Source organism: Halovulum sp. GXIMD14794, from assembly GCF_054457455.1.
On sequence record NZ_JBTLNF010000004.1, the window covers coordinates 333,926 to 389,172 of the forward strand.

The 55,247-nt window shown below is 64.5% G+C and carries 56 protein-coding genes and 1 tRNA gene (2 of these 57 running past the window's edge); 39 read left to right on the top strand and 18 right to left on the bottom strand.

Annotated elements, in window-relative coordinates:
- The 3 genes in view from ACW9UR_RS08295 to ACW9UR_RS08305 are tightly spaced (at most 1 nt apart) and all read left to right on the top strand, a layout consistent with a single transcriptional unit that may run on beyond the window.
- Positions 1 to 2,327, top strand: partial view of an ABC transporter permease gene (locus ACW9UR_RS08295; RefSeq protein WP_458917165.1) — the 3' portion only. It extends 40 nt beyond the left edge of the window; 2,327 of the gene's 2,367 nt are visible here — the last part of the coding sequence; its start codon lies off the left edge, out of view; it ends in the stop codon at positions 2,325 to 2,327.
- Positions 2,317 to 3,381, top strand: coding sequence for a lipocalin-like domain-containing protein (locus tag ACW9UR_RS08300; RefSeq protein ID WP_458916494.1), 1,065 nt, complete (start codon positions 2,317 to 2,319; stop codon positions 3,379 to 3,381). Before ACW9UR_RS08295 ends, ACW9UR_RS08300 begins: the two co-directional genes overlap by 11 nt.
- A 1-nt stretch (position 3,382) precedes the next feature.
- Positions 3,383 to 3,766 carry a DUF2237 family protein gene (locus ACW9UR_RS08305; RefSeq protein ID WP_458916495.1) on the top strand — a complete coding sequence of 128 codons (384 nt, stop codon included), beginning with the start codon at positions 3,383 to 3,385 and terminating at the stop codon, positions 3,764 to 3,766.
- Positions 3,767 to 3,772: 6 nt separating this feature from the next.
- Here ACW9UR_RS08305 and ACW9UR_RS08310 read toward each other — a convergent pair whose 3' ends face one another.
- Genes ACW9UR_RS08310 through ACW9UR_RS08340 form a run of 7 tightly spaced genes read right to left on the bottom strand, consistent with a single transcriptional unit; the run spans position 3,773 to position 11,492 of the window.
- On the bottom strand, positions 3,773 to 4,537 hold the full coding sequence (locus tag ACW9UR_RS08310; RefSeq protein WP_458916496.1) for a crotonase/enoyl-CoA hydratase family protein: 765 nt from the start codon (positions 4,535 to 4,537) through the stop codon (positions 3,773 to 3,775).
- Complete coding sequence (locus tag ACW9UR_RS08315) at positions 4,534 to 5,403, bottom strand: hydroxymethylglutaryl-CoA lyase (protein WP_458916497.1); 870 nt, start codon at positions 5,401 to 5,403, stop codon at positions 4,534 to 4,536. The genes ACW9UR_RS08310 and ACW9UR_RS08315 overlap by 4 nt, the downstream gene beginning before the upstream one ends.
- Complete coding sequence (locus tag ACW9UR_RS08320) at positions 5,396 to 7,348, bottom strand: ATP-binding protein (protein WP_458916498.1); 1,953 nt, start codon at positions 7,346 to 7,348, stop codon at positions 5,396 to 5,398. Before ACW9UR_RS08320 ends, ACW9UR_RS08315 begins: the two co-directional genes overlap by 8 nt.
- Before the next feature lie 7 nt (positions 7,349 to 7,355).
- On the bottom strand, positions 7,356 to 8,933 hold the full coding sequence (locus ACW9UR_RS08325) for a carboxyl transferase domain-containing protein (protein WP_458916499.1): 1,578 nt from the start codon (positions 8,931 to 8,933) through the stop codon (positions 7,356 to 7,358).
- A 10-nt stretch (positions 8,934 to 8,943) separates the two neighbouring features.
- On the bottom strand, positions 8,944 to 9,705 hold the full coding sequence (locus ACW9UR_RS08330; protein ID WP_458916500.1) for a flavodoxin family protein: 762 nt from the start codon (positions 9,703 to 9,705) through the stop codon (positions 8,944 to 8,946).
- Positions 9,706 to 9,735: 30 nt separating this feature from the next.
- The gene (locus tag ACW9UR_RS08335; protein WP_458916501.1) at positions 9,736 to 10,899 is read right to left on the bottom strand and encodes an isovaleryl-CoA dehydrogenase; all 1,164 of its coding nucleotides are present in this window, start codon (positions 10,897 to 10,899) and stop codon (positions 9,736 to 9,738) included.
- Positions 10,900 to 10,949: 50 nt separating this feature from the next.
- Complete coding sequence (locus tag ACW9UR_RS08340) at positions 10,950 to 11,492, bottom strand: lipocalin family protein (RefSeq protein WP_458916502.1); 543 nt, start codon at positions 11,490 to 11,492, stop codon at positions 10,950 to 10,952.
- 82 nt (positions 11,493 to 11,574) lie between these two features.
- Between ACW9UR_RS08340 and hisB the strand changes: the two genes are divergently transcribed.
- Both hisB and hisH read left to right on the top strand, forming a co-directional pair.
- Positions 11,575 to 12,168 carry an imidazoleglycerol-phosphate dehydratase HisB gene (hisB, locus tag ACW9UR_RS08345; protein WP_458916503.1) on the top strand — a complete coding sequence of 198 codons (594 nt, stop codon included), beginning with the start codon at positions 11,575 to 11,577 and terminating at the stop codon, positions 12,166 to 12,168.
- Entirely contained in the window at positions 12,165 to 12,806 is a 642-nt protein-coding gene (hisH, locus tag ACW9UR_RS08350) for an imidazole glycerol phosphate synthase subunit HisH (RefSeq protein WP_458916504.1), read from the top strand. Before hisB ends, hisH begins: the two co-directional genes overlap by 4 nt.
- A 7-nt stretch (positions 12,807 to 12,813) precedes the next feature.
- On the opposite strand, the gene ACW9UR_RS08355 is transcribed toward hisH, so the two are convergent.
- Entirely contained in the window at positions 12,814 to 14,187 is a 1,374-nt protein-coding gene (locus ACW9UR_RS08355; RefSeq protein ID WP_458916505.1) for a multicopper oxidase family protein, read from the bottom strand.
- A gap of 10 nt (positions 14,188 to 14,197) precedes the next feature.
- The gene (locus tag ACW9UR_RS08360) at positions 14,198 to 16,003 is read right to left on the bottom strand and encodes a PHA/PHB synthase family protein (protein WP_458916506.1); all 1,806 of its coding nucleotides are present in this window, start codon (positions 16,001 to 16,003) and stop codon (positions 14,198 to 14,200) included.
- A 68-nt stretch (positions 16,004 to 16,071) separates the two neighbouring features.
- Here ACW9UR_RS08360 and ACW9UR_RS08365 point away from each other — a divergent pair, with 68 nt between their 5' ends.
- From ACW9UR_RS08365 to ACW9UR_RS08400, 8 genes are all read left to right on the top strand, one after another.
- Positions 16,072 to 16,401, top strand: a complete 330-nt coding sequence (locus ACW9UR_RS08365; protein WP_458916507.1) for a hypothetical protein — start codon at positions 16,072 to 16,074, stop codon at positions 16,399 to 16,401.
- A 78-nt stretch (positions 16,402 to 16,479) separates the two neighbouring features.
- Positions 16,480 to 17,712: an LL-diaminopimelate aminotransferase gene (locus ACW9UR_RS08370; protein WP_458916508.1), complete on the top strand. Its 1,233-nt coding sequence runs from the start codon at positions 16,480 to 16,482 to the stop codon at positions 17,710 to 17,712.
- Complete coding sequence (locus ACW9UR_RS08375; RefSeq protein WP_458916509.1) at positions 17,709 to 18,047, top strand: hypothetical protein; 339 nt, start codon at positions 17,709 to 17,711, stop codon at positions 18,045 to 18,047. Before ACW9UR_RS08370 ends, ACW9UR_RS08375 begins: the two co-directional genes overlap by 4 nt.
- A gap of 68 nt (positions 18,048 to 18,115) precedes the next feature.
- Positions 18,116 to 19,405 (top strand): homoserine dehydrogenase, encoded by a 1,290-nt coding sequence (locus ACW9UR_RS08380; RefSeq protein ID WP_458916510.1) that lies wholly within the window; start codon positions 18,116 to 18,118, stop codon positions 19,403 to 19,405.
- 98 nt (positions 19,406 to 19,503) lie between these two features.
- On the top strand, positions 19,504 to 20,466 hold the full coding sequence (gene glpX, locus ACW9UR_RS08385) for a class II fructose-bisphosphatase (protein ID WP_458916511.1): 963 nt from the start codon (positions 19,504 to 19,506) through the stop codon (positions 20,464 to 20,466).
- Positions 20,463 to 20,759 (top strand): hypothetical protein, encoded by a 297-nt coding sequence (locus ACW9UR_RS08390; protein WP_458916512.1) that lies wholly within the window; start codon positions 20,463 to 20,465, stop codon positions 20,757 to 20,759. Before glpX ends, ACW9UR_RS08390 begins: the two co-directional genes overlap by 4 nt.
- Positions 20,756 to 22,507 carry a single-stranded-DNA-specific exonuclease RecJ gene (gene recJ, locus ACW9UR_RS08395; RefSeq protein WP_458916513.1) on the top strand — a complete coding sequence of 584 codons (1,752 nt, stop codon included), beginning with the start codon at positions 20,756 to 20,758 and terminating at the stop codon, positions 22,505 to 22,507. Before ACW9UR_RS08390 ends, recJ begins: the two co-directional genes overlap by 4 nt.
- Positions 22,508 to 22,583: 76 nt before the next feature.
- Positions 22,584 to 22,659, top strand: a tRNA-Glu gene (locus ACW9UR_RS08400).
- Between the two features lie 990 nt (positions 22,660 to 23,649).
- Here ACW9UR_RS08400 and ACW9UR_RS08405 read toward each other — a convergent pair.
- From ACW9UR_RS08405 to ACW9UR_RS08415, 3 genes are all read right to left on the bottom strand, one after another.
- On the bottom strand, positions 23,650 to 24,726 hold the full coding sequence (locus ACW9UR_RS08405) for a LysM peptidoglycan-binding domain-containing protein (RefSeq protein WP_458916514.1): 1,077 nt from the start codon (positions 24,724 to 24,726) through the stop codon (positions 23,650 to 23,652).
- Between the two features lie 89 nt (positions 24,727 to 24,815).
- Entirely contained in the window at positions 24,816 to 26,297 is a 1,482-nt protein-coding gene (locus ACW9UR_RS08410) for a PstS family phosphate ABC transporter substrate-binding protein (protein ID WP_458916515.1), read from the bottom strand.
- Between the two features lie 211 nt (positions 26,298 to 26,508).
- Positions 26,509 to 27,000 (bottom strand): MOSC domain-containing protein, encoded by a 492-nt coding sequence (locus tag ACW9UR_RS08415; RefSeq protein WP_458916516.1) that lies wholly within the window; start codon positions 26,998 to 27,000, stop codon positions 26,509 to 26,511.
- 74 nt (positions 27,001 to 27,074) lie between these two features.
- Between ACW9UR_RS08415 and rimO the strand changes: the two genes are divergently transcribed.
- Positions 27,075 to 28,466, top strand: coding sequence for a 30S ribosomal protein S12 methylthiotransferase RimO (gene rimO / locus ACW9UR_RS08420; protein WP_458916517.1), 1,392 nt, complete (start codon positions 27,075 to 27,077; stop codon positions 28,464 to 28,466).
- 3 nt (positions 28,467 to 28,469) lie between these two features.
- On the opposite strand, the gene ACW9UR_RS08425 is transcribed toward rimO, so the two are convergent.
- Positions 28,470 to 29,186, bottom strand: coding sequence for a M48 family metallopeptidase (locus tag ACW9UR_RS08425; RefSeq protein ID WP_458916518.1), 717 nt, complete (start codon positions 29,184 to 29,186; stop codon positions 28,470 to 28,472).
- Between the two features lie 121 nt (positions 29,187 to 29,307).
- Between ACW9UR_RS08425 and ACW9UR_RS08430 the strand changes: the two genes are divergently transcribed.
- Positions 29,308 to 29,547 (top strand): hypothetical protein, encoded by a 240-nt coding sequence (locus ACW9UR_RS08430; RefSeq protein ID WP_458916519.1) that lies wholly within the window; start codon positions 29,308 to 29,310, stop codon positions 29,545 to 29,547.
- On the opposite strand, the gene ACW9UR_RS08435 is transcribed toward ACW9UR_RS08430, so the two are convergent.
- A complete protein-coding gene (locus ACW9UR_RS08435) occupies positions 29,544 to 29,816 on the bottom strand; it encodes a DUF167 domain-containing protein (RefSeq protein WP_458916520.1) in 273 nt (90 codons plus the stop codon). The genes ACW9UR_RS08430 and ACW9UR_RS08435 overlap by 4 nt on opposite strands.
- An 80-nt stretch (positions 29,817 to 29,896) precedes the next feature.
- On the opposite strand from ACW9UR_RS08435, the gene cobS reads away from it, so the two are divergent.
- The 11 genes from cobS to ACW9UR_RS08490 all read left to right on the top strand — a co-directional run bounded on the left by cobS (position 29,897) and on the right by ACW9UR_RS08490 (position 38,560).
- Positions 29,897 to 30,643, top strand: coding sequence for an adenosylcobinamide-GDP ribazoletransferase (gene cobS, locus ACW9UR_RS08440; RefSeq protein ID WP_458916521.1), 747 nt, complete (start codon positions 29,897 to 29,899; stop codon positions 30,641 to 30,643).
- On the top strand, positions 30,634 to 31,146 hold the full coding sequence (locus tag ACW9UR_RS08445) for a histidine phosphatase family protein (protein ID WP_458916522.1): 513 nt from the start codon (positions 30,634 to 30,636) through the stop codon (positions 31,144 to 31,146). Before cobS ends, ACW9UR_RS08445 begins: the two co-directional genes overlap by 10 nt.
- Before the next feature lie 63 nt (positions 31,147 to 31,209).
- A complete protein-coding gene (parA, locus tag ACW9UR_RS08450; protein ID WP_458916523.1) occupies positions 31,210 to 31,824 on the top strand; it encodes a ParA family partition ATPase in 615 nt (204 codons plus the stop codon).
- 4 nt (positions 31,825 to 31,828) lie between these two features.
- Positions 31,829 to 32,977 (top strand): class II histone deacetylase, encoded by a 1,149-nt coding sequence (locus ACW9UR_RS08455; protein WP_458916524.1) that lies wholly within the window; start codon positions 31,829 to 31,831, stop codon positions 32,975 to 32,977.
- Between the two features lie 92 nt (positions 32,978 to 33,069).
- The gene (locus ACW9UR_RS08460) at positions 33,070 to 33,663 is read left to right on the top strand and encodes a hypothetical protein (RefSeq protein WP_458916525.1); all 594 of its coding nucleotides are present in this window, start codon (positions 33,070 to 33,072) and stop codon (positions 33,661 to 33,663) included.
- Between the two features lie 87 nt (positions 33,664 to 33,750).
- Complete coding sequence (locus ACW9UR_RS08465) at positions 33,751 to 34,446, top strand: CoA transferase subunit A (protein ID WP_458916526.1); 696 nt, start codon at positions 33,751 to 33,753, stop codon at positions 34,444 to 34,446.
- A gap of 47 nt (positions 34,447 to 34,493) precedes the next feature.
- Entirely contained in the window at positions 34,494 to 35,120 is a 627-nt protein-coding gene (locus ACW9UR_RS08470; protein ID WP_458916527.1) for a CoA transferase subunit B, read from the top strand.
- Positions 35,120 to 35,410 carry a GNAT family N-acetyltransferase gene (locus ACW9UR_RS08475; RefSeq protein WP_458916528.1) on the top strand — a complete coding sequence of 97 codons (291 nt, stop codon included), beginning with the start codon at positions 35,120 to 35,122 and terminating at the stop codon, positions 35,408 to 35,410. Before ACW9UR_RS08470 ends, ACW9UR_RS08475 begins: the two co-directional genes overlap by 1 nt.
- 123 nt (positions 35,411 to 35,533) lie before the next feature.
- Positions 35,534 to 36,511 carry a lysylphosphatidylglycerol synthase transmembrane domain-containing protein gene (locus ACW9UR_RS08480; protein WP_458916529.1) on the top strand — a complete coding sequence of 326 codons (978 nt, stop codon included), beginning with the start codon at positions 35,534 to 35,536 and terminating at the stop codon, positions 36,509 to 36,511.
- Positions 36,501 to 37,826 (top strand): FAD-binding protein, encoded by a 1,326-nt coding sequence (locus ACW9UR_RS08485; RefSeq protein ID WP_458916530.1) that lies wholly within the window; start codon positions 36,501 to 36,503, stop codon positions 37,824 to 37,826. The genes ACW9UR_RS08480 and ACW9UR_RS08485 overlap by 11 nt, the downstream gene beginning before the upstream one ends.
- A complete protein-coding gene (locus ACW9UR_RS08490; protein ID WP_458916531.1) occupies positions 37,823 to 38,560 on the top strand; it encodes an SDR family oxidoreductase in 738 nt (245 codons plus the stop codon). Before ACW9UR_RS08485 ends, ACW9UR_RS08490 begins: the two co-directional genes overlap by 4 nt.
- A 13-nt stretch (positions 38,561 to 38,573) precedes the next feature.
- Here the strand turns inward: ACW9UR_RS08490 and ACW9UR_RS08495 are convergent, their stop codons facing one another.
- Together ACW9UR_RS08495 and ACW9UR_RS08500 are read right to left on the bottom strand one after the other, a co-directional pair.
- On the bottom strand, positions 38,574 to 39,995 hold the full coding sequence (locus tag ACW9UR_RS08495) for a UbiA family prenyltransferase (protein ID WP_458916532.1): 1,422 nt from the start codon (positions 39,993 to 39,995) through the stop codon (positions 38,574 to 38,576).
- A 2-nt stretch (positions 39,996 to 39,997) separates the two neighbouring features.
- Positions 39,998 to 40,855 carry a lytic transglycosylase domain-containing protein gene (locus ACW9UR_RS08500; protein ID WP_458916533.1) on the bottom strand — a complete coding sequence of 286 codons (858 nt, stop codon included), beginning with the start codon at positions 40,853 to 40,855 and terminating at the stop codon, positions 39,998 to 40,000.
- A gap of 412 nt (positions 40,856 to 41,267) precedes the next feature.
- Here ACW9UR_RS08500 and ACW9UR_RS08505 point away from each other — a divergent pair, with 412 nt between their 5' ends.
- From ACW9UR_RS08505 to ACW9UR_RS08560, 12 genes are all read left to right on the top strand, one after another.
- On the top strand, positions 41,268 to 41,462 hold the full coding sequence (locus tag ACW9UR_RS08505; protein ID WP_458916534.1) for a Flp family type IVb pilin: 195 nt from the start codon (positions 41,268 to 41,270) through the stop codon (positions 41,460 to 41,462).
- A gap of 107 nt (positions 41,463 to 41,569) precedes the next feature.
- Positions 41,570 to 41,764, top strand: a complete 195-nt coding sequence (locus tag ACW9UR_RS08510) for a hypothetical protein (protein ID WP_458916535.1) — start codon at positions 41,570 to 41,572, stop codon at positions 41,762 to 41,764.
- Positions 41,765 to 41,834: 70 nt separating this feature from the next.
- Positions 41,835 to 42,680: a Flp pilus assembly protein CpaB gene (cpaB, locus tag ACW9UR_RS08515; RefSeq protein WP_458916536.1), complete on the top strand. Its 846-nt coding sequence runs from the start codon at positions 41,835 to 41,837 to the stop codon at positions 42,678 to 42,680.
- 320 nt (positions 42,681 to 43,000) lie between these two features.
- Positions 43,001 to 44,404: a type II and III secretion system protein family protein gene (locus ACW9UR_RS08520; protein ID WP_458916537.1), complete on the top strand. Its 1,404-nt coding sequence runs from the start codon at positions 43,001 to 43,003 to the stop codon at positions 44,402 to 44,404.
- Between the two features lie 5 nt (positions 44,405 to 44,409).
- Positions 44,410 to 45,009, top strand: coding sequence for an OmpA family protein (locus ACW9UR_RS08525; RefSeq protein ID WP_458916538.1), 600 nt, complete (start codon positions 44,410 to 44,412; stop codon positions 45,007 to 45,009).
- 340 nt (positions 45,010 to 45,349) lie between these two features.
- Positions 45,350 to 46,576, top strand: a complete 1,227-nt coding sequence (locus ACW9UR_RS08530) for an AAA family ATPase (RefSeq protein ID WP_458916539.1) — start codon at positions 45,350 to 45,352, stop codon at positions 46,574 to 46,576.
- A 17-nt stretch (positions 46,577 to 46,593) separates the two neighbouring features.
- Entirely contained in the window at positions 46,594 to 48,021 is a 1,428-nt protein-coding gene (locus ACW9UR_RS08535; RefSeq protein ID WP_458916540.1) for a CpaF family protein, read from the top strand.
- Positions 48,022 to 48,042: 21 nt separating this feature from the next.
- Complete coding sequence (locus ACW9UR_RS08540; protein WP_458916541.1) at positions 48,043 to 49,005, top strand: type II secretion system F family protein; 963 nt, start codon at positions 48,043 to 48,045, stop codon at positions 49,003 to 49,005.
- A 13-nt stretch (positions 49,006 to 49,018) separates the two neighbouring features.
- A complete protein-coding gene (locus ACW9UR_RS08545) occupies positions 49,019 to 49,987 on the top strand; it encodes a type II secretion system F family protein (RefSeq protein WP_458916542.1) in 969 nt (322 codons plus the stop codon).
- Entirely contained in the window at positions 49,962 to 50,564 is a 603-nt protein-coding gene (locus ACW9UR_RS08550; protein ID WP_458916543.1) for a tetratricopeptide repeat protein, read from the top strand. Before ACW9UR_RS08545 ends, ACW9UR_RS08550 begins: the two co-directional genes overlap by 26 nt.
- A gap of 26 nt (positions 50,565 to 50,590) precedes the next feature.
- Complete coding sequence (locus tag ACW9UR_RS08555; RefSeq protein ID WP_458916544.1) at positions 50,591 to 51,466, top strand: tetratricopeptide repeat protein; 876 nt, start codon at positions 50,591 to 50,593, stop codon at positions 51,464 to 51,466.
- A 29-nt stretch (positions 51,467 to 51,495) separates the two neighbouring features.
- Positions 51,496 to 51,999, top strand: a complete 504-nt coding sequence (locus tag ACW9UR_RS08560; RefSeq protein ID WP_458916545.1) for an A24 family peptidase — start codon at positions 51,496 to 51,498, stop codon at positions 51,997 to 51,999.
- Here ACW9UR_RS08560 and ACW9UR_RS08565 read toward each other — a convergent pair.
- A complete protein-coding gene (locus tag ACW9UR_RS08565; protein WP_458916546.1) occupies positions 51,968 to 53,593 on the bottom strand; it encodes a hypothetical protein in 1,626 nt (541 codons plus the stop codon). The genes ACW9UR_RS08560 and ACW9UR_RS08565 overlap by 32 nt on opposite strands.
- Positions 53,594 to 53,768: 175 nt before the next feature.
- On the opposite strand from ACW9UR_RS08565, the gene ACW9UR_RS08570 reads away from it, so the two are divergent.
- The gene (locus ACW9UR_RS08570; protein WP_458916547.1) at positions 53,769 to 55,028 is read left to right on the top strand and encodes an ATPase; all 1,260 of its coding nucleotides are present in this window, start codon (positions 53,769 to 53,771) and stop codon (positions 55,026 to 55,028) included.
- 73 nt (positions 55,029 to 55,101) lie between these two features.
- On the opposite strand, the gene ACW9UR_RS08575 is transcribed toward ACW9UR_RS08570, so the two are convergent.
- A protein-coding gene (locus ACW9UR_RS08575; protein ID WP_458916548.1) for a hypothetical protein crosses the window boundary here: on the bottom strand, positions 55,102 to 55,247 show its end. Its footprint extends 298 nt past the window's final position; 146 of the gene's 444 nt are visible here — the last part of the coding sequence; the start codon falls outside the window, past its right edge; the stop codon is at positions 55,102 to 55,104.

Sequence of the window (55,247 nt, forward strand, 5' to 3'; positions counted from 1 at the left end):
GGAGCGGGGTGCAGGCGCTGAACGCGCAGGCACGCATGTCCTATGACGAGGCCGCGGCGGTGCTTGGGGGCGACCGCTATGCCTCGATCACCGGCCCGGACCGGCAGGCTCTGAGTGTCGAAGCCTATGCCGAGTTGCGCCGGGCAGGCTGGAAGGTCTCGCCGGTGATCGAGGGCAACTGGCGCATGGACAGCGGGAGCGTCCGGCTGCTCGGCATTGATCCCCTGACCCTGCCGGCGGAAGCCCCCGGGGCCGGGCAAATCGGCACCGAGGCGGATTTCGTCGCCTTCGTCACGCCGCCCTATCGGCTCATCGGGCAGGCCGAGACGCTGGAACGGCTTCCGGAGGGGGCATTCTCAACCCGTGCCGACCCAGACTTGCCGCCGGGTATAATCATCGCCGACATTGGCTTTGCCGAGGACGCTCTCGGACGCGCCGGACGAATCGACCGTCTGATCGTCGAAAGCGAGCAACCGGCGGATCTGCCGCGACCGGAAGAGCTTGCGGGCGGCGTGCTCGAACTCTCCCCGCCACAGGAGCAGGCGGAGCTGGCACAGCTGACCGACAGTTTTCACCTGAACCTGACCGCCTTCGGGTTCCTGTCCTTCGTCGTCGGCCTCTTCATCGTACATTCGACCATCGGACTCGCCTTCGAGCAGCGGCGGCCGATGATCCGCACGCTTCGTGCCATTGGCACCGGCAGGTGGACCCTGACCGCAGCACTGCTGGCGGAGTTACTGGTGCTCGCCACCTTTTCGGCGGCGTTGGGAATGGTGCTTGGCTACATGTTGGCCGGGGCGCTGCTGCCTGATGTGGCGGCCAGCCTGCGGGGGCTCTATGGCGCCGAAGTACCGGGAGAGTTGAACCTTCGGATGAACTGGTGGCTGGCCGGGTTCGGCATGGCGCTGGCGGGGACACTGGTCGCGGCGCTATCCGGTCTCTGGCGGGTGCACCGGATGCCTGTCCTTGCGGCGGCGCAGGCCGAGGCGTGGTATGGCGCGCAGAAGCGCGCGCTCCGGGTGCAGGCCGCGCTTGCGGCTGTGCTGATGCTCGCGGCGGCAGGTCTGGCGTGGCGCGGCGAGGGATTGGTCGCGGGCTTCGCGCTTATGGCGGCGGTGATGCTGTCGGCAGTTCTTGCACTGCCTCCGGTGCTTGTGGCGGTCCTGTCGCTGGCGCGGCGGCGTGCACAAACTCCGGTTGGCGAATGGTTCGTTGCGGAAAGCCGCTCCCAGATCGGCGGGATCAGCCTCGCGCTGATGGCACTGCTGCTCGCGCTCTCGGTCAACATCGGAGTCGGCGCAATGGTCTCGAGCTTTCGCGAGACCTTCCTCGGCTGGCTCGACCAAAGGCTCGCGGCCGAGCTTTACCTGCGCGGAGAGGATGCCGCGCAGGCGGCGGCGATGGTGGACCTGCTGGAAAGCCGCGACGAAGTGATCGCGGTGCTGCCGATCCGTAGCGTCGAGTTGTCCCGCGACGGCCAGCCCTACTTCCTGCACGGGATCCGCGATGACGCGATGTACCGGCAGAACTGGCCGCTGCTGCGCGCGCTGGAAGATCCGTGGGACCGGATCGCGGACGGCAGCGGGGTGCTGATCAGCGAACAGTTCGCGCGATCTGCCACGCTGGACCTTGGCGACAGGCTGCACCCCGGCGGCGACGGGCCGGAGTGGGCGCCGGAGGTTGTCGGGATCTATCCCGACTACGGCAATCCGACCGGGCAGGTGATGACCTCGGAAGCGGAACTGACCTCCCGCTGGTTCGTCCCGCCAGCCATCCGCTTTGCGGTGCGGCTGCAACCGGAAACGACCGGCGAGGTGATCTTGGCGCTGGAGGAACGCTTCACGCTTGGGCCCGAACAGGCGGTCGATCAGGCGAGCCTGAAGGCGGTGTCGCGGCAGGTGTTCGAGCGCACCTTCGCGGTGACGCTGGCCCTGAACGTGCTGACCTTCGCGGTCGCCGGGCTCGCGCTGCTGATCAGCCTGCTGACGCTCGCGGGTATGCGCCTGCCGCAGCTCGCGCCGATGTGGGCGCTGGGGCTGACCCGGGCACGACTCGCGCGGCTGGAGCTGCTGCGAGCGCTGATCCTGGCGCTTGTGACGGCAATACTGGCGATCCCGCTGGGCATCCTGGTGGCATGGATCCTGCTGGCGGTAGTCAATGTCGAAGCCTTCGGCTGGCGTATCCCGCTGCGCCATTACCCCGGCCAATGGTTGCAACTGGCGACGCTTGCGGTCGTGACGGCGGGCATTGCAGCCGCGCTGCCTGCCCGGCGACTGGGCCGCACCCCGCCTGCCCTACTGCTGAGGATTTTCTCGGATGCGCGCTAAGGTTTTTACTGCGATGCTTCTCGCATGCGTCGGAGGTTACGCATGGCCGCAAGGCTATGCGGGCCTCGGAACGGATGCCGAAGGCTACGGAGTGGTCTCGCCGAACCGGGTTTTCGATTTTCCGCGCGATCACCTTCCGCATCCTGAGTTCCGCATCGAATGGTGGTACGTCACCGCCAATCTCGAGGCCGAGGACGGCACCCCCATGGGGCTTCAGTGGACGCTATTCCGGCAGGCCATGTCACCCCCGGTGACCGCTGCAGAAGACGGCTGGCGGTCGCCACAGATCTGGATGGGACACGCGGCCATCACGACGCCAGAGGATCACCGCGTCGCCGAGAGTTTCGCGCGAGGTGGCATCGGACAGGCAGGGGTCGAACCCGCCCCGTTCGAAGCCTGGATCGACGATTGGTCGTTCCGAAGCACCGGTGGCGCAGACCCGCTCGACAAGATGACACTTTCGGCGCGGGGCGAAGATTTCTCATATCAATTGGAGCTGACCGCCGATGGGCCGCTGGTCCTCCAGGGGGACGCGGGGTACTCGGTGAAATCGGAAGCCGGTCAGGCGTCGCATTACTACAGCCAACCGTTCTATGAAGCCCGTGGGCAGCTCACCATCGACGGTAGGCAATTCGAAGTGACTGGCAACGCCTGGCTGGACCGCGAATGGTCGAGCCAGCCGCTGACGGAGGAGCAAACCGGCTGGGATTGGTTTTCGCTGCATCTTCCCGGCGGAGAGAAGCTGATGGCCTACCGTCTGCGCAGCGAGGACGGTAGCGCCTATGTCCCCGGCACGTGGATTGCGGCTGATGGCACGCCGACGCCGCTGCCCGACGGCGCATTCGAGATCGAGGCAGTGGAAATAACAAAGGTCGCCGGCCGCGAGATCCCCACGACCTGGCGCCTTCGCCTGCCCGAGCGCGCGGTGGATCTTACCCTCCGGGCGCTCAATCCAGGCAGTTTCATGACCACCGCTTTCCCCTACTGGGAGGGACCTGTACGCTATTCCGGCAGCCACGAAGGCGTGGGATACCTTGAGATGACGGGGTACTGAGATGGCGAACCGGGCCGCATCGCTGAACGTTCTGGGCGGGCCACTTACGGAATGCTCGGCGGCCCCGCTCACCGGCTTCTGGCGTGACGGCTGCTGCAACACCGGCGCCGAGGACCGGGGCATGCACACGGTCTGCGCAGTGATGACCGAGGGTTTTCTGGAGTTCTCGCGCAGTCGGGGCAATGATCTGAGCACCCCGGTTCCCGGTGCGGGATTCCCGGGGTTGAAACCCGGTGATCGCTGGTGCCTTTGCGCCGGTCGTTGGGCCGAGGCGCTGGCGGCGGACATGGCGCCGCCGGTCATCCTCGAGGCGACACATGCTGCAACGCTCAAGGTCGTCTTGCTGGAGGAACTCAAGCGCCACGCCGTCGCCTCGCGGGCCTGAGCAACGCTATTTTCGGGTCAGGAAGGCTTCGATCCGCGCCCGCGTCTCGGGTCTTTCCCAGCAATCGGCGAGCGCCGAGACCGTCGCCTCGATCGTCTCGTCGTCGATTGGCGGCGCCAGATCTCGGGCCAGGGCCTTGGCATCGGCAACCGCGGCGGGCATCGCGTCGAGATAGGGCGCGACTTCAGCCTCGATCTCGGCATCCAGGGTGTCGGAGGCCAAGACGCGCGCCGCGAGGTTGAGCGGCGGCAATTCCTCGGGTCCGAAGGTGCGGCCGCTCATGAACACCCGCCGCGCCTTCCCCGGCCCCATGCGCGCCAGGACATAGGGCGCGATGGTGGCAGGGATCAAACCCAGCCGGGTCTCGGTGAACCCGAACTTGCCCCTGTCGGCAACCAGGGCCACGTCGCAGACCGCCATCAGCCCCAGCCCGCCGCCAAGCGCCGAGCCGTTGATCCGCCCGATCAGCGGTTTCGGCATCCGGTCCATCGCCCGTAGCATGTGCGCCAGCGCCCGCGCCTCGGCCATCCGCGTCTGCCGATCCGCATCGAACTGCGCGCGCATCCAGTTGAGATCCGCCCCGGCGCAGAAAGACGGCCCCGCCCCGGTCAGGACAACGGCTCGGACACTACTATCGTCCCCGAGCGACCTGGCCGCCTCGGCCAGTTCCGAGATCATCTCCGAAGACATTGCGTTGTGCCGCTCGGGCCGATTCAGCGTCAGGCGGGCAACACCGCGCTCATCGGTTTCCAGCGATATGGTCCGGGTCATGTGGACACTCCAGTTCCGGTCTTGAGCGTCCTAGCGAAACGAGCGGCGCTGGCCAACGCCCCGGGATCCAGCCCTGTCCGATGGCCCAACGGCCGAAGATGCGCCGCAAGCGCCTCGGTCGCCAGGTTGCCGGGTGCTCCGGGCGCGTAAGGACAGCCGCCAAGGCCGCCCAGCGCCGCATCGAAGCTGCGCAGGCCCCGCTCCAGCGCGACGCCCACGTTGGCGAGCGCACTGCCGCCGGTGTCGTGGAAATGCCCGGTCAGGCGCTCTGCCGGCAGGCACGCCAGCACCGCGTCCAGCATGACGGCTACCCGCTCGGGCGTGCCCCGGCCAAGGGTCTCACCAAGGCTGATCTCGTCCGCGCCCATGTCCGCGAGCCGCCGGGCGACGTCGGCGACGGCCTGTGGGTCGACCGGACCCTCGTAGGGGCAATCTGTGACGCAGGAGACATACCCGCGCACCGGGATACCGTCCCTTTCCGCAGCACGGAGGATCGGCGCGAACCGCGAGAAGCTCTCGTCGATAGAACAGTTGATGTTGGCTTGAGAAAAGCCCTCGGTCGCCGATGCGAATACCGCAACGCGGTCGGCTCTCGCCACAAGGGCGCGGTCGTAGCCCTTCTCGTTCGGCACCAGCACCGAGTATTCGACCCCGGCCTCGCGCCTAATCCCAGCCATCACCTCGGCGGCGTCCGCCAGTTGCGGCACTGCCCGAGGAGAGACGAAACTTGTCACCTCGATCCTGCCAAGTCCGGCGGCTGCGGCTCGCTCCACCAGCGCGATCTTGTCGGCGGCGGGGATTGCCCGAGCCTCGTTCTGCAGTCCGTCACGCGGGCCGACCTCGCAGATCCGAACCAGGTCAGTCATCGCTACCATCCAGCACGATCAGCGCGACGCCGCGCGCCACCTGGTCACCTTCGGACACGGCTACGCTCGCCACCTCGCCGGCGCGGGGAGCTCGTAAGGTGTGCTCCATCTTCATCGCCTCCAGCACAAGAAGAGGCTGCCCCTCCACAATCGCATCCCCGGTCGCGACCAACACCTGACGCACGAAACCCGGCATCGGCGCGACCACATCGCCGCCCGCCGGGCCACCGCCCCCGGACATCGCCGAGCGTGCGCGGGCAACCCGGTAAGACTGCCCCTCCACGAACAGCGTTGCGACACCGTTCGACACGTCGAGCGGCACCGCCCGGCGATGCCCCTCGGCGGTCCAGCGCCAAAGATCCTCTCCCGGTGTCACATCCTCCAAAGCCAGGGCTGCATCCGGCAAGTTCACCCGGAACCGTCCCGGCGCGAGCTGAGTGATCGACACGGTCACCTGACGCCCATCCACGTCGAGCAGCACCCGTTGCCGGAGGGGCGTCCAGAGGTGGAACCCATCCGCGTTTGGGCTGGGCAGACCGAGAACGGCTAGCGCGGCTACGGCAAGATGCTCGGGCCGAAGCGGCGGCGAAGCGGTCAGAGCCTCACCGCTGCGGTCGATAAGACCGGTGTCCACCGCGCCCGACCGGAAGCCCGGATCATCGAGCAGGCGCACCAGGAAGCCGACATTGGCAACTGATCCGGCCAGCCGCGCGCCGGTCAACCCGCGCCGCAGCGTCGCGATTGCGGACGCCCGGTCCTCGCCGTGCGCGATCACCTTGGCGATCATGGGATCGTAGTGCGGCGTGATCTCATCGCCGTCGCGCACGCCGCGATCGGCACGCACACCTTCCGGGAAGGAAACCGTGTCGAGCCGTCCGGTCGCCGGCAGGAACCCCTGCTCCGGATCCTCGGCGTAGACCCGCGCCTCGATCGCATGGCCACAAGGCTGAATGTCCCCCTGCCGCGCAGGCAGTGCCTCGCCAGCTGCGACCCGCAATTGCCACTCCACCAGGTCGATCCCGGTGATAGCTTCGGTCACCGGATGCTCGACCTGAAGCCGGGTGTTCATCTCCATGAACCAGAACCCGTCGGGGCGCAGCGCACCCGAACCGTCGGCGATGAACTCCACGGTCCCGGCGCCGGAATAGCCGATAGCCTCGGCTGCCCGTACGGCGGCAGCACCCATCGCCTGCCGTACCACTTCGGTCATGCCGGGCGCGGGGGCCTCCTCGATCACCTTCTGGTGCCGCCGCTGCATCGAGCAATCCCGCTCCAGCAGGTGCACCGCCCGCGTGCCATCCCCGAAGATCTGGACCTCGATATGCCGGGGCGTCGAGACGAACTTCTCGATCAGCACGTCACCATTGCCGAAGGCCTGCACCGCCTCGCGCCGCGCGCCCGCAAGCGCCGAGGCGAAATCGGCTTGCCGTTCCACCAGCCGCATACCCTTTCCGCCGCCGCCCGCGACCGCCTTGATGAGGACCGGGAATCCGATCGCCATGGCCTCAGTCTCGAGGCGCGCTTCGTCCTGATCTTCGCCGTGATAGCCGGGCACGACCGGCACGCCCGCCTCGGCCATCAAGACCTTCGCCCGGTTCTTCAGACCCATCGCACGGATCGCCTTCGCAGACGGCCCGACGAAGACCAGCCCGGCGGCTTCGACCGCTTCGACGAAAGCTGGGTTCTCGGACAGAAACCCGTATCCCGGATGGATCGCCTGCGCCCCGGTGCGGCGCGCGGCCTCGAGGATTGCGACGATGTCCAGGTAGCTCGCCGAGGCCTCCGCCGGACCGATGCGCATGGCCTCGTCGGCCATCTCCACGTGCAGCGCATTCGCGTCGGCGTCCGAGTACACGGCGATGCAGTGCACACCCAGTCGGCGGGCGGTGCGGATGACACGGCAGGCGATCTCGCCCCGGTTCGCGATCAGCAATCGGTCGAACATCTGCCCCTCACATCCGAAACACACCGAAACGCGTGGGCGGCACATCGGCCCCGTCGCAGGCAGCCAGCGACAGCGAAACGACGCGGCGCGTATCGCGCGGATCGATCACCCCATCGTCCCACAGCCGCGCCGAAGCGTAGAGCGGATGCGATTGCCGCTCGAACTGGTCGAGGATCGGACGCTTGAACCCGGCTTCATCGTCCTCGCTCCAACTGCCGCCGCGTCGCTCGATCCCGTCGCGTCGCACGGTGGCCAGAACGCCCGCCGCCTGTGCGCCGCCCATGACCGAGATCCGGGAGTTCGGCCAGGACCACAGGAACCTTGGCTGATAGGCCCGGCCCGCCATGCCGTAGTTCCCCGCCCCGAACGAGCCGCCGATCAGCACGGTGATCTTCGGAACCGAAACCGTGGCGACGGCGGTCACAAGCTTGGCCCCTGCGCGGGCGATACCGCCATGTTCGGCCTCGCGGCCCACCATGAACCCGGTGATGTTCTGCAGAAACAAGAGCGGCGTACCGCGCTGGGCGCAAAGCTGCACGAAATGCGCGCCCTTTTCGGCACTCTCGGAAAGGAGCACGCCATTGTTGGCCAGGATGCCGACCGCCCAGCCGTCGATCTGCGCGAAACCGGCAACCAGTGTCTCGCCATAGCGCGCCTTGAACTCGTCGAAACTTTCCGCATCGACCACGCGCGATATCACCTCGCGCACATCGTAGGGCTGCCGCAGGTCCGCCGGGACCACATCGAGCAGACCTTCTGGGCTGGCCAGCGGCGCAGCCGGTGGTCGCCGGGCGAGCGCCCCCGCCCGCGGGGGCCCGAGCGCGGCGACGGCCTGGCGGGCCAGCGCCAGCGCATGAGCGTCGTCCTCGGCCAGATAATCCACTACGCCAGAGAGCCGCGTGTGAACATCGCCCCCGCCCAACGCCTCGGCGCTGATCTCCTCGCCCGTCGCGGCTTTCACCAGCGGCGGCCCGGCCAGGAAAATCGTGCCCTGTTCGCGTACGATGATCGACACGTCCGACATGGCCGGGACATAGGCGCCGCCCGCCGTGCACGAGCCCATGACGACGGCAATCTGGGCGATCCCTTGCGCGCTCATGTTCGCCTGGTTGTAGAAGATCCGCCCGAAATGGTCTCGGTCCGGAAATACCTCGTCCTGGTTCGGCAGGTTCGCCCCGCCCGAGTCTACCAGGTAGACGCAAGGCAGCCTGTTCTCGGCGGCGATTTCCTGCGCCCGCAGGTGTTTCTTCACCGTCATCGGATAGTAGGTGCCGCCCTTCACCGTGGCGTCGTTGCAGACCACCACGACCTGCCGGCCCTCGACCAGCCCGATCCCGGCGATCACCCCGGCGCAGGGCGCGGCACCGTCGTACATGCCATGTGCAGCGAGGGCGCCGATCTCGAGAAATGGGCTACCCGGATCCAGCAGTGCACCGACCCGGTCGCGGGGCAGCATCTTGCCACGTCCTTCGTGGCGGGCCTGCGCTTCCGGACCGCCTCCTGCCGCCGCCGCCTGGGCCGCGCTGGAAATCTCCTCCAGCATGCGCAGATGCTCGGCCCTGTTGATCTCGATGTCGCTTACCATGACCGCCGCCTCATGCCCGATGTTCGGGGTTGTCGTAGTCGAACCGGCACCCGGCCTTCCAAGCGTTCCGGTCATTGCCGTGGTTCGGCAGCCCGCCCGCAACCTTCAACATCCGCGCCATGTGCAGCAGGTTCCACGTCATGATCGTCGTATTGCGCTGGGTGAAATCGTTGCCGAACCCGGCGCGAGAGCCGTCCTCCAACTTGTCACCATAGCTCGGTCCGGGCCCTGCCTCGCCGATCCAGCCGCAATCGGCCTGTGGTGGGATCGTGTAGCCCAGGTGCCCCAGTGCATAGAGGATCGTCATAGCGGTGTGCTTGATCCCGTCTTCGTTGCCGGTGATCACGCAACCGCCGACCTTGCCGTAGAACAGCGACTGGCCCTTGTCGTTGAGCATTCCGCTCATGCCATACAGCCGCTCGATCAGGATCCGACAGACGGAGCTTTCCTCGCCCAGCCAGAGCGGCGTGCCGACCACCAGGATCTCGGCCGCGCGGACCTTTTCCCACACCGCGGGCCAGTCGTCGCGGTCCCAACCATGCTCGGTCATATCCGGGTAGACCCCCGGCGGCACCTGGTGCGAGAGCATGTGCACATGCTCCACCGCAACGCCGTTCTTTTCCATGATCTCGCCAGCCACGCTCAGCAGCAGCTTGGTGTGACTCTCGGAAGGTTCGCGCTTCAGCGACGTGTTTACGATCACCGCCTTCAGGTCGCTGAAGTCGGTGGTATTCTCGTCACATAATTTCTGCTGCTGGTCGCTCAGGGTCATGTCCAGGCTCCTTCCCCGGTTGGCCGTCCGCTATCCCGTTGCCTTCATCAGCTCGCGCCCGATCAACATTCGGCGGATCTCGCTGGTGCCTGCGCCGATCTCCATCAACTTTGCGTCACGCATGATCCGCGCCAGCGGCGAGTCGTTCAGGTAGCCCGCGCCGCCCATCGCCTGGACGCCCTGCACCGCCATTTCCATCGCCTTTTCCGAGGCGTAGAGCACGCAGCCCGCCGCGTCCTGCCGCGTCACTTGCCCCCGGTCGCAGGCCTTGGCGACCTCGTAGACATAGGCCCGGCTGGCGTTCATCGTTGAGTAGATGTCGGCGATCTTGCCCTGCATCAGCTGGAAGTCCCCGATCTTCTGCCCGAACTGCTTGCGCTCGTGCATGTAGGGCATGATGTGGTCGAGGATCGCGTGCATCAGGCCGACACCGATGCCCGACAGCACCACGCGTTCGTAGTCGAGCCCTGACATCAGCACGCGGACGCCCTGCCCCTCCTGCCCCAGCACGTTCTCGAACGGGACTTCGACATTCTCGAAGGTGATTTCGGCCGTGTTCGAACCGCGCATCCCTAACTTGTCGAAATGCGGGCCGACCGAGAACCCGGCCATCTCGCGCTCGATCAGGAAGGCGGTGATGCCCTTCGCCCCGGCCTCGGGGTCGGTCTTGGCATAGACCACCAGAACGCCCGCGTCGGGACTGTTGGTGATCCAGTATTTCGAGCCGTTCAGCACGTAGCGGTCGTTCCGCTTCTCTGCCCGCAAGCTCATCGAGACAACATCAGAGCCAGCGCCAGCCTCGGACATCGCGAGACTGCCAACCTTCCGGCCCGAAATCAGGTCTGGCAGGTACTTCGCCTTCTGCTCCGCCGAGCCGTTCAGCGCGATCTGGTTCACGCAGAGGTTCGAATGCGCTCCATAGCTGAGACTGACCGAGGCGCTGGCCCGTGCAAGTTCCTCGACCGCGACGACATGGGCGAGATAGCCCATACCCGCGCCGCCATCGGCCTCGGGGACGGTGATGCCAAGCAGGCCCAGCTGGCCCATCTCAGGCCAAAGCTCGTTAGGAAACTGGTTGTCCCGGTCGATCTGCGCGGCCATCGGCGCCACGCGCTCCTGCGCCCAGCGGTGGACCATGTCCCGCAGCGCCTCGACATCCTCGCCGCAGTCGAATCGCATCGACGCCGTGAACATGCGCCGTTCCTCCCCCTTTTTGAGGAACTGAACACACGTTCATTTACAAATCAAGTACCCTGTTGAGTCCAGTGCAGGCGATCCACGTCGTACCCGTCGGCACGCAGCACATCGAGTGCACGCTCCCGCGCGGCGTCGTCGATCTGCGGATCGCGGGCAAGAATCCACCCGAAGTCGCCTGATGGCGTACCGACCACCGCAAGATCATAGTCCTCGGTCACGTCGAGCACCCAGTAGTCGCCCTCGAACGGCAGCCACTTGACGAACTTCACCTTCAGCTGTCCCGGCGCAGCGACGCGGGCGATGCCCTCGGCCCGGTCGATCTCGCCGTCCACCCCGCCCTTGCGGCAAGTGTTCACCACGGTGATCCGCCCGTCGTCCCGCTGCGCGTACTCAGCGGTCACCCCAGCGCATCCCTCTTCGAAACTGTTCGGAAAGCGAGCGATTTCGTACCAGGTGCCGGAATAGCGCTCGACATCAAGCCGCGAGACACTCTCCATCGGTACGCTGGTGTCGCGATAGTCGCCACCGCCGCCACAGGCGGACAGCAGCAGGGCCAGCCCCGCGGGGCCAAGGATCTGGACGGCGCGCATCAGTTTCTCCTGTCATTTCCGGTCGGGCTTCCCCCCGCCCCGCCGCGCCGCTACAACGCGGTGCGACCACAGCGAGGGCCCCATGCGGAAAGCAACGGTAGAGCGGAACACGGCGGAGACAAAAATCCGCGTGGAAATCGACCTGGACGGGACCGGGACTTACGACAATGCGACCGGCGTGGGGTTCTTCGACCACATGCTGGACCAGTTGGCCCGGCACGCGCTGATCGACATGACCGTCACAGCCGAGGGCGACACGCATATCGACGATCACCACACGGTCGAGGACGTCGGAATCGCCATCGGCAAGGCCCTGACCAAGGCAGTCGGCGACAAGCGCGGCATCCGCCGCTACGGCTCCTGCCTGCTGCCGATGGACGACACGCTGGTGCGCGCCGCGCTGGATATAAGCGGGCGGCCCTACCTGGTGTGGAAGGTGGACTTCACCGCGCCGACGATCGGCGCGTTCGACACCGAATTGGTGCGCGAGTTCTTCCAGGCGTTCAGCACGCATGGCGGCATCACGCTGCATGTCGAATGCATCGACGGCGTCAACAGCCACCACATCGCCGAAGCGGCGTTCAAGGCGGTGGCCCGCGCATTGCGCGATGCGCTGGAAACCGATCCGCGCACAGCGGCGTTGGTCCCTTCGACAAAGGGCACCTTGAGCGAATGAACACCGTCATCATCGACTACGAATCCGGCAACCTGCACTCGGCCGAAAAGAGCTTCCAGCGCATGGCGGCGGAAACCGGCACCGGTGCCGTCGTCGTGACCTCTGACCCCGAGACCGTGCGCTCCGCCGACCGCATCGTGCTACCAGGTGTCGGCGCCTTCGCGGATTGCCGGGCCGGTCTGGATGCGATCCCCGGCATGGTGGACGCGCTGGAGGAACGGGTGCTTTCCGGTGGCGTACCGTTCATGGGCATCTGTGTCGGCCAGCAGCTGATGACCACGATCGGCCGCGAGCACGGCGCGGACGCGCCCGGCTTCGGCTGGATCCCAGGCGAGTGCGTCGCGATCGCGCCAGACGATCCTGCGCTGAAGATCCCGCACATGGGTTGGAACGCGCTGGAGAACCTTGCGCCGCACCCGGTCTTCGCCGGGTTGGCCGAGGGCGATCACGCCTACTTCGTGCACTCCTACCATGTGAAGCCGACGAACCCGGACGACGTGCTGGCGGTGACCGACTACGGCGGGCCAGTAACCGCCGCCATCGGGCGCGACAACATGATCGGGACGCAGTTCCACCCCGAGAAAAGCCAGCGCACAGGCCTGTTGCTGATCGCGAACTTCCTGCTCTGGAAACCCTGATCCGCCGCTAGAGCACCTTGATCCATGTCGCCATCCCGGCGGCGTGGTGCGAGAGCATGTGACAGTGAAACAGCCAGTCGCCGGGATTGTCACAGAGCACGGCAATCTCTCGAACGGTGCCGGGATCGACCAGGATCGTATCCCGCGCCGGGCCAAGACCTCCGGTTGCAAGCACCTCGCGGAAATGGTGGCCGTGCAGGTGCATGGCATGCGGGAAGGCGGTCATGTTGGCGATCGGGATTCGCAAAGTTTCGCCGCGCTCTGCCTCGATGAAAGGCTCGGGCGGCACGCCCGCGTTGCCGTTAAGCGCCCAGAAGAGCCCTTGTTCGGCCAGGGTCCGGCCATCGACCTGCTCACCGCGCACACTGGCGCGAGTGAGGCCCCGCATCGCACCGCCTTCCATGCCCAGGGGCACCGTCCGGGCCCCGCTCATCATCGGCAGGGCCTGCCCGGGGTTGAGCGGCAACGTTGCCAGCTGCCCGCGAGGTTCGCGGTCGCTCTCTACGACGGTGAACGAGGCCAGCGAAAACCCCTCGCCCTGGAAGATCTCTAGCAGGAACGCTTCCTGCCCGACGGGGGCGGTCACGTCCACGATCAGGTCTACACGTCCGCCCGGGGCCAGGAATATCTGCCCGGCCTGGATCAGCGTCTCGACCGGCATCCCGTCAACCGCTGCCACCCAGCCTTCAAGGCCCTTGATCGACAGCTCGAAGATCCGCCCTGGCGCCGCATTGATCACCCGCAGGCGCAGTCTCTCGTAGCGGCCGACCTCTTCAGTGAATTCGGCGGTCCCTGAGGTGGTAACGAAATTGCCGATCCGCCCGGCGTGCGAGGCGTCGTGAGGGTTATCGAAATCCTCGCTGATCGCGGCCGGATCAACCAGCCGCCAATCGGAAAGCATGAGCACGATATCCCGGTCGACCTCGGGCGGCTCGGTCTCCTCGACGATCAGCGGACCGGCCATCCCGCGCGAGACCTGCTCCAGCCCATTCATGTGCGAATGGTACCAATAGGTTCCTGCGTCCGGCACGGCGAAGTCGTAGGTGAAGCTGCCACCCGGGGCCACCGGGTCCTGGGTCAGGCCGGGCACGCCGTCCATCGCGTTGTCGAGCCGGATGCCGTGCCAGTGAATCGTCGTCGCCTGAGGCAGCTCGTTGATCAGTTCGCGCACGACGCGGCCGCCCTGCTTCACCCGGATCTCGGACCCCGGCACACGCCCGCCAAAGGTCCACATGTCCGTCGCCGGAAACTCCGAAGGCGCCAGCTGCACAGAGCTCTCGGCGGCCCGCAGAACCTCGGCGCCCTGTGCCCGCAGGGGTAGCGAGGGCAGAACGACGCCTGCGGCGGCAGCCCCGAGCAGGCGGCGACGGGTGATCTTCATTCGCGTGTTCCTAGCGCTTATCGAACCGAACCTTGACGTAGTCTCCCGGTGCATCGGCAACCGGGCCCAGGACCGCGCCCGGCTCGCGGGCGTTCACCTTGCGACCAGATTTGGCGGAGAGCCACCTGTCCCAATCGACCCACCAGCTGCCCGGCGTTTCCTCGGCGTTTTCCAACCAGCCGGAAATATCGTCCGAACTCAGATCCTCGTTGGTCCAGAACTGGTACTTGTTCGTGGCTGGCGGATTGACTACCCCGGCGATATGGCCCGAGCCTGAGAGAACGAAGCGCACCTTCGCCTTGCTCATGAGCCGCGCACCCCTATAGACCGAGGCCGCCGGTGCGATGTGATCCTCCTTGGTCGCGACGTGGTAGACCGGGCCGCGGATGTCGGCCAACGTGACGGGCGTGTCCAGCACCGACAGCCGTCCACCGGCGAAGTCGTTGTCGTCGTAGAATTTGTCCAGGTAGAAGTGATGGACCTTTGCCGGCATCGCGGTGGAGTCGGCGTTCCAGTACAGCAGATCGAACGGAAACGGGTCCTTCCCCAGCATGTAGTTGTTGACCACGTAGGACCAGATCAGGTCGTTCGAGCGCAGCATGTTGAACGCCTGCGCCATCTTGTTGGCCGGCAGGTACCCCTTCTGCATTTCTTCGTCGACGGCGCGAATGGTCTGGTCGTCCACGAAGACCTGCAACTCACCCGCATCGTCGAAGTCGAGTTGCGCCGTAAAGAACGTCGAGGAGCTGACACGCTTGTCCCCGGTCTTGCCGAAATAGGCCATCAGCGTTCCGGTCATCGTCCCGCCGATGCAGTAGGATGCGATGTTCAGCGAGGTCTGCCCTGTCTCCTCCAGCGCCTTGTCGATGGCGGTCATCGCGCCTTTGGTCAGGTAGCTGTCCCATGTTTCGTCGCGCTGGCGCTCGTCCGGGTTCACCCAGGAGATCATGAAGACAGTGTAGCCCTGCGCCACCAGCCACTTCACCATCGACTTCTTTTCGTTGAGGTCGAGCACATAGTACTTGTTGATCCAGGGAGGGATGATCAGCAGCGGCTTGGCATAGACCTTCTCGGTTGTGGGCGCGTACTGGATCAGCTCGAGGATCTCGTTGCGAAACACGACCTTCCCCGGGCTGATCGCCATATCGCGGCCGACCTCGAATGCGTCCATGTCGGTCTGCCGGATCAGCAGCTGGCCCTTCCCGCGCTCCAGGTCCTCGAGCATCATCTTCAGCCCGCGCACCAGGTTCGCGCCCTTCTCGTCAGCCGTCGCCTCGAGCACTTCGGGATTCAGCGCGAAAAAATTGGCGGGATTCAGCGCCTCGACGAAGTTCCGGGTGTAGAACTCGGCCTTCTTGCGCTCTCGCGGGTCCATCTCGCCGACGGTTTGAACCATGTGATTGATCCAGCCAGAGGTCAGCAGGTAGTTTTCTTTCAGGTAGTCGAAGAGCGCGTTCTCGGACCATTCCTTGTGCTGGAAACGCTTGCCGGCCGGGGCCTTGCGGTCCAGCTGCGGCATCTCGGTATCCTTGGCACCAAGCCACTTCAGCGTCGCGGCCTGCCAGAGCGCCGCCTGGTCGGACCACATGTCCAGCGTCGCGTCCGCGACCTGCTTGGGATTGTCGTACATCGCGCGCGCCAGCGCGATCCAGGCCGGGATCGTGTTCAGTGGGTCGGCGTTGCGGGGCGCGCCTTCTTCGGCCTGCGCCTCCAAAAACCGCGTCCAGATCTTCTGCGTGATCTCCATGACTTCCGTCATGTTGGCGGCGGTCTCTGCGCCCTGTTCGAGCAGGGTGTTCTCGCTGTCGCTGGTCATGTCCCCGTCACTTCCTTGCAGGCCGTTTCCCCCGGCCCTATCCTCGCCGCCTGAAAGGGGGCTTCGCAATGGGCCTTGTCCATCCATTTCTACCGCACCGCAGGGCCGCCGTCATCTGTGCGACGGTCGCAGGGCTAGCTTTGCTGTCCGGATGCGAGTTTCTCGAAGCACCCGCAACCGGCTACAGCCCTAGCGCGAAAGCCGAGTCCGCCGCCTATCCGCTGCTGCTCACCCAAGACCGGATCGCCGGCGTGGACGCGGGGCCGGTCGAAATGGTGGACGAGGTCACCATTCGCGGGCGAGCCGACGCGCTTCAGCAAAGGGCGGAAGCCTTGTCCGCGCCGGTTCTCGACCCTGAGACCCGCGCGCGGCTTCAGGCAGCTTCGGCTACCGACTGACACCCAAATGCCACTGGCGTAGCGGCGCCGCGGGCCTTACAACCCGCACACTTTCCACCTTTCAGCGAGAACGGTCCGATGCCTGAAGAGTTCTACCGCATCAAACGTCTGCCCCCATACGTGTTCGCCGAAGTGAACCGGCTGAAGGCAGAGTACCGAGCGGCAGGCATGGACATCATCGATTTCGGCATGGGCAATCCGGACATGGATACCCCCAGCCACATCGTCGACAAGCTGTGCGAGACCGTGCGTCGTCCGCGCACCCATCGCTATTCCGCCTCGAAGGGTATTCCGGGCCTGCGCCGCGCCCAGGCCGGTTACTACGAGCGCCGCTTCGGCGTGAGACTGAACCCCGAGACCGAGGTAATCGCGACCCTCGGCTCGAAAGAAGGCCTGGCCAACCTTGCCATGGCGATCACCGCGCCCGGCGACGTGATGCTGGTTCCGAACCCCAGCTACCCGATCCATCCCTACGGCTTCATGATCGCGGGCGGTACGCTGCGCCATATCCAGACGCTGGAGTCCGACGGCACCTTCAACCCCGAGGCTTACATGCGCGCGTTGGAACGCGGCGTGATGCACTCGGTCCCGAAGCCGGTCGCAGTCGTGGTGAACTTCCCGTCGAACCCGACCGCGCAGCTGGCGGACCTCGATTTCTATACCGAGTTGGTAAAGTTCGCCCGCAAGCACGAACTCTGGGTGCTCTCTGACCTCGCCTATGCCGAGATCTATTTCGACGACAACCCGCCGCCTTCGATTCTTCAGGTCGAAGGCGCGAAGGATGTCGCGGTCGAGTTCACCTCGTTGTCGAAAACTTATGCCATGCCTGGCTGGCGCATGGGCTTCGCCGTAGGCAACACCCGGCTGATCGGCGCGCTGACCCGGATCAAGAGCTATCTCGATTACGGTGCCTTCACGCCAGTACAGGTGGCCGCGGCCGCCGCGCTGAACGGACCGCAGGACTGCGTCGAGGAAATCCGCGGCATCTACCGCTCGCGCCGCGACGTACTGGTCGAATCGATGGCCCGCGCCGGCTGGGACATCCCCGCCCCGCCCGCCACCATGTTCGCCTGGGCTCCGATTCCGCCGCAGTTCGCCGATATGGGTTCCATGGCCTTCTCGAAAATGCTGCTGAAGGAGGCTGAGGTCGCGGTCTCGCCGGGTATCGGCTTCGGCGAGTTCGGCGAAGGCTACGTCCGCATCGGTCTGGTCGAGAACGAGCAACGCATCCGGCAGGCCGCGCGCAGCGTGAAGCAGGTCATCGCGCAGGCCGACGAGATGCGCGCCAAACACCTCGAGGCTGCGGAATGACCGCAGCAGAAGAGGCTTGGGACTGGGATCACCAACAGGCGGTCACCCGCCTGACGGTGCAGAAACTGCTGGAAGAAGAGGGACTTCAGGAGGGCACGGCGATCGCGCTCGACCTGGAGTTCCGCCCCACCGACGATTCCGACCGTGACGCGGCGGCGCGCAAACTGGGCATGTTCGGCTATTCTGTCGAGGACGGCGACAACGGTGGCCTTCGGGTTATCGTCGAGGGTGCGGAGCTGAGCGGCGATGCGATATGGATGCACGAGGAACGCACCAGCCGCATTGCCCTGATCCACGGCTACGAGCCCGACGGCTGGGGTTTCGCAGAACCCTGAAGCACCCGTGCGCTTGCGGGCAGAGCTCTGCTCGACTAAGGGAACGCGCGGGTAGACAGGGGATTTCTATGACTGCACCGCTGCGTATCGCGATCGCCGGCCTCGGAACCGTCGGCAGCGGGTTGATCCGCATAATCCAGACCCATCCCGAGCTGCTGGCCGCCCGCGCCGGCCGCCCGATCGAGATTGTCGCCGTTACCGCGCGTTCGCGCGGCAAGGACCGTGGCGTGGATCTCTCGGGTTACGGCTGGGAGGACGATCCGGTGACGCTAGCGCGCCGCGACGACATCGACCTGCTGGTCGAGGTCATGGGCGGCGCCGATGGCCCGGCCAAGGCCGCGACCGAGGCTGCGCTGGAAGCCGGAAAGCATGTCGTGACCGCGAACAAGGCGATGCTGGCCGAGCATGGTCACGCGCTGGCGCTCCAAGCCGAGGAAACAGGCGTCGCCCTGCGCTTCGAGGCCGCCGTCGCCGGTGGCATCCCCTGCGTGAAGGCCCTGACCGAGGGCATGGCGGGCAACGCCATGAGCCGCGTGCTGGGCGTCATGAACGGCACCTGCAACTATATCCTCACCGAGATGGAGCGCACCGGGGGCGATTACGACAACATCCTCGCCGACGCCCAGCGTCTGGGCTATGCCGAGGCCGATCCCACCTTCGACGTCGGTGGCCACGACGCCGCGCAGAAGCTGGCGCTGCTGGCCGCCACCGCCTTCGGCACCCGGATCGACTACGACGGCATCCTCGTCGAAGGGATCGAGCGCGTTACGTTGACCGACATCCGCTATGCGCGCGATATGGGCTACAGAATCAAGTTGTTGGGCGTTGCCGCCCGCACGCCCGACGGGGTCGAGCAGCGCATGCAGCCCTGCCTTGTGCCCGTGAGTTCGCCCATCGGGCAGCTCGAGGGCGTGTCGAACATGGTCGTCCTCGAGGGCGATGCCATCGGCCAGACGGTGTACCAGGGACCGGGCGCAGGTGCGGGACCGACCGCCTCGGCAGTGATGGCCGACATCATCGACATCGCGCGCGGCCTGGTGATCCCCGCCTTTGGGCAGCCGGCCTCCAGCCTCGCCGAGTCCAAGCGTAGCGGAGCATCGGCCGACGCGCCTTACTACCTTCGGCTCGACCTGGCCGACCGTCCCGGCACGCTGGCCCGGGTTGCGGACGCGCTGGGCAAGGCCGGGATCTCGATCAACCGGATGCGCCAGACCCAACATGAGTCAGATGCCGCCGCCCCGGTGCTAATCGTCACCCACGCCTGTTCGCGCGAGGCACTGGACGGCGCGCTGCGGCAGATTGCGGCGCTGGACGTCTCGTCCGCCGCGCCGGTGGCCTATCGCATCGAGCCGGTGTGAGCCGCGGTACCTCGCGGTCGCAAGGCAGCCTTTCCCGCGCGGCCCCGCGCGTGTAGACCCATCAGCGGGACTTTCCCGCAGCAGGAGGAAAAGACGACATGGCCGATCAACTCTTTGCCGACCGGATGCTTTCGCTGGGCCTCGCCCGCGTGTCCGAACAGGCGGCAATCGCTTCCGCCAGGCTGATCGGCTCCGGCGACGAGAAGGCCGCCGACCAGGCCGCCGTCGACGCCATGCGCAAGCAACTCAACATACTGGACATCTCCGGCGTCGTCGTCATCGGCGAGGGTGAGCGCGACGAGGCGCCGATGCTCTACATCGGCGAGGAAGTCGGCACCGGCGAAGGACCAGGCGTGGACATCGCGCTGGACCCGCTCGAAGGCACCACGCTGACCGCGAAGGACATGCCGAACGCGCTGGCCGTGATCGCCATGGGTCCGCGCGGCTCGATGCTGCATGCGCCCGACGTCTACATGGACAAGCTGGCGATCGGTCCGGGCTATCCCGAGGGGCTGGTGACGCTGGACATGACGCCTTCGGAGCGGGTCGAGACGCTCGCCAAACACCGCGGCTGCAAGGCAACCGACATTATGGTCTGCGTGCTGGAACGCCCGCGTCACAGCGACCTGATTGCCGAACTGCGCCAAACCGGCGCCCGCATTCGCCTGATCACCGACGGCGACGTGGCGGGCGTGATCCACACCGCCGAGGCCCGCAAGACCGGAATCGACATGTACATGGGCGCTGGCGGCGCCCCCGAAGGCGTCCTGGCGGCAGCGGCAATGAAATGCATGGGCGGCCAGATCCAGGGGCGGCTGCTGTTCCGCAATGATGACGAGCGTGGCCGGGCCTCGAAGGCCGGGATTACCGATTTCGACCGGATCTACACCCGCGACGACATGGTGACCCAGGACGTGATCTTTGCCGCGACCGGCGTGACCGACGGCAGTCTGGTGTCCGGCGCGCGCCGGGACGGCGACTACCTCGAGACCGAAACCATCCTGATGCGGTCCAAGACCGGGTCGGTCCGCCGCCTGTTCTACCGCCAGAAGAACCAGTGACACGCAAGGTCGGATACGGCACCAGTACCGACCCCAAGGCTGCGAAGCCGGCGCCCGAGCCGGCGCCGCGCGACCCTCGTTTTCCACGACGCGCCGTGCTCTGGGCGTTGGTATTCACGTTGGCAGGTGCGCTCAGCCTCTACCTTGCCTATGGGCAACTTTTCGGCGGCCGGATCGAGACCTTCGCGCTCTACGCCATCGCAGGCGTGGGGCTGCTGGTCACCGGCATCTCGCGACTTCTGAAACTGGCACTGGGCCTCTCCGCTGACGGAGGCCCGAGGAGAGAACCGTGACCGAGTGCTTCCTCGGCGTGACGCAATCCCTTACAGGGCGGCGCTGGACCGGACCGGCGCCGACAGAGCTGCGGTTAGCGCAGGCGCTGGCGCAGCAGACCGGCCTGCCCGAGCAGATCTGCCTGATCCTGGCCCGCGCAGGCATCGACGCTACCGAGGCTGATGCATACCTGGCGCCCACGCTGCGGGAGCTTATGCCCGACCCCTCGACGCTCAAGGACATGGATACCGCTACAGCCATTGCCGCCGAGCATCTGCGCACAGGCAGCCGGGTCGCGATATTCGCGGACTATGACGTGGACGGCGCCGCCTCGGCCGCGCTGCTGCACGACTACCTCGGCCAGTTAGGCATTCGCCCGAAGATCTACGTTCCCGACCGCATCGACGAGGGCTACGGACCGAACACCCCCGCGATGGAGCAACTGGCAGCAGATCACGATCTGATATTCTGCGTCGACTGCGGCACTCTCTCGCACGAGCCCATCGCCGCCGCCCGCGCTGCAGGCGCTCAGGTAATCGTCCTGGATCACCATCTGGGCGGGGAGACGCTGCCCGACGCCGGAGCCGTGGTAAACCCCAACCGGCAGGACGAGGACAGTGCAGTCAGCTACCTCTGCGCCGCGGGCGTGGTGTTCATGTTCCTGGTATCGCTCAATCGTGCCCGCCGCGCAGCGGGCGAGCCGACGCCGGACATGATATCCCTGCTCGACCTCGTGGCGCTGGCGACGGTAGCCGATGTGGCACCGCTGCTGGGCTTGAACCGGGCGCTGGTGCGCCAAGGGCTGGTGGTCATGTCCGGCCGCAAGCGCGCGGGGCTCGCGGCACTTGCCGACGTGGCCGGGCTGACCGCGCCCCCTGCGCCCTATCACCTCGGCTATGTCCTCGGGCCCCGGATCAACGCCGGCGGGCGCGTCGGGCAGGCGGACCTGGGCGCGCGACTGTTGACCGAGGCCGACCCGCTGAAGGCGGCGGAGCTTGCCAAGCAACTCGACGCATTCAACGTCGAGCGCCGCGCCATCGAAGCCGCCGTTCAGGAAGAGGCCATCGCCCAGGCGGAGGCGCGCGGCACCGATACTCCCCTTGTCTGGGCCGCCGGCGAGGGCTGGCACCCAGGTGTCGTCGGCATCGTCGCCTCGCGTCTGAAAGAGGCGTTCAACCGCCCCGCCGTGGTCATCGGGCTTGAATCCGGGATCGGCAAGGGCTCGGGCCGTTCGGTCCCGGGCGTCGACCTTGGCGCCGCAATTGCCACCTGCACCGCAGAAGGCCACCTGCTGCGCGGCGGCGGGCACAAGATGGCGGCGGGCCTGACAGTGGCCGCAGAGGCGCTGGACGCCGCGATGGACCGCCTCACAGCGCTTCTGGAGCGGCAGGGCGCCGGGGCGGCGGGACCGGGCGACCTTGCGATCGGCGGTATGCTCAGCGCTTCGGCCTGCACCGCTGAGTTCGTCGAGATGCTGGAGCGGGCGGGCCCGTTCGGCGCTGGCGCACCGCAGCCACGGTTCGCGCTTGCGGACGTGCGTGTGCGAAATGCACGGCGGGTCGGGCAAAACCACCTCAGCCTGCGGTTGGGCGATGGTCCCTCGCAAATCCAGGGGATGGCGTTCGGCGCTTTTGACGGTCCAATGGGGACCGCCCTCAGCGCTGGCGACGGGCAAAACTGGCATGTTGCTGGGCGCTTGGAGATCGACGACTGGGGCGGTCGGCGCAAGGCACGACTGCGGATCGAGGATGCCGCTCCGGCAAACTAAAAAAATCTGCGGGAATCGCAAAAAGGCGCTTGAACCCCCCGCTGGAAGCCAGTAGCTAAGCCTCCACGAAAGCGGAGCGCCCATCGTCTAGTGGTCTAGGACGCCGCCCTTTCACGGCGGAAACACGGGTTCGAGTCCCGTTGGGCGTGCCACTTTCGTAAGCTCTTTCCTGACAGGAATGATGGAACAGCGCGGCTTGAGCCGCGGCCTGTCCATTTAAAGCGGCGTGATATTGAGCGCGCGGGTCTATCTGGGGAAAGCTGTGGCGCCGACATGGCGTCTACTTGGCCGAAGTCTTAAAAAACGGTTAAAACCGACGCGCAGTACCCTGTGGATAACTCGGGGGACAACTTACGTTGTGCGCGTCACTCCAGTTCCGCTCACCTGCCGGGCGAGCAGAATGCTCACCCTTCGTGATCCTACCGGATCGCCAGTGCGATCCCGGTCACGTCCTGCGGCGCGCGATGCTCAACCGTAAAGCGTCCGGATCCCCTCCGAGATCATGGCCGTTTCCGGGGCGCGATGGCGTAGATCGACAGTACGGGGTTGACGCACGTCAGTAGCCGAGCGCTTGGAACCCGAGGCGACTGCAGCGCGTCCGTCCCGCGACTTGTCCGTTTTTTGCTCACCAGGCATCTCTGCTCTCCTTATGTGCCTGCGACAATTAGCTCATATGATTGTGGCGAAACCGGAGTCCGAAAACGTCCGAGAGTGACAATGTTGTAATCCGGTTCATACATCGTGTCAGTTTCGACACGAAACTCACCACCAGGGGATGAGCCCGCGCGCAATTGACCACCTTCCGAGGATAAACCGAAACCAACCCAAATTGCTTTCGGAGCGACATCCGAATCACCAAGCGAGTGCGGCAACGCGCGCAGCGGTGGCTCGTCGGCGGTTTCCCGCCATGTCGGCCGCGAGCGGTCGCTGGCTCCGCGCCGTGTGCGTGAGGGCGCCAATCTCGGCGACCATTCGCTCTTCCCTATGAATCGCTCGTCGCATTTCATCATCAGGGCAATACAACGCGGGAGGAGCGCAAAGGTTGCACACATTCCAGAAAAGGAATTCATACCTTGCAAAAAAGGACAGGCCGGCAACTTGGGTGCCGGCCTGTTCATTCAAACCCGCCTACGGAAATGCCCTCAGCTGCGCATCTCGAACTCGGAAAGGTGACGGCGGACGATCTCGAACCACTCGCCGCTGTCCTTCAACTCGTTGATCCCCTCGTTCAGAACCTCGAGATAGGCCTCGGCCTTCGGGTTGTTCTTCGAGATCACGACGTGCAGCGTCGCGACCGTATCCAGCGCGTCCTGCTTTACGATCCGATCGGTTGCTTCGAGGTCCGAGATCACGCCACGCGAGACGTCTTCGGCCAGCGCCACGACATCCACGGTACCGTCCAGCAGCCCCTGGAAGCAGTCCTCCGGCGTTGTGAGAGTGAGGAACGTGATGTTCGGTTCCACGAGGTCATGCTCTTCCAACATGAAGTTGGAATAACCCGCGGGGCGGCAGAGGCGGCTGCCGAACAGATCGGCATATGACAGCGGAGTCTCGAACTCGGTCGTTGTGTAGAAGCCAATGATCTGCTCGTAGATCGGCTCGGACCAGAGGAGGTTGTTGCAGCGGAACTGCGAGCCCTCGGCCAACTTTTCGATCACGGCACAGTTCGGACGGAACCAGGGGAAGCCGAAATCATAGGCATTGTCGGTCAACAGCGGCTGAAGGTGCGCGCCCCAGTCGTTGATGAAGTCAATCTGATACTCGTCGCCTTCCTGAACCTTGGCCATCGCGGTGTTGACCACCTCGGTCATCATCCCGCCCTGCTCCTGGTTCTCGTCCGAGAACGGCGCCCAGTCGCTGGCAGTCACGAAGCGGATACCACCCTTCAGTGGCGGTGGCAGCTGTTCGGTGGTCTCTTCGCGCCGGATGTTCTCGGCGCTGGCAGTCGGCTCCGCCCCCTCTTCGCCGCGGCAGGGGATGCTCAGACGTTGGCCGATCTCGATCAGGCCCGGATTGGCACCGATCAGGTCTCGGTTCACGCTGTAGATAAGCCGCCAAGCCTGGTTGTCGCCATAGGCGCGGGCGGCGATGCCGTTCAGCGTATCACCGGAGCGGACGCTGTAGGTTTCTCCGCAAGTGATCTGCTGCGCTGAGGCGGCGCTGGCAACAAGACAGGAAAGTCCGCCGGCAATGGCGATCGCGAGGGGTTTCATCGTCATATTCGTCCCTTCAAGTCGGCGTCGCCGTGTGCTCCGTTATGAAGCTCACGACGACAGTCGAGATCAACAATCGAACGACCCGATAAGAATCAGCCCTTGGCCAGCGACCTGGCCCAGACCTGCACAGTATGCCCATCCTCGGCACCGCAGGGTACCGCCGAGGGATCCGCGGTTCCCAGCACCCGGAAACCGACCGTCAGTTGCTCCTCGGTGTCCGGAAATGTTTCGAACAGCAAATCCACCATGCGGCGTGCCGAGTCTGCGCCCTCTGGTCCGATTCCGAGGAACACCAGTTCCTCGCCCTTGGCGCGACCGTCGCGGATGTACGCAGCGAGGTGTGCCAACTCCAGCCGGTCCTGCGGGCCGAGCGATGCATCCGCATCGCCAGACAGGCGGAACGTCGAACTCAGGCGACGCACCTCCTCCATCTGGCCCAGCAGGCCCGGAAGCTTCTGACCTCCGTCATCGATGGCCGGACGCAGATCTATGAAACCCGCCAGCGAGAGGATTTCCTGCCCGGCCGGGCTCTGCGCGAAATCCACCATTCCGCGCGCGTGCACCGAGACGTCCCCGGCAGCCTCGTACACATAGACCGGCGCGATCAAGGGATAGGTGCCGGTCTTCACCGCGAACGCGCTTGGGGCGATCGCCACACCGCAAGCATTGCGCACCGGCAGCGCCTGCGCCGGGTCGACGGCGGCGAGGTCCGAAAAGCCAATGCTGTTCGGGAAGGTGGCGACAGCCGCGATCAGGCCCTCATCCGAATCGACACTGATCAGATCGGGGCGCAGCGTGGCCCCGGCTGGCTCCGTCAGAACCGCGGTCAGCATCTCGCGAATGTCACTGTCGGCCTCACGCGTGAATACACTGATCGGCAGATCCGGTCCGCCAAGGGTCGACCAGTTGCCGATCTCTCCGCTGAGAATCCCCAGCAGGTCCTCGGTCGAAAGGGAATCGACCCCAGCCTGCGCCCCGATCGTGACTGCAATCCCATCAAGCGCCAGCACACGCTCGAGCCCGAGACGGCCCACCGCCGCGCTGTCGCGACCGGTCAGCGCAGCGGCCTCGTCCTCGGTGGCGCGGCGATTGCTGAAGACAAGCGTCGCAGTCCCTGCGGCCAGTTCCCCGAAAGCGGCAGCGGCGTCCCGCTCGACCAGTTCCACATCCACCACCGATTCGCCCTCGAAGGAGAGCAGTTGATAGAGGACATTTCCATCGGCTGTCGTGCCCCGGCTTATGTCGGTATCGACACCCAGGCTGTAGGCATCCAGCAGTTCGGGCACCAGGCCGCGTTGTGCGACCACGCCTCCGGCGATCCGGAAGGACGAAGCGACTTCGTTCACCTGCGGGCAGGCATCGCCCACGCAGGTCACCTCATCTGCGGGAAAGGTCAGCGTACCGAGGCTGCTGCGCAGCGTGTAGCTCTGCCCGTCGAAGGCCAACAGCTCCCCCCGGAAATCGAAAAGCCCGTTGGTCGTGACCAGTTGGACCTCGTCGGCGTGAAGCGCCTGCGGCAGCGTCAATCCCAACGCGGCAACTGCGAGTGAAAGTCCCGGTTTTGCTTTTCGCATGTACCCCCCGATACGGACCCGTTCGACCATGTTCCCCACCCATCGGCGTCTTGGCCGTTCGACGCCGCTTCAACATATATCGCTTCTGGAATTCTACGGACCATTTATTGGCGAAACTTTGACGGCATCTCGGTGAGCTTGCGATCCACCGGAGGAAACAGGTCGCCAAAACCCTTTGCACGCTGGATTTTTCACGAACCCGGTGCTGCCGTCAGCATTCCGGACCCATGTCGGAAAGCGGAACGACCCGGTCGCCGATCGCGATTCGGCCTGGGCGAAGCACCTCTGCGACCATGCCACCATGCCCGCGCATTGCGGCGTACCCACCGTGACCAAGCGCCTCCTCCATGCGCGAACACGGCGCACATGGGCCGGTGATCCTGAGAATCGTGCCGCCGATGGCGATATCGCGATTCCGAACCGCCAGAAGGTTGATGCCTCCGACGGCGAGATTTCGTCTCAGATCCGCGTATGACACCCGGTCCCGCGCCGCCAGCGCACGGATCACCGGAAGGTGCTCGGCCTGGATCAAGCTGACCGCACGACGCCCCGGCTTGGCACGATGGTCACCCGCGAGCCCGGCCTCCGTAAGCTCCACCGTTTGAACGGGTACGACCGGCGCGCGGCGTGCGGACCGCAGGCCGATCCAGACCAGAAGGCCCGGCTGCGCGGCACGCGATGTCAGCTCTTCGAGAGTCAGCATATATCCCGGCTATCCGCCGCCAACGCGCAAGGCAACGCTTTTCAAGTTGGGCCAAAGCGGATAATGCGCGCGGGATGAGCACCAATCCGCCAAATCTGCGCCCCGACCTTGCCTCGGCTCGGCTGTCCGAACCCAGCCCCCGCGACGGCCAGCCGCGCATCGGCATGGTCAGCTTGGGCTGCCCGAAGGCACTGGTCGACAGCGAACGCATCCTGACCCGGCTGCGCGCCGAGGGCTACGCGATCTCGCCCGACTACGCCGGGGCCGAGGCGGTGATCGTGAATACCTGCGGGTTCCTCGACAGCGCCAAGGCCGAGTCGCTCGAAGCCATAGGCGAAGCACTTCAGGAAAACGGCCGCGTCATCGTCACAGGCTGTCTTGGCGCCGAGCCCGACTATATCACCGGGGCGCACCCCTCCGTACTGGCGGTCACCGGCCCACACCAGTACGAGCAGGTATTGGACGCCGTCCACTCTGCCGTCCCGCCCGCGCCGGATCCGTTCATCGACCTGCTGCCCGCGCGCGGCGTCTCGCTGACGCCGAGGCACTACAGCTATCTCAAGATCTCGGAAGGCTGTAACCACAAGTGCAAGTTCTGCATCATCCCCGACATGCGCGGCCGCCTCGTCTCGCGTCCCGCGCATGCGGTCCTGCGTGAGGCCGAGAAGCTGGTCGAGGCCGGGGTGAAGGAACTGTTGGTCATCAGCCAGGACACCTCGGCCTATGGCGTTGACCGCAAGCATGATACGCACCCCTGGAAAGGCGGCGAGGTTCGCAGCCACATCACCGACCTGACGCGCGAGTTGGGCAAGCTTGGTGCCTGGGTGCGCCTGCACTACGTTTACCCCTACCCGCACGTCCGCGAGTTGATTCCGCTGATGGCAGACCCTGCGAACGGCGTGCTGCCCTACCTAGACATCCCGTTCCAGCACGCGCATCCCGACGTGCTGCAGCGCATGGCCCGCCCTGCCAAGAGCGCCGACACGCTGGCCGAGATCGCCCGTTGGCGCGCCGACTGCCCGGACATCACCCTGCGCTCGACCTTCATCGTCGGCTATCCCGGCGAGACAGAGGAAGAGTTCCAACACCTTCTCGACTGGATGCAGGAAGCGCGGCTCGATCGCGTCGGCTGCTTCCAGTACGAAAACGTCGACGGTGCAAGGTCGAACGACTTGCCGGATCACCTTCCGGCCGAGGTAAAGCAGGACCGCTGGAACCGGTTCATGGAGATCGCGCAGGCGATCTCGGCCGAGAAACTCGAGGCTAAGGTCGGCCAGCGCATGACCGTGATCGTGGACGAAGTCGACGACGAAGCCGCAACCTGCCGCACCACCGCCGACGCGCCTGAAATCGACGGTAACCTTTTCATCGACGAAGGGTTCGAGGGCCTCGCTCCCGGTGACATGGTCGAGGTCGAGGTCGACGAGGCCGGAGATTACGACCTCTGGGGCAAGCGGCTGGGCTGAGCCCTAGCCGCCCACCGCCCGCTTCACCGTGGCGATGCGGTCGGCATTGGGCGGGTGTGAGCCGAGGAAGCGGTTACCGGGGTCCGGAATGCGGGTGAAATACTGGGCGCCCCGGATCGGATCATAACCGGCACGCTTCGCGATCTGCGCGCCGAGCGAGTCTGCCTCGAGCTCGTAACCCTTCGAGAACTGGCGCGCGCCCACGTATCCACCCAGTTGCTGAGCAGTGTCGACCACCGCGCCGTCCGCCCCCAGCGCCGCTGCCAAAATCGCCCCGACGGCGGCACCTGCCGTTGCTGTGGCCTGGGTCTGCGGGATGTGGTTACGGATGTGGTGCGCCGCCTCGTGCCCCATGATGAAAGCCAGCTCGTCGCTGTTCCGCGCATCCACGATCAGCGGCATGGTGAAAAGGATCACCGGCCGCCCGTTCTTCACCGTCTGGTAGGCGTTCGGAGCCGCCTTCATGTTGGTGTCCACGACGATCGCGAAATCGCAGGTCACGCGCGGGTTAACCTGCCGGCAGGTCGATTCGGCGACCGGCTCGACGCGAGCGGCCACGGCTTCGAAGGACCTGGCCGCGCGCTGCACGTCCGAGTTCGTTACCGCACGCTTGGCCGGTTGCTGGCTGGGCTGCGGAGACGGCGCCCCCCCGGTTTGCACCGTGATCGGCGTACAACCGGCAGCCGCTAGCGCTGTGACTAGAAGAATCGCCCGGAACATCCCTTGCTCGCCTCGTTTCTTGTCCACGTTCCAACGTTGCAGATATGCCAACCGCGGTCCAAGGCAAAGCCTGCCCGCGTATCGCGCTTGCAAAGCATCGCCCAACGCATAGGCTCGGCACATGTTTACCATCGAGCACGAATTCGACGCTTCTGTGATCACCCTGGTCGACGACAAGGCGACCGCGGTGACCGAAGATATCACCATCACCTGTTTCGACGACTCGGTGACCATCGAGCAGCATGATCCGCGCAGTGGCGAGGTGGCCAAGGTGACCTTCACCATGAGCCAGATCCAGGACTTGAGGGCCGCGCTGAACCTGCCCGAAGGGGCCTATATCCGCCGGCCCTCTGAAGATTAGCGCCGCAAGGCGAAGACCTTGTCGCGGGCGGTAGCACCTCGGACCAGTTCCAGTTCGGATTTTGCACAGCCCATCGCCCTGGCGACCAGCTTTTGCACTGCCGTGTTCGCCTTGCCTCCCTCGGCTACAGCGGTGACGCGCGCCGCAAGACGGTCGCCGTCTATAGCAAGCGTGTCGCACGAGGCGCCCGGCGTTACCCGCACATGCAGCAATCCGTTCGGATCCACCAGCGCGGCGATCTCGCCCGCCATTGCGCCTCGCGTTGACATTCCGGCGACCTCCGGCCTTCTTGTTGGCTTCGGCGCGAGCATAGCCCTCGCGCCGGGCCAGTCGAGCGAAACGAGGTCAGATGTCCGCCGAACTCCAGCACGCGCTGAACGCCCTGCGGTTCCTCACGCGCGTGCCGGTCCCGGTGATTGGCACGTCGGTCACCTGGAACCTGGGGCGCACCGCACGCTGGTTTCCGCTGGCTGGGCTGGTCGTCGGGTCTGCGTCTGCCGCCGTCTGGTGGCTTGCCATGGCGCTTGGCGTGCCACCCCTCGCGGCGGCGGGACTGGCAATCGCCACGCAGGCGCTGATTACCGGAGGACTGCACGAGGACGGCCTTGCGGACCTTGCCGATGGCTTGGGCAGCGGTGCCCCGCGCGAACGCGCGCTTGAAATCATGCGCGACAGCCGGATCGGCGCACACGGCGCGCTGGCGCTCGGGCTCTCGCTGCTCCTGCGGGTCGCCGCGCTATCGGCTCTGGACCCTCTGGCTGGCGCAACCGCGCTGATCCTCGCCAACGTCCTCTCACGCGCGTTTGTTGCGCTAAGCCTCGCCACCCTTCCCTATGCCCGGTCAGACGGGCTGGCCGCAGGCGGACAGACCGGGGGGCGGGGCATGATGCTTTCGCTAATCCTGACGTTGGCGCTGGTCCTTGTACTGGGCCGCCTTGGCGGGGTGCTGGCCCTGGTGGTGGCACTGCTGGCCTGGGGCTGGATCTGCTGGCGTCTGATGCGACGCCTTGGCGGGCATACCGGCGACGGGCTGGGCGCGACCGAGCAGATCGTGCAGATCGCCGCTCTTGTCACGTTGTCGGCGGCATGGTCCTGACCCTGCTGCGCCATCCTAGCGTCTCGGCACGAGGCATCTGCTATGGCCAGAGCGACGTACGGCTGGCCCCGGGCCACGGAGCCGAGATCGCGGAGGCCTTGAAATTGACCCCACAGGCTGGTGCCGTGATCTCCAGCCCGGCGACCCGCTGCCGCAGCCTTGCCGAAGCGCTGGCGCAGTCGCGCGCCCTGCCCGCCCCGACCTATGATCCGAGGCTGCTAGAACTGAACTTCGGCACCTGGGAGGGGCGCCCCTGGACCCAGATCCCGCGCGCCGAGAGCGACCCGTGGGCCGAGGATCCGATCCACCACGCGCCGCCGGGCGGCGAGCGCTTCCTTGACCTTCTGGAGCGCGTCCGCGCGGCGCTGGATGGGCTCGAGGACGCGCTGATCGTCACCCATGCCGGGCCGATCCGTGCCGCCTGGATCGCCTCGGGACACATGGACTTCGATACCGCTTTCGCGACAAAGGTTCCGCATGCCACGCCGATCCACCTGCGCTGAGGTTGCTTGCACGCCCGTTCCTGTTGTGCTGCTGTCGCGAAGGCACACGGGAAAGGAAGCCGGATGATCATCGCATTCGCGCAGCAGAAGGGCGGAGCAGGCAAGACCACGGTACTGGCGCATCTGGCCCATGCGTGGGCAGAGGCCGGACATTCGGTCGGGCTGGCGGACCTCGACCCGCAACGCTCGCTGGCGCTGTGGGCCGGGCACCAGAACGTGCATCCGTTCACCTGCGTGGAAAGCGCCGGCTGGCGGGCCAGTTCGGACATCGGCGATCTCGCCCGCAAGCATGACGTGACGCTGATCGACTGCCCGGGCAACGCCTCGAACCTGCTCGAGGCCGCGCTGCGTGCCTCGGACCTGGTGGTCGTGCCCTGCCAACCCTCGGTGTTGGATGTCTGGGCGACCAGCCCGGTACTTGAGATGGCCAGGCGCGAGAAAACCCCCGCGCAGGTGCTGCTGAACCGCGTTCCGCCGCGTGGCGGGAAGGCGGACGAGATCCGCCAGCAGTTCGAGACCGAGGGCACCGGAGTGCTGCAGACCACGCTCGGGAACAGGGTGGCCTTTGCCAACGGCTTAGCCCAAGGGACGACCGCACTTGGCCTCGGCCGCCGGGCGATGGCGGCACAGGAAATCGACGCGCTCCGCGCCGAGATCGAAGCCCTGCTGGGCGCCTGAGCGCGTGCCGCGCACCGGGTTCTTCTGGGACGAGCGTTGCCTTTGGCATGGCGGCGGCTCGTATGCATTGACGGTCCCCGTGGGCGGGCTGGTACAGGCCTTCGCAGCCGGCGGGCACCCCGAAAGCCCCGAGACAAAGCGTAGGATCCTCAACCTGATACGCGTGACCGGGTTGGAACGGGACCTGGCAATGCAGACTGCCGAGCCCGCCAGCCGGGAAGAACTCGAGCGGGTGCATCCGGCGCCCTATCTCGACCGTTTCAAGGCGCAATCCGACGCTGGCGGCGGCGAGATCGGGCTGCGGACTCCGTTCGGTCCGGGCGCGTATGAAATCGCCGCATTGTCCGCGGGTCTGGCGAGCGCCGCGCTGCAATCGGTACTGACCGGAACCTGCGAGAATGCTTATGCGCTGTCCCGCCCGCCCGGCCATCACTGCCTGCCCGACTGGGCGAACGGTTTTTGCCTGTTGGCCAATATCGCCATCGCGGTCCGCACCGCACAGTCGAAGGGTCAGGCGCGCCGCATCGCGATCGTCGACTGGGACGTGCACCACGGAAACGGAACCGAGGCGATCTTCTACGACGACCCCGACGTGCTGACGATTTCGCTGCACCAGGAGGCCAACTACCCGCTCGATACCGGCGGGATCGAGGACCGGGGCCGCGGCGCGGGGCTGGGCGCAAACCTCAACATCCCACTGCCGCCGGGTGCGGGGCATGCAAGCTACCTGCGGGCAATGGACAGGCTTGTTCTGCCCGCGCTCGACGCATTCCGCCCTGAAGTCATAGTGGTCGCCTGTGGCTATGACGCGTCAGGGGTGGATCCGCTAGCCCGCATGCTCTGCGGAGCCGAAACATTTCGCCTGATGACCCGGCGCATCATGGCGGCAGCCTCCAGGCTTTGCGACGGCAAGCTCGTCATGGTGCACGAGGGCGGCTATTCCGAGTTGCACGTGCCATTCTGCGCCCATGCGGTGCTGCAGGAGATGTCCGGATCCGGCATCGACGCTCCAGATCCGCTGGCGGCACGCATCATCGGACAGCAACCCGCAGCAGATGTTCAGGCGGCGCTCGATGCCCGGCTCGACGCCCAAATCGAGGCACTTTCTCCGCCACTATCCGCGATACCGCGCCCCACGGACGGCGCGAAATGACCCAAATCGCGACATAGCGGTGCCAATGGGCACAGGCAGGTTCGGGAACATCGGGTCATATCCCGCCGACCGTACCGCCGCCGGAGTCTCATTTGCGCGTCTCGTGCCTACATACCTCTCCCGAAAGCATTGCCGCGTACGAGGCAGCCGCGCCCAAGGGCATGCAGCTGACGCACCATCTGCGGGCGGATCTCGAGGCACGAGTGCGCGCCTCAGGCCTGGACGAGGGACTTACGGCCGAGATCCAGATGCATCTCGATCGGATTTCGGCGGGCAGCGACGCGGTTCTCCTGACCAGCATGCACCTCGCGCGGGCCGTGGCCCCCGGAGCCGCCGCCGACACGCTGCTGGCCGAAGAGCTTTCGAAGGCCGCACGCGGACAGACGGTCGATGTCCTCTACACCCACCCCGAGGATGCCTTCGCCGTCGGCCGCCTGTTCGGCGCGGTTGAAGGCGCGACATCCGTCAGGCTGGTCGCCCTTTCCGAAGCGCATGAACGCCTAGCCTCCGGCGACCGCACCGGCCACGACCTGCTCGTGCGCCGCGCCATAGAGGCAAGCGACGCGGGGCTTGTCGTACTCGCCAACCCCGAACTCGGCCGCGTCGCCCTGCAGGAGAAGCGCGTGTTCACTGCGCCCAAGGTCGCGCTGCGCCGCATTCTCGACAAGGCGCCGCACCAGCGCTGAATCGAACACTCCCGTCACAGGGCTTGACGCGCCTTTCGCAGGCGCGGAAAACGTCTGCGAAGTTCACTGGCCCACAGGGAGAGCGGAATGAAGAAGGTCTATCAGTCGGCAGCCGAGGCCCTCGACGGTTTGCTTGAGGACGGCATGCTCATCGCAGCAGGGGGCTTCGGTCTCTGCGGCATTCCCGAGCTGCTGATCGCGGCGATCCGCGATTCCGGCGTCAAGGACCTGACCGTCGCCTCGAACAACGCGGGCGTCGATGATTTTGGCTTGGGGCTGCTGCTGCAGACCCGCCAGGTCAAGAAGATGATGTCGTCCTACGTGGGCGAAAACGCCGAATTCATGCGGCAGTACCTCTCGGGCGAACTGGAACTGGAATTCAATCCGCAGGGCACCTTGGCCGAGCGGATGCGCGCCGGCGGAGCGGGCATCCCCGGTTTCTACACCAAGACCGGTGTCGGCACCCAGATCGCCGAGGGCAAGGAAGTGAAACAGTTCGACGGCGAGGACTACATCCTCGAACGCGGCATCTTCGCCGACCTGTCGATCGTGAAAGCATGGAAGGCCGACACCACCGGCAACGCCATCTTCCGCAAGACCGCGCGCAATTTCAATCCGCCCGCAGCGATGTGTGGCAAGGTCTGCGTCATGGAGGTCGAGGAGATCGTCCAGCCCGGCGAGCTTGACCCGGACAAGATCCACCTGCCCGGCATCTACGTGCACCGCCTGATCCAGGGCGAGCACGAGAAGCGCATCGAACAGCGCACCGTGCGCGCAGCCTGACAGCACGTCAGCGACCAATTTCCCACCCCCTAGCGGAGGAACACATTATGCCTTGGGACCGCAACCAGATGGCCGCGCGCGCGGCTCAGGAGCTTGAGGACGGCACCTATGTGAACCTCGGGATCGGCATTCCGACCCTGGTTCCGAACTACATCCCCGAAGGCGTGCACGTCACCCTTCAGTCCGAGAACGGTATGCTGGGCATGGGCCCGTTCCCGACCGATGACGCGGTGGACCCGGACCTCATCAACGCCGGCAAGCAGACGATTACCGAGCTGGCCCACACCTCGTATTTCGACAGCGCCACCAGCTTCGGCATGATCCGCGGCGGCAAGATCGCCATGGCGATCCTGGGCGCGATGGAAGTGGCCGAGAACGGCGACCTGGCGAACTGGATGATCCCCGGCAAGCTGGTCAAGGGCATGGGCGGCGCGATGGACCTGGTCGCCGGCGTCGGCCGGGTGGTCGTGATCATGGATCACACCAACAAGGCCGGCGAGCCGAAGCTGCTGAAGGCATGCACCCTGCCGCTGACCGGCACCGGGGTCGTGGACCGGATAATCACCAACCTCGGGGTCTTCGACGTCGTCGAGGGCGGGCTGAAAATTGTCGAGTTGGCCCCCGAGGTCACCGAGGACGAGGTCCGCTCCAAGACCGAAGCCGCCATCGTCTGATGGCGGATTTCGAGATCAGCCGCGAGGTCGATGGCTCGAAGGGCCGCTACGTTCTGCGCCACCCCGATGGCGAGGGAGAGCTGACCTACTCCATCGCCTCGCCGACTCTGATCATCGCGGACCACACTGGCGTTCCCGACAGCCTTCGCGGAACCGGCGCCGGCAAGGCGCTGGTCGAGCGACTGATCGCGGACGCCCGGGCCGAGGGGGTGAAGATCGTCCCCCTCTGCCCGTTCGTGAACGCCATGCGCCGCCGCCATCCCGAATGGTCGGACGTCTTCCAAGCCTGAGCCGGTCACAACCGCCAGAGAAATCCGCCTGGAAGGTGAACATATTCCGATCTTGCCATTGTTCTGCCCATACCTGAGTCTAGGGCTGCCGCGAACCGCCCCGAAGGGCCGCGCAGGAATGGCATGACGCAGACAACCGCAACACCCAGACCCTGGCGCGACATCTGGCTGACTGTCGGCCTTGTCGCCGCAATGGCGCTTGGCCTAGCCGGTCTTGCCGCCGCCACCGGCTGGGAGGAAACCTGGGCATCGATCCGTCGCCTGACCGCACCCGAGGTCGCGATCCTGCTGGCACTGGCATTCTCCAACTACATCCTGCGCGCCTTCCGCTGGCAGCTTTACTGCCGCGTGCAGCGCATCCCCGTGGAATTCCTGCAGACCTTGCGCCACTACCTCGGCGGCTTTGCCCTGACCGCCACACCCGGCCGCGTGGGCGAACTTGTCCGGCTGCGCTGGATCTCGCTGGAAACCGGCGCGCCGTTCGAACGGACCGCAGCACTTGTCGTGGTCGACCGCGCCGCCGACCTTGCTGCAATGGGGCTGCTGACCGCCATCGCTGTCGCCTTCAGCACGGCCGGCCTTGCGGGCGGCATCCCCGTCGCTGTGCTGTCGGTGATAGCAGCCATTGTCGTAACCCGCGCCAGCCTGCTGATAGCAGCGCTTGAACTGGGCTGGCGCATGGTCCGCCGCTGGCCCAAGCTCTTCGGCAAGGCACGTCGCGCGGCGCAATCGCTGCGCCCATTCTCGGCCTGGCCGGTGGTGCTGCCCGCACTGTTGCTCGGAGGACTCGGCTGGTTCGCCGAGGGCTATTCTTTCTACTTGCTGCTGGGCTGGATGGGCGCCGAAGTTCCGCTTTGGACCGCGGTCGGCATCTTCCTGATCGCCATGGTCACCGGCGGCGCCACCGGCGCGCCCGGCGGCCTCGGCGGCGCCGAGGCGGCAATGGTCGCTCTGCTCTCGCTCGAGGGCGTACCGCTATCGGTCTCGATCCCCGCCACCGCCGTCATTCGCTTGACGACACTCTGGTTCGCCATCGCGATTGGGCTCGCCATGTTCCCGATCGCCACCCGCGCCGCGATGAGAGGAGCTCATGCCGCTTAACACCACTCCGTATACAGGCTGGGGCCGTGTGCTTTCTGCCGAAGCCGGACGCGCGCGCCCTGAAAAGGCCGCCGCCCTGCGCCGCCAGTTGGCGGATTCCCCCGGTCCTGCCCTTGGTGCTCTCCGCTCCTACGGCGATGCCGCTCTTTCCGGCGAGCGTCCGGCTATCGACATGACCAGGCTCGACCGGATGCTGGACTTCGATCCGAACACCGGCGTGCTCGAAGCCGAAGCGGGCGTGCGCCTGTCGGACATCCTGCGCCACATGGCGCCGCGCGGCTGGATGCCGGCCGTGATGCCCGGTACCGGCCACGTCACCCTCGGCGGCGCCATCGCGGCGGACGTTCACGGTAAGAACCACCATCAGGCGGGCAGCTTCGGCCAGCATGTCGAGAGCATCCGTCTGCTGAACGCCGATGGCGAGGCGACCGATGTCAGCGCCGAGGAGGCGCCCGACCTTTTCCGCGCAACCATGGGCGGCATGGGCCTGAGTGGCGTGATCGAGAGCGCCCGCATCCGCCTGGCCCCCTGCCCCTCGGGCACGGTCGAAGTCCGGGAACAGCGGATCCCCGACCTTGACGCCTACCTGAAGGCATTCAGTGCGAGCACCGCCACATTCCAGGTTGGCTGGATCGACGCGACCGGGAAAGGCTCCGACCTTGGCCGCGGAGTTCTGGAGGAAGCCGAATTCTCGGCCCCCGGCGCCCCGTTCGTGCCGCCCGGCAGCGGCAGCAGCGTCCCGGTCGACGCCCCTGGCTTCCTGCTGTCCGGCCCGGTCGTCCGAACCTTCAACGGCCGCTACTTCCGCCGCATTCCTGCAGGGGGACGGACCCGAACACGTCCGCTTGCCGCGTTCCTTTTTCCACTCGATTCGATCAGCGGTTGGAACAAGCTCTACGGAAAGCGTGGCTTCCATCAGTTCCAGTGCGTCCTGCCCCCCGACAGCGCCCCGGATGTGCTGCGCGAGATGCTGACGCGAATCGCGGATTCTGGCCTTGCCGCGCCGCTCGCCGTGCTCAAGCGCATGGGACCTGGGCGCGCCGGTCCGCTGTCCTTCCCGATGGAGGGCTATACCCTGGCCGTGGACTTCCCGAACCGCCCCGAGGCGGTCGAGTTGGTCCGCACGCTGAACGATCGCACCGCCGAAGCCGGCGGGCGCATCTATCTGGCCAAAGACTCACTGGCCGAGCCGCGCAACATCGCGGCGATGTACCCGGAACTCGACGCATTCCGCGCCGCCGTGCGGGCGGCGGATCCGGACGGCGTCTTCGCCACCGACCAGGCTCGGCGGCTCGACCTAAGGGGGACCGCATGAGCGAAACCTGGTTCATCATCGGCGCCAGCTCGGCTATGGCCCGGGCACTGGCGCGCGCCGTCTCGTCGCGCAGTGCAACCGTCGTTTTGTGCGGGCGCGATACCGAAGACCTTGAGCGTGACGCGGCCGACTTACGCCTGCGCGGCGCCATGCAGGTCGAGGTTCTGCCCTACGACATGCGCGACACCACCAGCGCCGATGCGATCACCGCCAGGGCGGAACAGGCGGACGGCCCGTTCAACGTCGCCGTCTTCGCTGGAGCGATGCCCCCGCAGGAGGATGTCGAGTCAGACCCTTCGCTTCTGGCGCAGGTCATTCAGGACAATTTCACCGCCACCGGCACCCTTTTGCTAAGGCTCGCGCCCTTGATGGAGGCGCGCGGCGCCGGGACGGTCGTCGGCGTCGGCTCCGTCGCCGGCGACCGGGGGCGGCTTGGCAACTACGCCTATGGAGCGGCGAAAGCAGGCTTTGCGACGCTTCTTTCCGGCCTCCGCAACCGCCTGGGTCGCAGCGGTGTCCACGTTGTCACAGTAAAACCAGGGTTCGTCGACACGGCCATGACCTGGGGGCTGGACGGCCTCTTCTTGGTCGCGAAGCCGGAACAGGTCGCCGAGGACATCCTGAGCGCGGTCCGAAAACGCAGGAACGTGATCTACACGCCCTGGTTCTGGGGCGGGATCATGGGCATCATCCGCTCGGTGCCTGAGCCAATTTTCAAGAAACTACAGATCTGAGGCGGCGCGGGCGTCAACCGCCCGCGTACACCAGAACCGCGACGGCGAGCAGAAAGAGCGCCATTCCGATCCTGTCGGTGATCGCGAAGATGATCGGATCGTAATCCTGCTCGCCTCTCCACCCTGTCCAGACCATTCGCGTCAGCCAGGCTGCCAACAGGAACGCAACCAGCCAGAGCAGTTTCACGGGATGGTAGAGCGCGTCGGCCGTGTCACTGAGGCTGTAGGCAGTGAAGACGGCCACGGATCCTATCCCGGCAACGATCGCAACGTTCAGCAGGTCATCCCGATCCTTGGCCTGGTAGCGGCGTCCGGGCAGGAAGCCTTCTCCCTTAGCGCGGGACAATTCGGTCAGCCGCTTTACGCAGCCGAGCGACAAGAAGATCGGGAATATGAAGCCGAACAGCCAGCCCGACGCCTCCACCCCGCCGGCGACCGCACCCGCGACCACCCGCAGCGTATAAAGTCCGGCCAGCATGGTGACGTCTACCCAACGTACCCGCTTGAGGTGCATGGAATAGGACAGGGTAGAAACCAGGTAGACGAGCAGTACGACCAGCATCCACGGCCCCAGGAAGGCTCCGAGAGCCATGCCGAGTAGGCCAAGACCCAGGCTCGCGGCCATCCCGACCTTTATCGGAACGGCCCCGCTGGCGAACGGCCGTTTACATTTGGTCTCGTGCTGCCGATCCGCGTCCAGATCGATGAGGTCGTTCACGATATAGATGGAAGACGCGAGCGCCGAAAATGCTATCACGCCGAGGATAACCGAGAAGATTCCCTCGGCGTCCAGACGATGCGCCGCGATCAGCGGCAGGAACAGCAGCATGTTCTTCAGCCACTGGTGAGGTCTCAGCGCACGCAGAAGGTCACGCTTGCGCCAAGGACTGCCGATGGGCGTCGGCGTCAGCCCCTTGAGTTTGAGCATCTGGAGGAACGCCGCCCGCGGCCGTGCCACGAATCCTTCGCGGGCGGACTGCCAGACCGGAATGTCTGCCGACGAATCGCCTATATAGTCATAGCCCTTCGTCCCGAACATCGTTTCGAGCCGCGCCGCCTTGTTGGCCGCCGTCAGGTTGGTGGCACCGTCCGAGCCGTGCACACTGTCGAAAGGCCCATGCGCCTTCGCAGCTTCAGCGACAAGTTCGTGCGCCGCACCGGACACGAGATGCACCGGACGCCCCTCCTGCCGCGCGCGATTAAGCAGCGCCTCGACGTCCTTATCGACGGGTATCAATGCCACTTCGGGGCGAGCGATTCGCGCCAACTCAGCCTTCAGAGCAGCTCGTTGCCGAATCAGGCGGACGGATGTCGCGATCGTCCGCAATGGGGCGACCCCCATCCCTTTCCAGAAACTCTCGAGCAGCGTGTCGGATCGCAGCAGGGTTCCATCGAGGTCAGTAACAAGCGGGGACAAACTTCCGGTCGCATCCATGGTCAGTTTGCCGCGATCTTGACCCCGGAGAACAGGCACCCGTCGGTCACCCGCACCGGTGGCGCCAGACACATCATGCGCGCCTGGCTCCATGCCGCCACTACCTTGGGCACGTAGGCTCGGGTCTCGTCGTAGTTCGGGACACCACCGTTGCGCCGCACGGCACCCTCACCGGCGTTGTAGCCAGCCAGTGCAAGAAGGGCGTCACCCCGGAATTCATTCAGCAGGAAGTCGAGGTAAGCAACCCCGCCGCGAATGCTCTGCGCCGGATCTGTACGGTCGGTGACGCCGAAGCGTTTCGCAGTAGCGGGCATCAACTGCATCAGCCCTACGGCCCCCGCATGGCTTTTTGCCTTGGCCTTGCCAGCACTTTCGACGGCGATCACCGAGGCAACGAGTGCTGGAGACACCTGGGTACCGGCGGTCGCCTTGAGAATCTCCTCGCCCCACTCCTCGACAACCCGTGCGACAAGGACCGGATTCGGAGTGAACCGGCCCGCCTGATCCGCGTTTGTGCCCATGACCTGGACGGCGCGCTGCATCTTCGAGAAGCCGGCGTCGGCAAGCGCCGGAGACATCAATTGCCAGAACCATGAGGCAGTGCCGTCCCCGGAAGGCGGGGCGACTACAGGGTTCCGCCGAATTGCGACGCGCGCGGGCGGAAGATCGGGCTTGTGGCCCAGTACCGCCACCGGCGCCGCGACCGGATCGATCTGTATGTTGATCAGTTTGCCCTTACTGGCGCTCGATGGTTTCACACGCTTGAACGTGAAGCCGTCGGTGGGCGATTCTCCAGCCAGCGAGACCGCGGGTAGCGCCAGAAGCGTTACGACCCCCAAACGAGTGAAAAATGCTCGCACTGTCCTGTTCCCTGATTGGGCGACCTGCCGATTGTTATCCAGTTGGTACGCCGGTTTCGGTCCGCAGAGCAATCCGCCAAGGAGAACATGGCACCATGCGTCGTGTTAAAACAGCAACAAATTCTGTGGGATGCGGGGACTTCTTTATATAGATGTCATTAGTGTCGATGTCTTCGAGATGCAGCCGACCCTGCGAACGGAAAAATAAACTTTCGCCACGCAATGAACGAGAAATGCGCCCGCCGCGTCATTTTTCTGCCCGATTTGAGCGGTGTATTGCACTCGTTCGCTGAGTAACGACGTTTGGAACGGAACGGGACGAAGAAGGCTGAGACGGCATCATAACCGTGGAATGACCGGAATTCGGGCCGTTGCATCAAGCAACTATCATATACCCCCTGGAGGTAAGACCATGAAACTGTTCAAGCTGAAGAAGTACTTCGTTAAGGACGAAGACGGCGCCGTCACCGTGGACTGGGTCGTTCTGACCGCGGCCATCGTGGGCATCGGCATCATCGTTCTGAACATCATCCGTGGCGGTGTGTACGACGCTGCATCGGACATCTACAGCTCGCTGACCAGCGCGATCGACCAGTCCGGCAACTGACGCGCGTATTCGGCACTTGCAGTTCCGGGGGCGGCCTGAACACGGGCTGCCCCCGATTCAGTTGAGGAATATGGCCACGCGTATCGGCCGGATACCCCGGAGGAAACATGCAAAATCTCGATCTGAGCCGTATCCTTAAACACCGCTTCGAACAGGACGAAGATGGCGCTGTCACTGTGGACTGGGTTGTTCTGACCGCAGCGCTCGTCACGCTTGGCCTCATCGTAATGAACATCATCCGCGGCGGCATTTACGAGGCGGCCTCCGACATCTACAGTAGTGTGACGGCTTCGCACTACTAGGTCTCGGGTTTTTCGCCGGTTCGGCACGCTCAGGACCTTCAGGTTCGCGATCACAGAGGTCAGTAGGCAAATGAGAATCGTCTTCGCACTCGTATTCCTCGTCGGCATCGGCATCGCAGGCTTCGCAGTCTATATGGCTATGGAGCAGTTTCGTGCGATGCAGTACGAAAACAGCGTACTTCGCGCGAAGGCTAGCAAGGTGGTGGAGACGAAACCGGTTCTGCTCGCGACACGCGAATTGCGTTACGGCCAAGAGCTGCGAGAGGGTGACGCCGCGGAAGTGCGCTTTCCGGTAGATGCTGTCCCTGAAAATGCCTTTACGTCCATGGAAGAGCTGTTCGGGAACGAGGAGTCCGGAGCTCGCCAGATTGTCCGCACCATGGAGCCCGGCGAGATTATTATGGCGAGTAAGGTGACACGCTTTGGTCAAGATGCAGGCGTTTCCTCGCGCCTCAACAAGGGCATGCGGGCCTATACGATCAACGTTAGCGTCTCGACCGGCGTGTCTGGGTTTCTGCAGCCTGGTGATCGAGTGGATATATACTGGTCCGGATCGCAAGGCGGCCAGCAGGTCACAAAGCTTCTTCTTGAAGACATCGACTTGATCGCCATTGACCAGATCGCGGACCAGGATACTCGGCGACCTACCGTTGCCCGGACCATCACCCTAGAGGTCCCGCCAATTACAGTAGCCACGCTGGCCCAAGCTCAGACCACTGGGCAACTTTCGCTGTCTCTGCGCGGCTCGGAAGAAGAAGAGATCCTCGGTCCACTCCAGGTTACTCAGCGCGATCTACTCGGGATCCAAGAAGTTGAGGTGGAGAAGGAGAAGAAGTGCTTCAACCGGATTCGCCGGGGCCTGCAGATCACCACTGTGGAGGTTGAATGCCCCCGCGAAGAAACCACCACTCAATAGAACCGGTGTAGCACTATATCGCCTAACTGGTTGATTTATTGAACGCCCTGACATCGTCAGGGCGTTCTTCATTTCAGCGGACCACCCAGCCCTGCCATGTGTTTGATCAGATCCGCACTATTCACGAGAGATCCGGATTCTCAGCAGATCCCTCCCCATTGAAAAATAAGGAAAAAACGGATCGGTGTGGCTCGACAACATCAAAGAAACCGCGCAACACATTGATTATTGAGTTAAAATAAATTCCCAGACATGTTCTAGAGCATGGGCGACGACCGTTTGGCGGAACGCCTGACCCATACGTAATGAGAGGCAGGAACATGAACTGGAACCGACTGATAAAGGCGAGCCTCTTGGGGTTCGTTCTGTCGGCACCTCTTGTGTCGGACGCGTCCGCGCAAAGCGTGCTGCAGGTCATGCGGGGGGCGACCTCCGACAACATCTCCGTGTCCGTTAACCGGGCCATTGTCATGGAAGCCGACCGTCCCTTCGCGGAACTGTCGGTTGCCAACCCTGGAATCGCCGACATCGCCACGCTTGGCGAACGGACCATCTACGTGCTCGGCAAGGCGCCGGGCCGCACGACGCTGACCATCCTCGGCCCCGAGGGCGAACTGATCACCAACGTAGAAGTGGTGGTCACCCCCGACCTGACCGAATTCAAGGAGCGGCTGCGGGATATTCTTCCCAACGAGCCAATCGAGGTCACTGCGGCTGCCAGCGGCATGATTCTCAGCGGCCGTGTCAGTGGGGCCCGCAAGGTCTCCCGCGCACTGGAGCTAGCTGAGCGCTATGCCCCGGGCCAGGTGACCAACCTGATGATGGTAGGCGGCACTCAGCAGGTGATGCTTAAGGTTCGCTTTGCCGAAATGTCGCGCACCGTTGCGAAATCGCTGGGCACCAACCTCGGCACCACCTTCGCCGGAAGCGACGCCGCCGGTGGCGCGTTCGGTGGCGACGGCCAGGCCCTTGGGATCGTAGACGGCGGCCTTGGCTCCGGTGCTAATGCTGGGGACTTCCTGGTTGACCCGTCGTCCGTTGGCGTCTTCGGTATCAGCCTGTTCAACCTCGGCGACTTTACGGTCAACCTTTTGATCCAGTCGCTCGAAGACAAGGGCATGGTTCGTACGTTGGCCGAACCGAACCTGGTCGCGATCTCGGGCGAGAGCGCAAGCTTCCTCGCCGGTGGCGAGTTCCCGGTCCCGGTTGATTCCGGCGACGGCGTTACTACCATCGAGTTCAAACCCTTCGGTATCAGCCTCGACTTCACCCCCACGGTGGTCGACGAGGACCTGATCCGGCTGGAGCTTCGGACCGAGGTCAGCGATGTCGAGGAAGTGATCGACGGCGCACCGACGATCTCGACCCGTAACGCCTCGACCGTCGTCGAGATGCGTGACGGTCAGAGCTTCGCCATCGCCGGCCTGCTGGAAGACGACTTTACCGACAACGTCAGCCAGGTCCCCTGGCTCAGCGACGTGCCGGTTCTGGGCTCGCTCTTCCGGTCGACCAGCTACCAGCGCCGCCAGAGCGAACTGGTGATCATGATCACCCCGCACCTGGTTTCGCCGACCGACGGCGACCTGCTGTCGCTGCCGACGGACCGCATGCGGATCCCCACCGAGTTCGACCTGTTCCTCAACGGTTCGGTCGAAGGCTCGCCGGTGGTTCGTGACGTGGCCCGCCAGGACTTCCAGGGCTCCTACGGCTACGTGATGGAGTGAGAAACATGAAAACTCTTCTCAAGACCACTACCATCCTCGGTGTCATGGCAGCCTTGGCCGGCTGCTCCAAAGAGGCCGGCCTGCTTCCAGGTGCGACCAGTACCTATGGTACGGCGACCACCAGCAACCTGCTGGCCCAGGCGGTCAGCCTGCAGGGCAACCTGCTGGCAGAGCTCCAGGCTCAGTTCCGCGCCTCGGCGCCTGACATGATCAACTTCGAGTTCAACCAGGCGACGCTGGACGCGAACGCCCGTGCGGCACTCGATCAGCAGGCGGCGTGGATCCGGGCCAATCCGGCGATCAAGTTCCGTGTCTATGGCCACACCGACCTGGTTGGCTCTAGCGGCTACAACCAGCGTCTCGGCCTGCGCCGGGCTCAAGCGGCGGTCAACTACCTGATCGCCCGCGGCGTCCGGAAGGGCCAGGTCGAGGCCGTGGCATCGCTGGGTGAGACCCGGCCGCTGATCGCCACGCCGAACCCGGAGCGTCTGAACCGCCGCACCGTGACCCAGATCGTCGGTTTTGACCGCCGCTTCATGGGGTACGATTTCGACGGCAAGGTCGCTCACAACATCTACCAGGACTATGTGAGCGCCGGCGAATAAGCCTGCGCCAATCGAAACCAAGGCCGCCGGTATCCCCGGCGGCCTTCTTTTTTACGCCATCTTCAGGCCCATTTCTGATGGCCTGCAAATCCAAGGCTGCGACGAATCTGTCCGGGGCGGCGATACCCCAAGAATCCCCAACGGGAGTCGCACTTTCGCCACTTTTAATATCGAAAAATCATGTTTTGTTAGGCCCTGTAGGGTTTTAGATGTGTAATCGGATTTGGGTATGTCCTATGGTGATCAGGAAAACCTGTAGTGAGTCCCGCCGCGCAACTTGTGGCTGTGGAAACCGTCCCGATGGACGTAACGGGTATCCGATTGGAATCGAGGTGGCGACATGGGCCTGCTGAAGGTTAAGGCAGAAGAAATCGAGATTTTCGTTATCGCGCGGAACGTTCAGGAGTTCCCTGCGCTGGTCACCGATCTCGACCAGGAACTCGCCGGCCGCTGGGCTCCAATGGAGCTGGGCGGCGGGGAAGCCGCGCTCAAGGCTGGGGCAGGTTCCGACCTGGAAATCGCCATCGTTGCGGTCTCCTCCGACGACGAATCCGAGATCGATGCCGCGGTCCGAGTGGTTCAGACCGCTCGGGACCACGGACTGAAGGTCCTGCTGATTGTAAAGGACGTCTCGCCGGCGGCGCTGCACCGCCTGCTGAAGGTCGGTGCCGACGATTTCGCCCCCTACCCTATGGCAGAAGGCGCACTGGCCGACTCGATCACCCAGATGCGGACCATCGTGCGCCAGGGCGTGGCCGAGCAGCAGAAGGGCAAGCAGCGCAAGCGCCACGGCCTCGTGATACCGGTCTACGGTGTCTCTGGCGGCGTGGGTGCCAGCACCTTTGCAGTCAACCTTGCATGGGAACTCGCGCTGCTCACCAAGAAGACCGATAAGCGGGTTTGCATCCTGGACTTCAACTTCCAGTACGGCTCGGTCTCGACCTATCTCGACCTGCCGCGGCGTGAGGCGATCTACGAGTTGATTTCCGACCCAGACGGTCTGGATCACAATGCCCTTTCATCGGCTTTGACGTCGTACAGGACGCGACTCGCGGTGCTGACAGCGCCCATGGATACGCTGCCGCTGGACATCATCGCGCCCGAGGACATCGCCAAGCTGATCCAGATCGCGCAGTCCAGCTATGACTTCGTGATTATCGACATGCCCCAGGCGCTGGTCCACTGGTTCGATCAGGTGCTGCGCATGTCCGAAACGTTCTTTGCAGTGATGGAAGTCGACATGCGCTCGGCCCAGAACTGCCTTCGGTTCCTGCGCGCCCTCAAGGCCGAGGATCTGCCGTACGAGAAAGTGCAGTTTGCAATCAACCGTGCCCCCGGCTTCACCGACATGAACGGCAAGGCGCGTGCCAAGCGCTTGGCGGAAAGCCTTGGGGTCGAAATCAACATCATGCTCCCGGACGGCGGCAAAGCTGTCGCCTCGGCCTGTGACGAAGGGCAGCCGCTGGCGGAATCCGCGGCCAAGAACGCGCTTCGCCGCGAGATCAAGAATATTGCACAGACAATCTTCGACGCCGTGATCGCCGACAAAGCGGCCGTGGCTCAGTAAACCGGAGGATTTGACGCATGTTCCGACGCTACCAGCGCGCTCAGGAAGCTCCGCCCGCGCCGCCGAAGATCGAGGTTGATCCCGCCGAGCAGGCACTGAAGACCAAGCAACGTGTTGAGAAGGCCAAGAAGGCAGTCACCGCCTCCGAGTTGGCCGATATGCAGCGCGAGACGAAGCGTCAGGAACGCCTGCTCGACATCCGGATGGAACTGCACAAGCGTCTGCTCGAGACGCTGAACCTGGCCGCTCTGGAGAAGGCGACAGAGCAGGACCTGCGCCGCGAGATCGGCTCGATCATGCGCGAAGGCTTGCGCGAGAACGGGGTTGTTCTAAACGCGCAGGAAACCGAACAGCTGAACCAGGATCTCTTCGACGAGATCACCGGCCTTGGTCCACTCGAGGTCCTGCTGAAGGATCCGACGGTGAACGATATCCTGGTAAACGGCCCGCACCAGGTGTTCGTGGAACGCCGCGGCAAGCTGGAATTGACTTCGATCCGCTTCCGCGATGATCGCCACCTGATGCGCGTCATCGACAAGATCGTCTCGGCGGTCGGCCGCCGGGTGGACGAAAGCCACCCCTACGTCGATGCCCGCTTGCAAGACGGCTCCCGCTTTAACGCGATGGTCCCGCCCTGCGCCGTGGACGGGGCGCTTGTCTCGATCCGTAAGTTCTCCAAGGACAAACTCTCGATCGACGAACTCGTCGAATACGGCGCCTTCACCGAGGAAATGGCGGCCTATCTTCAGGCTGCGGTCGCAACCCGCCTGAACATCATCGTTTCGGGCGGTACCGGTTCTGGTAAGACGACCAACCTCAATGCCCTGTCCTCGTTCATCGACGATCACGAGCGCATCGTGACCATCGAGGATACGGCGGAACTTCAGCTTCAGCAGATACACGTCGGCCGGATGGAAAGCCGCCCCGCCAACGTCGAAGGCAAGGGCGAGGTCAGTCAGCGAGACTTGCTGAGGAACGCACTGCGTATGCGTCCTGACCGCATTATTGTCGGCGAGACGCGCGGCAACGAGGTCATCGACATGCTGCAGGCCATGAACACCGGCCACGACGGCTCGATGACCACGATCCACGCCAACTCGGCGCGCGACGCGCTCTCACGTCTCGAGAACATGATCGCGATGTCCGGCGTAGACATGCCGATCAAGGCCATGCGCGGCCAGATCGCCTCGGCGGTCAACCTGATCGTGCAGGTCAGCCGCCTGCAGGATGGCTCGCGTCGGATGCTCTCCATCACCGAGGTGACGGGCATGGAAGGCGACATCATCTCGATGCAGGAGATCTTCAAGTTCGAACGTCTGGGCCTCGCCGAGGACGGCAAGATTCTCGGCCGCTTCACACCGACCGGCATCCGCTCGAAATACGCCGAGCGCTTCCGCCAGTGGGGTTACGACCTTCCCGCGTCGATCTACACCGCGCAGGGCTAAGACTGCCGGAGGAGCCAGAGCATGAGCACGGAACCACTTATCTACGCGGCCATCTTCGTCGGCGTGTTCTTCATGATCGAGGGGATCTACCTCCTCGTGTTCGGCAAATCGGTGCGGCTGGAAAGCAAGGTCAACCGGCGGCTCGAACTGCTGGAGAAGGGCGAGTCCCGCGAGGAGGTGCTGGAAACCCTGCGCCGCGAACGCGAACAGCACAGCGGCAACCAGGGGCTTCCCGTGCTCGCCCCGCTCAGCGCCAAGGCGCAGCAGGCAAACATCGCCTTCTCGCCTGTCGGCCTGCTTATCGTGATGGTCATCATCGGGATTTCCGGCTTCATGGGGCTGACCTTCTTCACCGGTGCAAGCCTCGCGATCCGGATCGGCCTGGCCATCGTCATGGGTTACGGCGCGGTCTACCTTTGGCTCAACAACAAGGCCAAGAAGCGCATCGCGCTGTTCGAGGAGCAGCTGCCGGATGCAGTAGAACTTATTGTCCGGAGCCTGCGCGTCGGGCACCCGTTCTCATCCTCGATCAATATCGTCGCACAGGAAATGCCCGACCCGCTGGGGACCGAGTTCGGCATTGTCGTGGACGAAAGCACCTACGGCATGGACGTGACCGAGAGCCTGACCACGATGGCCCAGCGGATCGACATCCAGGACGTCAAATTCCTGGCGGTGGCTGTCAGCATCCAGTCTCAGTCGGGCGGGAACCTGGCCGAGATTCTCGACGGCCTGGCCAAGGTGATCCGCGCCCGCTTCAAACTGTTCCGCCGCGTGAAAGCAATCACCGCCGAAGCGCGTTGGTCCGGCTGGTTCCTATCGATCTTCCCGCTCGCCGCACTTGTCTTCATCCAGCTTATCCAGCCGGATTATTACGACGACGTTAAGAACAGCACAGCCTTCGTGCCGGCAGCTATCGTGGTCGCGGTGATGCTCTTCATCAACGTGATCTTCATGCGCGCGATGGTCAACATCAAGGTCTGAGAGGCGTAAACCCATGGAAATGCTGACGCTGGGGTGGGAATTCACGCACGCGGCCCTCGGACCGCTCGGCCCCCTCTATATCATGGGCTTCCTCGGGTTCGTCATGATCCTGATGACAGCGCCCATGCTGTTCCGCACAAAGCCCGATCCGCTGAACAAGCTGAAGGGCTCGAGCGTCTACCAGCCTAAAAAGGAAGAGGGGGGTGCGGTCCGCTTGCGCTACGACAGCGGCGGCCGGCAATTGGAGCGGTTCAAGCCCTACCTTGAACCGACCGATGAGAAAGAGCTGAGCCAGACGCGCCTGAAGCTGATGCAGGCCGGCTATCGTTCGCGCAATGCGGTGTCGACCTACCACCTGATGCGCTTCATGCTTGGGGTCGGGCTGCTGGCCATCGGCACGCTCACCGTCCTGATCCGCCCGGACGAGCCCGGGCTGACCACGGTCATCCTAAGCGTGCTAGGCCCGGGTCTGATCGGCTACTACGCGCCCGACTACTGGGTCGAACGCCGCAAGCAGGTTCGTCAGGAAGAAATCACCAACGGTTTTCCGGACGCGCTGGACCTTATGTTGGTTTGCGTCGAAGCCGGCCAATCGCTCGATCAGGCTATCCTGCGGGTCGCCAACGAAGTGCAGAATGCCTACCCGACGCTGGCCGAAGAGTTCGAGATCGTCTCGAACGAAATCCGCGCCGGTAAGGACCGGGTCAGTGTGCTTCGCGACATGGGCGAACGCTGCGGAGTCTCGGACATCTCGGCCTTCGTCACGGTGCTCGTCCAGTCGGCCACGTTTGGTACCTCGATCGCAGATGCGTTGCGGGTCTATGCATCGGAAATGCGCGACAAGCGTGTCATGCGTGCCGAGGAGAAGGCCAACAAGCTGCCCACCAAGTTGACGCTGGGCACGATGATGTTCACAGTTCCGCCACTGCTGATCATCCTTGTCGGACCCTCGCTTTATGAAATTGGCCGCGTTCTCTTCTGAACCTTCGCGTCTTCGCAAGTTTTGCGCCGCGCCCATCATGGGTGCGGCGCTTCTGCTTTCCGGTTGCGAGGATCCCGGGCGGCTGTCCGAGGCAGGTGCCGGGCCAGGCGGCACTCCCGCCTCGCGCCGGGTGACCGGAGAGGACGGACTGGCGATAGGGCATCAACTCATGGCGGCCGAGGAATATGAACTGGCGCTAGAGGCCTATTATGCGGCTGCCGTGGATCTGGGCCTGAACGCCGACGTCCTCACCGGCATCGGTTCGGCCAACCTTCAACTCGGACGCTTGAACCAAGCCGAGAAAGTCCTGCGCCGTGCATTGGACGAGGACGACAAGTTCGTCCCCGCATGGAACAACCTCGGTATTGTGCTCTACAACAGGGGCGAGTTGGGTGAAGCACGAGAGGCATTCCGCGTTGCGTACGCCCTGGACAGCGGGAATAGCGAAGAAATCCGGGACAATCTGCAGCTACTCGACGCAAAGCTGGCACAGGTTGTGCCCGATCAGCAGCCCGATGCCGATTTTCGCTTGGTCCGAAGGGGGAATGGGCGGTACCTTCTGCTTGGAAACAATTAATAATACCCGAGCAGAGGTACAGGCACATGAACTTCCGGACATCCCACCTGCCGAAGGTGGCGGTCCTCGCGGCTTTGGTCGTGGCGGGCTGCGACCATCAGGCAGCAAGCGACGCGGCGCGCGAGGAGATCGAGAACCTGGACGCGCTCAACGTCATCGACGAGAGCAATCTCAACGACTTGATGCTGAATTTCGCCGATCCCAACCAATCGGTCGCCTATTTCCAGCGAGGACTGGCCAGCGATCCCGGCCGCGTCGACTTCCAGCGCGGCCTGGCCAAATCGCTCTTGGCAGCAAAGCGCCCGGCCGAGGCGGCCTCGGTCTACGGCACGATGGAAGAAAAGGGCAATCTGAACACCGCCGACCGCCTCAAATACGCAGAGGCGCTGATCCAGACCGGCGAATGGAGCAAGGCCCAGGCGCAACTCGGCAAGGTTCCGCCGACCGTCGAAAGCTTCGAGCGTTACAAACTCGAGGCAATGGTCGCCGACAACCGCAAGGAATGGCAAAAAGCCGACACCTACTATCAGCAGGCCCGCGAGATGACCACGCGGCCGGCCTCTATCTATAACAACTGGGGCATCTCCAAGATCGCTCGCGGGGATCGCGGCGGCGCCGAGGACATGTTCATAAAGGCCATCAGCTATGACAGCACGATGTTCTCGGCCAAGAACAACCTCGCGATCAGCAGAGCAACCAGGAAAGTCTATGACCTGCCTATCGTGCCGATGACCAAGGCAGAAGAGGCCGAGCTGCTGCACAACATCGCCCTTCAGGCAATCCGCAATGGCGACGTCGACATCGGTCGCGGCCTGCTCGAGCGGGCGATCGAGACCCATCCGCGCCACTTCGAGGAAGCCTCGAACAAGCTCGCCGCGCTGAACAGCTCGGTTCTGCGCTAAGCACCTGACCCCGGGAGGGCCGCGTTCACATGACTATGCCGGACGCGGCCTTCTTCCTGCTCACGCTGCCATTTTCGCTTTGGGCGGCGTGGGGTGACCTGAAGCGGATGAAGATCACCAATGTCTTCAACCTCTCGCTCTTTGCGGTCTTCCTCGTCTCCGGCCTGATCCTTCTGCCACTGTCGGAATATGCGCTGCGTATCGGAATCGGCTTTGTTGCGCTGGTGGTCGGATTCGTCCTGAACGCGCGCGGCAACCTTGGCGGGGGCGACGCCAAGTACATCGCTGCCTTCATGCCTTTTATCCGGCCCGAGGACATCTCGCTGTTTTTCTTCATTCTGGCGTTCTGCCTGCTGGCCGCCCTTCTCGTACACCGCGCCGCGCGTGCGACGCCTTGGGTGCGGGCGCAGGCACCGGAGTGGAAGTCCTGGACGGCACAGAAATTCCCAATGGGGCTGGGCCTGTCCGGTGCACTAAGCCTCTACCTCGCGGTCCGAGGCTTCAGCCTGCAGCTCCCCATCGTAGCAGGATGAAGAGATCGGTCCGTAGGATTTCTTCCAGCGGACGATCGGCTTCGGCCACCTGCTTCAATTTCTCGCGGCGCGAGTAGTCCGAGATCGCGCAGAACGGCACCATCAGGTATTCAGCTTCGGCTAGATCGCCATCCGCCGCGTAGTACCAAGGCCCTGCGCCGCGGGTCGGCTCGAACGGACCGAAAAGCCACATCGAATCGTGGAAATCGGCGGTGTAGACCTGTTTGCCAACGACCTCCTCGACCTCGGCCAACTGCTCTGCAGCCTTCCAGAACCAACCGATGACCGATCCCTTGAGCGCGCAATCCGGGAACTCCTCGCCGTTGACAGTGATGGTCTGTGGCTCGGCATCTTCGGGGACCTCCCCCTCGGGATAGCCTACAGCAGTGAACGGCACCTGGATGTCGCCCTCGAACTTGCGGCTCTCCGAGATCAGGATGTCCTGCCGTCCCTCTTGCGGGAAGATCGCCGTCATGTTCTCGGTATCGTAGGAGAGGTTGCGCATCCCAGAGGTGGCGAGGTTCGACATGCTCGGGAACAGCAGCAGAAAGGCGAAGCACGCAAGAACTGTTGCCCCGATCCGCGGCGGCATGCCCATCAGCGGTTTAGCATCCTCGGAAGGCCGACAGGCGAGTAGCGTTATGCCGAGGAAGAACAGCCACTTCGGATCGTTCCCCCAGTTCTGAAAGGTGATGTATATGAAACCTGGTGCCAGCAGCAGCATGTAGAGCCCCTGCCGCTCCAGCCCCGATTTCCGCCAGAGCACGACCGCGGCCAGCAATGTCATGCTCATCGGCAGATACTGCGGGCTCGCGATCAGGTCGCCAAGCTCGACGCCCGGATGCTGACGCATCGGGCCCGACGCAACCGAGACCAGGTTGCCGATGTAAGCCTGCCAGAAGCCGAAGCCGCCATAGTAGACTGTTGCAGCGGCAAGCACCGCGAAGGCTGCGAAGAGCCCCCCCAGCAGGTAGCCAACTTGCCGTTCCCGCAGCAAGAAGACCAGGACCACGGGAAGAAGGGCCACCACATAGGTTATCTTGATGAGCAAGAGTGCCGCACCGGCAAAACCGGCCACTGCGCCGTCAACGGCAGGCACCTCCCAGCCGGAACGTGCGGGCAGCAGCACCGGCAGAATGATGAAGCTCGCCAGCACCCAGGCCCAGCGGTTGTAGTACATCGACAGCGCCAGCGCCGGGTTCTCGCCACCGAAGATCAGCGCCATCGCCAGGATCACCATGCCGGCGCCATAGAACAGGCGCAGCCAGCCGGTCAGGCGGCTCATGCCGACCCACCAGATGCCCGGCAGCAAGACCAGCGCGACCGCGGTCTGCCCCATCAGGAAGGACATGCCCGGACCGAATCCCCGCTCGAGGAACAGCTGCAACGGGAGGAATGCGAGCATTCCCAGCGGCGTCATCACGTCCACATGCGGCCTCGCCCCGGCCGCGAGCCGGTAGGCGATATCAAGCGAATGGATCGTGTCGCCCTCGTGGCCGGTGAGCTTCAATGAACCGGGTGCAAGGATAATCCCCGCCAGCACAACGAAAATACCAGCCAGAAACAGCGCAAAACGCAGCGGTGCGAATGTCATGGGCCTGCTCGATCATGGTTTTTAACGCAAAGTGACGCCTTTTCCGCCACCGGGCAACGCAGAAATGCCTTTTTTCCTCGGTAGGAGATTCATACGATTCGATGACATTCGGATATTTGCGGGGTTCGAGATGAACGATATGGCGTCCCTTCCGAGCAGCGTTAAAGCGCCGGCCATGCCCTTGCGGCTCGAGGATTTGGGACTCGAGACTGTGCTCATGCGGGATATCCTGCTCAAGACGTTCTTTCGCCGGAATCTGAGCAGCCTGACGGACACGGCCGCGGCGCTGTGCGTGACGCCGCCCATCGCGCAGGAACTGATCGACATCTGCCGCGAGAACGGCCTGATCGAAACGCTCGGCGCGCGAGGTGCCTCGCAAACGTCGGAACTGCGCTATCAACTGACCGACGGCGGTCGCGCCCGTGCGCTCGACGCATTGCAGCAGTCGGAATACTATGGCCCGCTACCCGTCCCGCTGGAAGACTACTGGAAGCAAACTGCCCGCCAGTCGATTTCGGATGCGGTGATCACGCAGGAGCGGCTTGAAGGCTCGATGGGTCATCTGGTGCTGCCCGCAGGCATGCTCGACCAGCTCGGCCCGGCGGTGAACTCCGGCCGCTCGGTGCTTCTCTACGGACCTCCGGGCAACGGTAAGTCGTCGATTTCGAACGGGATCCGCGATGCTCTGGGCGACAACATCTACGTACCCCAGTTCCTCGAATACGCCGGGCAGGTGATCTCGGTTTACGACCCGATCGTGCACACGCTGACCAAGACCAAGAAAGCCGAAGAAACCAGCCTGCGCCGGAGCGATGTCGAATTCGATCGCCGTTACGTATTGTGTCGCCGCCCTACCGTGATGACCGGCGGTGAACTGACGCTCGACATGCTCGACCTGAACTACAACGCGACCAGCCGCACCTACCAGGCGCCGCTGCAGCTCAAGGCCACCGGCGGCGTATTCATCGTCGACGACCTTGGCCGTCAGACCGAACCACCGCAGGCGCTGATCAACCGCTGGATCGTGCCGATGGAAAGCTCGTTCGACATCCTGTCGCTGCAGTCGGGCCAGAAATTCATGGTCCCCTTCGACACGTTGGTGATCTTCTCGACCAACTTCGCGCCCAGCGAAATGTTCGACGGCGCGGCCCTGCGGCGCATCTACTACAAGATCAAGGTCGACAACCCGAACCGCGAGGATTTCATCAAGGTCTTCGTGAAGACCTCACGCGCGTACAAGATCAACCCGGACGAAGAGGTGCTGACGCATCTGCTGAAGCACCGCTACCCCGAGGTGGGCAACAGTTTCGCGAACTACCATGCGCCCTTCCTGATCGACCAGATGCTGTCGATTGCCGAGTACGAAGGACGCGAGCGCAAGATGACCATCGACCTTGTCGATCGCGCTTGGGCAAACCTGTTCGTAGAAGAATAAGGGCCGGCCGACTACCAGCCCAAGGAAGGTCCGCCCGCCACGCTTCGGCGGGCGGACCTCGATCAATCAGGCATCAGCTGCCGAACTTCTCTTCCTGGCATTGGCGCACCGCGGCGACCCCGGCCTTGGTGCCTTCGAGGTTAACCAGGACCACGGTCCCGGTTTCCACGACCAGTCCTAGGACCTCCTTGTTCTCCAGATTATAGATGAAATCCGGAT

What these genes read in the sequence shown, in the direction of transcription:
- ACW9UR_RS08525 (WP_458916538.1), top strand. Translation starts at nt 44,410, where the DNA reads ATGAAAACTCTTCTCAAGACCACTACCATCCTCGGTGTCATGGCAGCC.
- ACW9UR_RS08540 (WP_458916541.1), top strand. Translation starts at nt 48,043, where the DNA reads ATGAGCACGGAACCACTTATCTACGCGGCCATCTTCGTCGGCGTGTTC.
- ACW9UR_RS08550 (WP_458916543.1), top strand. Translation starts at nt 49,962, where the DNA reads ATGAAATTGGCCGCGTTCTCTTCTGAACCTTCGCGTCTTCGCAAGTTT.
- ACW9UR_RS08315 (WP_458916497.1), bottom strand. Translation starts at nt 5,403, where the DNA reads ATGACTGACCTGGTTCGGATCTGCGAGGTCGGCCCGCGTGACGGACTG.
- ACW9UR_RS08565 (WP_458916546.1), bottom strand. Translation starts at nt 53,593, where the DNA reads ATGACATTCGCACCGCTGCGTTTTGCGCTGTTTCTGGCTGGTATTTTC.
- ACW9UR_RS08435 (WP_458916520.1), bottom strand. Translation starts at nt 29,816, where the DNA reads ATGTCAACGCGAGGCGCAATGGCGGGCGAGATCGCCGCGCTGGTGGAT.
- ACW9UR_RS08560 (WP_458916545.1), top strand. Translation starts at nt 51,496, where the DNA reads ATGACTATGCCGGACGCGGCCTTCTTCCTGCTCACGCTGCCATTTTCG.
- ACW9UR_RS08325 (WP_458916499.1), bottom strand. Translation starts at nt 8,933, where the DNA reads ATGGTAAGCGACATCGAGATCAACAGGGCCGAGCATCTGCGCATGCTG.
- hisB (WP_458916503.1), top strand. Translation starts at nt 11,575, where the DNA reads ATGCGGAAAGCAACGGTAGAGCGGAACACGGCGGAGACAAAAATCCGC.
- ACW9UR_RS08305 (WP_458916495.1), top strand. Translation starts at nt 3,383, where the DNA reads ATGGCGAACCGGGCCGCATCGCTGAACGTTCTGGGCGGGCCACTTACG.
- ACW9UR_RS08430 (WP_458916519.1), top strand. Translation starts at nt 29,308, where the DNA reads ATGTTTACCATCGAGCACGAATTCGACGCTTCTGTGATCACCCTGGTC.
- ACW9UR_RS08370 (WP_458916508.1), top strand. Translation starts at nt 16,480, where the DNA reads ATGCCTGAAGAGTTCTACCGCATCAAACGTCTGCCCCCATACGTGTTC.
- ACW9UR_RS08415 (WP_458916516.1), bottom strand. Translation starts at nt 27,000, where the DNA reads ATGCTGACTCTCGAAGAGCTGACATCGCGTGCCGCGCAGCCGGGCCTT.
- cobS (WP_458916521.1), top strand. Translation starts at nt 29,897, where the DNA reads ATGTCCGCCGAACTCCAGCACGCGCTGAACGCCCTGCGGTTCCTCACG.
- ACW9UR_RS08405 (WP_458916514.1), bottom strand. Translation starts at nt 24,726, where the DNA reads ATGACGATGAAACCCCTCGCGATCGCCATTGCCGGCGGACTTTCCTGT.
- ACW9UR_RS08365 (WP_458916507.1), top strand. Translation starts at nt 16,072, where the DNA reads ATGGGCCTTGTCCATCCATTTCTACCGCACCGCAGGGCCGCCGTCATC.
- ACW9UR_RS08545 (WP_458916542.1), top strand. Translation starts at nt 49,019, where the DNA reads ATGGAAATGCTGACGCTGGGGTGGGAATTCACGCACGCGGCCCTCGGA.
- ACW9UR_RS08355 (WP_458916505.1), bottom strand. Translation starts at nt 14,187, where the DNA reads ATGAAGATCACCCGTCGCCGCCTGCTCGGGGCTGCCGCCGCAGGCGTC.
- cpaB (WP_458916536.1), top strand. Translation starts at nt 41,835, where the DNA reads ATGAGAATCGTCTTCGCACTCGTATTCCTCGTCGGCATCGGCATCGCA.
- ACW9UR_RS08300 (WP_458916494.1), top strand. Translation starts at nt 2,317, where the DNA reads ATGCGCGCTAAGGTTTTTACTGCGATGCTTCTCGCATGCGTCGGAGGT.
- hisH (WP_458916504.1), top strand. Translation starts at nt 12,165, where the DNA reads ATGAACACCGTCATCATCGACTACGAATCCGGCAACCTGCACTCGGCC.
- ACW9UR_RS08425 (WP_458916518.1), bottom strand. Translation starts at nt 29,186, where the DNA reads ATGTTCCGGGCGATTCTTCTAGTCACAGCGCTAGCGGCTGCCGGTTGT.
- ACW9UR_RS08535 (WP_458916540.1), top strand. Translation starts at nt 46,594, where the DNA reads ATGTTCCGACGCTACCAGCGCGCTCAGGAAGCTCCGCCCGCGCCGCCG.
- ACW9UR_RS08340 (WP_458916502.1), bottom strand. Translation starts at nt 11,492, where the DNA reads ATGCGCGCCGTCCAGATCCTTGGCCCCGCGGGGCTGGCCCTGCTGCTG.
- ACW9UR_RS08310 (WP_458916496.1), bottom strand. Translation starts at nt 4,537, where the DNA reads ATGACCCGGACCATATCGCTGGAAACCGATGAGCGCGGTGTTGCCCGC.
- ACW9UR_RS08475 (WP_458916528.1), top strand. Translation starts at nt 35,120, where the DNA reads ATGGCGGATTTCGAGATCAGCCGCGAGGTCGATGGCTCGAAGGGCCGC.
- ACW9UR_RS08485 (WP_458916530.1), top strand. Translation starts at nt 36,501, where the DNA reads ATGCCGCTTAACACCACTCCGTATACAGGCTGGGGCCGTGTGCTTTCT.
- ACW9UR_RS08465 (WP_458916526.1), top strand. Translation starts at nt 33,751, where the DNA reads ATGAAGAAGGTCTATCAGTCGGCAGCCGAGGCCCTCGACGGTTTGCTT.
- ACW9UR_RS08445 (WP_458916522.1), top strand. Translation starts at nt 30,634, where the DNA reads ATGGTCCTGACCCTGCTGCGCCATCCTAGCGTCTCGGCACGAGGCATC.
- ACW9UR_RS08410 (WP_458916515.1), bottom strand. Translation starts at nt 26,297, where the DNA reads ATGCGAAAAGCAAAACCGGGACTTTCACTCGCAGTTGCCGCGTTGGGA.
- ACW9UR_RS08330 (WP_458916500.1), bottom strand. Translation starts at nt 9,705, where the DNA reads ATGACCCTGAGCGACCAGCAGCAGAAATTATGTGACGAGAATACCACC.
- ACW9UR_RS08480 (WP_458916529.1), top strand. Translation starts at nt 35,534, where the DNA reads ATGACGCAGACAACCGCAACACCCAGACCCTGGCGCGACATCTGGCTG.
- ACW9UR_RS08490 (WP_458916531.1), top strand. Translation starts at nt 37,823, where the DNA reads ATGAGCGAAACCTGGTTCATCATCGGCGCCAGCTCGGCTATGGCCCGG.
- ACW9UR_RS08335 (WP_458916501.1), bottom strand. Translation starts at nt 10,899, where the DNA reads ATGTTCACGGCGTCGATGCGATTCGACTGCGGCGAGGATGTCGAGGCG.
- ACW9UR_RS08510 (WP_458916535.1), top strand. Translation starts at nt 41,570, where the DNA reads ATGCAAAATCTCGATCTGAGCCGTATCCTTAAACACCGCTTCGAACAG.
- ACW9UR_RS08360 (WP_458916506.1), bottom strand. Translation starts at nt 16,003, where the DNA reads ATGACCAGCGACAGCGAGAACACCCTGCTCGAACAGGGCGCAGAGACC.
- glpX (WP_458916511.1), top strand. Translation starts at nt 19,504, where the DNA reads ATGGCCGATCAACTCTTTGCCGACCGGATGCTTTCGCTGGGCCTCGCC.
- parA (WP_458916523.1), top strand. Translation starts at nt 31,210, where the DNA reads ATGATCATCGCATTCGCGCAGCAGAAGGGCGGAGCAGGCAAGACCACG.
- ACW9UR_RS08495 (WP_458916532.1), bottom strand. Translation starts at nt 39,995, where the DNA reads ATGGATGCGACCGGAAGTTTGTCCCCGCTTGTTACTGACCTCGATGGA.
- ACW9UR_RS08470 (WP_458916527.1), top strand. Translation starts at nt 34,494, where the DNA reads ATGCCTTGGGACCGCAACCAGATGGCCGCGCGCGCGGCTCAGGAGCTT.
- ACW9UR_RS08505 (WP_458916534.1), top strand. Translation starts at nt 41,268, where the DNA reads ATGAAACTGTTCAAGCTGAAGAAGTACTTCGTTAAGGACGAAGACGGC.
- ACW9UR_RS08570 (WP_458916547.1), top strand. Translation starts at nt 53,769, where the DNA reads ATGCCCTTGCGGCTCGAGGATTTGGGACTCGAGACTGTGCTCATGCGG.
- ACW9UR_RS08320 (WP_458916498.1), bottom strand. Translation starts at nt 7,348, where the DNA reads ATGTTCGACCGATTGCTGATCGCGAACCGGGGCGAGATCGCCTGCCGT.
- ACW9UR_RS08555 (WP_458916544.1), top strand. Translation starts at nt 50,591, where the DNA reads ATGAACTTCCGGACATCCCACCTGCCGAAGGTGGCGGTCCTCGCGGCT.
- ACW9UR_RS08520 (WP_458916537.1), top strand. Translation starts at nt 43,001, where the DNA reads ATGAACTGGAACCGACTGATAAAGGCGAGCCTCTTGGGGTTCGTTCTG.
- ACW9UR_RS08375 (WP_458916509.1), top strand. Translation starts at nt 17,709, where the DNA reads ATGACCGCAGCAGAAGAGGCTTGGGACTGGGATCACCAACAGGCGGTC.
- ACW9UR_RS08380 (WP_458916510.1), top strand. Translation starts at nt 18,116, where the DNA reads ATGACTGCACCGCTGCGTATCGCGATCGCCGGCCTCGGAACCGTCGGC.
- ACW9UR_RS08530 (WP_458916539.1), top strand. Translation starts at nt 45,350, where the DNA reads ATGGGCCTGCTGAAGGTTAAGGCAGAAGAAATCGAGATTTTCGTTATC.
- rimO (WP_458916517.1), top strand. Translation starts at nt 27,075, where the DNA reads ATGAGCACCAATCCGCCAAATCTGCGCCCCGACCTTGCCTCGGCTCGG.